The 57,671-nt window shown below is 61.7% G+C and carries 44 protein-coding genes (2 of these 44 cut by a window edge); 19 read left to right on the top strand and 25 right to left on the bottom strand.

The annotated features are described in order from the left end of the window. Positions 1-627, top strand: partial view of a hypothetical protein gene (locus AB7008_RS36055; protein WP_441260335.1) — the 3' portion only. It extends 276 nt beyond the left edge of the window; 627 of the gene's 903 nt are visible here — the last part of the coding sequence; its start codon lies beyond the left edge, outside the window; it ends in the stop codon at positions 625-627. Positions 628-752: 125 nt separating this feature from the next. Here AB7008_RS36055 and AB7008_RS36050 read toward each other — a convergent pair whose 3' ends face one another. Further along, positions 753-1,751 carry a hypothetical protein gene (locus tag AB7008_RS36050; protein WP_304490873.1) on the bottom strand — a complete coding sequence of 333 codons (999 nt, stop codon included), beginning with the start codon at positions 1,749-1,751 and terminating at the stop codon, positions 753-755. Positions 1,752-1,963: 212 nt separating this feature from the next. After that, positions 1,964-2,842 carry a hypothetical protein gene (locus AB7008_RS36045; RefSeq protein ID WP_304490872.1) on the bottom strand — a complete coding sequence of 293 codons (879 nt, stop codon included), beginning with the start codon at positions 2,840-2,842 and terminating at the stop codon, positions 1,964-1,966. Between the two features lie 201 nt (positions 2,843-3,043). Here AB7008_RS36045 and AB7008_RS36040 point away from each other — a divergent pair, with 201 nt between their 5' ends. Then, a complete protein-coding gene (locus AB7008_RS36040; protein WP_304490870.1) occupies positions 3,044-3,673 on the top strand; it encodes a hypothetical protein in 630 nt (209 codons plus the stop codon). 88 nt (positions 3,674-3,761) lie between these two features. On the opposite strand, the gene AB7008_RS36035 is transcribed toward AB7008_RS36040, so the two are convergent. The 9 genes from AB7008_RS36035 to AB7008_RS35995 all read right to left on the bottom strand — a co-directional run bounded on the left by AB7008_RS36035 (position 3,762) and on the right by AB7008_RS35995 (position 15,838). Then, entirely contained in the window at positions 3,762-5,348 is a 1,587-nt protein-coding gene (locus tag AB7008_RS36035; RefSeq protein ID WP_441260334.1) for a methyltransferase regulatory domain-containing protein, read from the bottom strand. 5 nt (positions 5,349-5,353) lie between these two features. After that, positions 5,354-7,993: a type VI secretion system ATPase TssH gene (gene tssH, locus AB7008_RS36030; protein ID WP_441260333.1), complete on the bottom strand. Its 2,640-nt coding sequence runs from the start codon at positions 7,991-7,993 to the stop codon at positions 5,354-5,356. Positions 7,994-8,090: 97 nt separating this feature from the next. After that, positions 8,091-9,155, bottom strand: coding sequence for a type VI secretion system baseplate subunit TssG (gene tssG / locus AB7008_RS36025; protein ID WP_441260332.1), 1,065 nt, complete (start codon positions 9,153-9,155; stop codon positions 8,091-8,093). Beyond that, positions 9,119-11,086 (bottom strand): type VI secretion system baseplate subunit TssF, encoded by a 1,968-nt coding sequence (gene tssF / locus AB7008_RS36020; RefSeq protein WP_441260331.1) that lies wholly within the window; start codon positions 11,084-11,086, stop codon positions 9,119-9,121. The genes tssG and tssF overlap by 37 nt, the downstream gene beginning before the upstream one ends. A gap of 1 nt (position 11,087) precedes the next feature. Beyond that, the gene (gene tssE, locus AB7008_RS36015; protein ID WP_282523567.1) at positions 11,088-11,636 is read right to left on the bottom strand and encodes a type VI secretion system baseplate subunit TssE; all 549 of its coding nucleotides are present in this window, start codon (positions 11,634-11,636) and stop codon (positions 11,088-11,090) included. 180 nt (positions 11,637-11,816) lie between these two features. Then, positions 11,817-12,302, bottom strand: coding sequence for an Hcp family type VI secretion system effector (locus AB7008_RS36010; RefSeq protein ID WP_028156841.1), 486 nt, complete (start codon positions 12,300-12,302; stop codon positions 11,817-11,819). Between the two features lie 48 nt (positions 12,303-12,350). Beyond that, complete coding sequence (gene tssC / locus AB7008_RS36005) at positions 12,351-13,853, bottom strand: type VI secretion system contractile sheath large subunit (protein WP_441260330.1); 1,503 nt, start codon at positions 13,851-13,853, stop codon at positions 12,351-12,353. 16 nt (positions 13,854-13,869) lie between these two features. Further along, positions 13,870-14,397: a type VI secretion system contractile sheath small subunit gene (tssB, locus tag AB7008_RS36000; protein ID WP_028156839.1), complete on the bottom strand. Its 528-nt coding sequence runs from the start codon at positions 14,395-14,397 to the stop codon at positions 13,870-13,872. A 127-nt stretch (positions 14,398-14,524) separates the two neighbouring features. Beyond that, positions 14,525-15,838 (bottom strand): ImpA family type VI secretion system protein, encoded by a 1,314-nt coding sequence (locus tag AB7008_RS35995; RefSeq protein WP_441261268.1) that lies wholly within the window; start codon positions 15,836-15,838, stop codon positions 14,525-14,527. 350 nt (positions 15,839-16,188) lie between these two features. Here AB7008_RS35995 and AB7008_RS35990 point away from each other — a divergent pair, with 350 nt between their 5' ends. From AB7008_RS35990 to AB7008_RS35950, 9 genes are read left to right on the top strand one after another with little or no spacing between them, the layout of a single operon-like run. Then, positions 16,189-18,057, top strand: coding sequence for a type VI secretion system Vgr family protein (locus AB7008_RS35990; protein WP_441260329.1), 1,869 nt, complete (start codon positions 16,189-16,191; stop codon positions 18,055-18,057). 5 nt (positions 18,058-18,062) lie between these two features. Beyond that, positions 18,063-18,626 carry a DUF6931 family protein gene (locus tag AB7008_RS35985; RefSeq protein WP_441260328.1) on the top strand — a complete coding sequence of 188 codons (564 nt, stop codon included), beginning with the start codon at positions 18,063-18,065 and terminating at the stop codon, positions 18,624-18,626. Between the two features lie 12 nt (positions 18,627-18,638). Beyond that, positions 18,639-19,997, top strand: coding sequence for a type VI secretion system-associated FHA domain protein TagH (gene tagH / locus AB7008_RS35980; RefSeq protein WP_441260327.1), 1,359 nt, complete (start codon positions 18,639-18,641; stop codon positions 19,995-19,997). A 48-nt stretch (positions 19,998-20,045) separates the two neighbouring features. Beyond that, positions 20,046-21,383, top strand: coding sequence for a type VI secretion system baseplate subunit TssK (gene tssK / locus AB7008_RS35975; protein ID WP_014493496.1), 1,338 nt, complete (start codon positions 20,046-20,048; stop codon positions 21,381-21,383). After that, positions 21,380-22,906: a type VI secretion system protein TssL, long form gene (gene tssL / locus AB7008_RS35970; protein WP_441260326.1), complete on the top strand. Its 1,527-nt coding sequence runs from the start codon at positions 21,380-21,382 to the stop codon at positions 22,904-22,906. Before tssK ends, tssL begins: the two co-directional genes overlap by 4 nt. Before the next feature lie 43 nt (positions 22,907-22,949). Then, complete coding sequence (tssM, locus tag AB7008_RS35965; protein WP_441260325.1) at positions 22,950-26,489, top strand: type VI secretion system membrane subunit TssM; 3,540 nt, start codon at positions 22,950-22,952, stop codon at positions 26,487-26,489. Next, positions 26,486-27,187: a type VI secretion system-associated protein TagF gene (tagF, locus tag AB7008_RS35960; protein WP_441260324.1), complete on the top strand. Its 702-nt coding sequence runs from the start codon at positions 26,486-26,488 to the stop codon at positions 27,185-27,187. The genes tssM and tagF overlap by 4 nt, the downstream gene beginning before the upstream one ends. Positions 27,188-27,193: 6 nt before the next feature. Beyond that, on the top strand, positions 27,194-27,970 hold the full coding sequence (locus AB7008_RS35955; protein WP_441260323.1) for a PP2C family protein-serine/threonine phosphatase: 777 nt from the start codon (positions 27,194-27,196) through the stop codon (positions 27,968-27,970). Continuing rightward, positions 27,967-29,775 carry a serine/threonine-protein kinase gene (locus AB7008_RS35950; RefSeq protein ID WP_441260322.1) on the top strand — a complete coding sequence of 603 codons (1,809 nt, stop codon included), beginning with the start codon at positions 27,967-27,969 and terminating at the stop codon, positions 29,773-29,775. The genes AB7008_RS35955 and AB7008_RS35950 overlap by 4 nt, the downstream gene beginning before the upstream one ends. A 9-nt stretch (positions 29,776-29,784) precedes the next feature. Here the strand turns inward: AB7008_RS35950 and AB7008_RS35945 are convergent, their stop codons facing one another. Both AB7008_RS35945 and AB7008_RS35940 read right to left on the bottom strand, forming a co-directional pair. Continuing rightward, the gene (locus AB7008_RS35945; protein WP_441261267.1) at positions 29,785-30,768 is read right to left on the bottom strand and encodes a DUF4424 domain-containing protein; all 984 of its coding nucleotides are present in this window, start codon (positions 30,766-30,768) and stop codon (positions 29,785-29,787) included. Positions 30,769-30,866: 98 nt separating this feature from the next. Next, a complete protein-coding gene (locus tag AB7008_RS35940; RefSeq protein WP_028156828.1) occupies positions 30,867-31,148 on the bottom strand; it encodes a hypothetical protein in 282 nt (93 codons plus the stop codon). Positions 31,149-31,306: 158 nt separating this feature from the next. Here AB7008_RS35940 and AB7008_RS35935 point away from each other — a divergent pair, with 158 nt between their 5' ends. From AB7008_RS35935 to AB7008_RS35925, 3 genes are read left to right on the top strand one after another with little or no spacing between them, the layout of a single operon-like run. Continuing rightward, entirely contained in the window at positions 31,307-33,031 is a 1,725-nt protein-coding gene (locus tag AB7008_RS35935) for a hypothetical protein (RefSeq protein WP_441260321.1), read from the top strand. A 57-nt stretch (positions 33,032-33,088) separates the two neighbouring features. Beyond that, positions 33,089-34,867: a caspase family protein gene (locus AB7008_RS35930; RefSeq protein WP_441260320.1), complete on the top strand. Its 1,779-nt coding sequence runs from the start codon at positions 33,089-33,091 to the stop codon at positions 34,865-34,867. A 19-nt stretch (positions 34,868-34,886) separates the two neighbouring features. After that, positions 34,887-35,534: a DUF4384 domain-containing protein gene (locus tag AB7008_RS35925; protein ID WP_304490854.1), complete on the top strand. Its 648-nt coding sequence runs from the start codon at positions 34,887-34,889 to the stop codon at positions 35,532-35,534. Between the two features lie 17 nt (positions 35,535-35,551). Here AB7008_RS35925 and AB7008_RS35920 read toward each other — a convergent pair whose 3' ends face one another. The 3 genes from AB7008_RS35920 to AB7008_RS35910 form a co-directional block, all read right to left on the bottom strand. Further along, positions 35,552-36,538 carry a hypothetical protein gene (locus tag AB7008_RS35920; protein WP_441260319.1) on the bottom strand — a complete coding sequence of 329 codons (987 nt, stop codon included), beginning with the start codon at positions 36,536-36,538 and terminating at the stop codon, positions 35,552-35,554. A gap of 154 nt (positions 36,539-36,692) precedes the next feature. Next, positions 36,693-38,573: a caspase family protein gene (locus AB7008_RS35915; protein ID WP_439711266.1), complete on the bottom strand. Its 1,881-nt coding sequence runs from the start codon at positions 38,571-38,573 to the stop codon at positions 36,693-36,695. A gap of 382 nt (positions 38,574-38,955) precedes the next feature. Next, positions 38,956-39,726 carry a methyltransferase family protein gene (locus AB7008_RS35910; protein ID WP_441260318.1) on the bottom strand — a complete coding sequence of 257 codons (771 nt, stop codon included), beginning with the start codon at positions 39,724-39,726 and terminating at the stop codon, positions 38,956-38,958. 211 nt (positions 39,727-39,937) lie between these two features. Here AB7008_RS35910 and AB7008_RS35905 point away from each other — a divergent pair, with 211 nt between their 5' ends. The 4 genes from AB7008_RS35905 (at position 39,938) to AB7008_RS35890 (ending at position 44,707) form a co-directional block, all read left to right on the top strand. Next, on the top strand, positions 39,938-41,707 hold the full coding sequence (locus tag AB7008_RS35905) for a caspase family protein (RefSeq protein ID WP_304490852.1): 1,770 nt from the start codon (positions 39,938-39,940) through the stop codon (positions 41,705-41,707). A gap of 578 nt (positions 41,708-42,285) precedes the next feature. Further along, positions 42,286-42,690 (top strand): hypothetical protein, encoded by a 405-nt coding sequence (locus AB7008_RS35900; protein WP_248879144.1) that lies wholly within the window; start codon positions 42,286-42,288, stop codon positions 42,688-42,690. A 437-nt stretch (positions 42,691-43,127) separates the two neighbouring features. Next, a complete protein-coding gene (locus AB7008_RS35895; RefSeq protein ID WP_304490851.1) occupies positions 43,128-43,712 on the top strand; it encodes a hypothetical protein in 585 nt (194 codons plus the stop codon). Between the two features lie 212 nt (positions 43,713-43,924). Further along, positions 43,925-44,707: a response regulator transcription factor gene (locus AB7008_RS35890; protein WP_304490850.1), complete on the top strand. Its 783-nt coding sequence runs from the start codon at positions 43,925-43,927 to the stop codon at positions 44,705-44,707. 55 nt (positions 44,708-44,762) lie between these two features. Here AB7008_RS35890 and AB7008_RS35885 read toward each other — a convergent pair whose 3' ends face one another. The 5 genes from AB7008_RS35885 to AB7008_RS35865 all read right to left on the bottom strand — a co-directional run bounded on the left by AB7008_RS35885 (position 44,763) and on the right by AB7008_RS35865 (position 51,287). Next, positions 44,763-46,235: an HlyD family type I secretion periplasmic adaptor subunit gene (locus AB7008_RS35885; RefSeq protein ID WP_028156818.1), complete on the bottom strand. Its 1,473-nt coding sequence runs from the start codon at positions 46,233-46,235 to the stop codon at positions 44,763-44,765. Continuing rightward, positions 46,232-47,968 (bottom strand): type I secretion system permease/ATPase, encoded by a 1,737-nt coding sequence (locus AB7008_RS35880; RefSeq protein WP_049826309.1) that lies wholly within the window; start codon positions 47,966-47,968, stop codon positions 46,232-46,234. Before AB7008_RS35880 ends, AB7008_RS35885 begins: the two co-directional genes overlap by 4 nt. 141 nt (positions 47,969-48,109) lie before the next feature. Continuing rightward, positions 48,110-48,733 (bottom strand): hypothetical protein, encoded by a 624-nt coding sequence (locus AB7008_RS35875; protein ID WP_248879138.1) that lies wholly within the window; start codon positions 48,731-48,733, stop codon positions 48,110-48,112. Positions 48,734-48,827: 94 nt separating this feature from the next. Then, positions 48,828-50,279 (bottom strand): hypothetical protein, encoded by a 1,452-nt coding sequence (locus tag AB7008_RS35870; protein ID WP_441260317.1) that lies wholly within the window; start codon positions 50,277-50,279, stop codon positions 48,828-48,830. Between the two features lie 333 nt (positions 50,280-50,612). Further along, entirely contained in the window at positions 50,613-51,287 is a 675-nt protein-coding gene (locus AB7008_RS35865) for a malonyl CoA-ACP transacylase (RefSeq protein WP_304490848.1), read from the bottom strand. Between the two features lie 522 nt (positions 51,288-51,809). On the opposite strand from AB7008_RS35865, the gene AB7008_RS35860 reads away from it, so the two are divergent. Continuing rightward, positions 51,810-52,958 carry an ABC transporter substrate-binding protein gene (locus tag AB7008_RS35860; RefSeq protein WP_304490847.1) on the top strand — a complete coding sequence of 383 codons (1,149 nt, stop codon included), beginning with the start codon at positions 51,810-51,812 and terminating at the stop codon, positions 52,956-52,958. A 92-nt stretch (positions 52,959-53,050) separates the two neighbouring features. Here AB7008_RS35860 and AB7008_RS35855 read toward each other — a convergent pair whose 3' ends face one another. The 4 genes in view from AB7008_RS35855 to nagB are tightly spaced (at most 36 nt apart) and all read right to left on the bottom strand, a layout consistent with a single transcriptional unit that may run on beyond the window. Then, the gene (locus AB7008_RS35855; protein WP_304490846.1) at positions 53,051-54,280 is read right to left on the bottom strand and encodes a Gfo/Idh/MocA family protein; all 1,230 of its coding nucleotides are present in this window, start codon (positions 54,278-54,280) and stop codon (positions 53,051-53,053) included. Positions 54,281-54,313: 33 nt separating this feature from the next. Continuing rightward, entirely contained in the window at positions 54,314-55,939 is a 1,626-nt protein-coding gene (locus AB7008_RS35850) for an ABC transporter ATP-binding protein (RefSeq protein ID WP_304490845.1), read from the bottom strand. Between the two features lie 36 nt (positions 55,940-55,975). Continuing rightward, positions 55,976-57,571, bottom strand: a complete 1,596-nt coding sequence (gene ggt, locus AB7008_RS35845; RefSeq protein WP_304490844.1) for a gamma-glutamyltransferase — start codon at positions 57,569-57,571, stop codon at positions 55,976-55,978. Further along, positions 57,568-57,671, bottom strand: partial view of a glucosamine-6-phosphate deaminase gene (nagB, locus tag AB7008_RS35840; RefSeq protein WP_304490843.1) — the 3' end only. It continues 673 nt past the right edge of the window; the window shows 104 of its 777 coding nt (coding positions 674-777); its start codon lies off the right edge, out of view — the gene reads right to left on this strand; its stop codon occupies positions 57,568-57,570. The genes ggt and nagB overlap by 4 nt, the downstream gene beginning before the upstream one ends.

Below are 57,671 nucleotides of genomic sequence, written 5' to 3'. Positions count from 1 at the left end.
GTCTATGATCCTGACGGCACTGTTACGCGCCACATGGGCGAACTGGCGGCCTACCTCACTCAAACCACATATAGCGTTCGCAAGAATCCGTCGTCTAACCGCAACGGCACCGCCCCCTGGGACAAATTCTGGGGCGACCTCTACGCCACGGTGCGCGCCAATAAGCTCGACACCAGCGCGGGCAACGGCGTCCGGATCCCGTCGGCGACGCTCGAAAATCTGCGCCGGCAGCTCGCAGCGCTGCCTTTTGTGAACTATGGAAAGTTCACCAAAGAAGCGACGGGCGTATCGGATGGGCTGACCCGCAGGAACTTGTTTCTGTCGAGCGATGAACCCGTGTCCATGCGATCATCGAGCGTTTCCCACGAAACTTATGTTGATCCGAGCGACGACTATTTGGTGCGCACCCTGATGGAGGCCTACGCGAGCGCCGATGTTAAAGGCTATGGCAGCCGCTTGCGCCGGCTACGCCGTGATTTTCTCTATTGCTCGCTGTCTCGCGCCCATGAACTCCAGAAGAGGTTTTCGGTGCGGAAGCGTGGAGACCGGCTCTCCGAACTGTTTCACGATCGCCTGTCGCATGGCGGCCGCGCAATTCTTCTCCGTGTGCTTGCGCTGCGAAGCTGACCGGCACGCTGGACAAATCGGAAAAAGACTCTTGAGAGGGAGAATGCGCTACCGCACCGCGTCGAATTCTCCGAGTGTTGGTGCTTCATTTGAGTGGACTCCCGACCACTCCGTTGCAGCGGATTCTAGTCCAGGTGCCTTGCGCGCAGATCTTGAAGGTCCTTTTTCAATGCCACAAGATCCAGCCCGCGAGGAAAAGTGAGGCGTCCAGAGCGGATCACGAGCCGGACGTAGGGATAGCGCTCCTCGGCAAGCATCGGAGAGCTGATTTTGTACTTGTGCCAATCTTCAACGATGTGTGCCTGTTGCTCGACGTTGTAGGAGTCCCAGGAATCGCCCGGCGTGTACTCGTAGCCGGAACCGATTGTCTGCGCCCAGAAGGAGCGCGCCATCGTCCAGTTTGAATCGTTGAACGCCTGCCACACATGGGTCATTTCGTGCACGAAGAGGTCGCAAATGCGACCGAAGTCGTCGCACAAGAGACCGAAGGTGGGGCTGGGGGATGCCAGGTTACTGAACGCGACACTGCCAAGATTGATGGCATACCGCATGCTCGGCACCATGGGATTGCTTCCCCTGAAGAACGGTCCATCGTTCGTCCACGGTCTTCCGCCTGCTCCCAGGCCATTGGTAATCGCGATTGTCTCCCACGGCGGCAGCGTCGGGCCAAAAACGTTGCGCGCGAAATCCCGTTCGCTCACGTCCAGCACGCGCGCGAAGTCGGGTCGGCTTCCTTCACATTCCGGCGGGGTCGGAGCCGCCGGGGTGGGTGCAACCGGTGGAGTGGGCGCAATCGGCGGGGGAGGCGGCGTACCTGGCGGCAGATAGATGAATCCCCCTCGCCATCCACCTCTCCCGCCGGTCGTACCGGAGGAAAACGCGAAATTCTGGCGATCGGGCGACATCGCGCGGCAGCCTACATACTCGGCCAGGTACCAGTTGACCTGGCGCGTGGCTTGTTGGAAATCGCGCTGCTTGACGAGCTTGATGCCCGGAAAATTGAACTCGATGAGGTCCCAGGGGTCGATGCCGATCCGCTTGGCAAGGGATATCCAGGTCTCGCCTGCCGTCGCCGCATGCCGGATTCCCGCGGGCGGTACATAGCTTTCGACGACAGGCTTCAAGGGCTTTTCCTGGTTCGGCAATGTAAGACCTCCCCTCGCTGATTCCTGCGGAACTATGCGTTCTCGCCACCAATACTTATTCGTCGCCGCTACCTCGAGGCGGTCCGATGGTTGCATTCATTCGGGTCACCAACTGGCAGTGGCAAATCGAAGAGCCTCATTCGTAGGTTGGAGGCGTAGACACGGAGCAATGTCGAACGAGCGATATCCGCTTAACGCCGGCCTTTTGACTTCGAGCCGAGCAGGTCATGCGTGCCGCTGACGCTCACGGTTCCCGAGCACTCGAATCCGCCGAAAAGTCCGCAGGAGCCGGTGACCGTAACGCGCAAGTCTTTGCGCTGGTACATGTCGACCGAAATGCCCACGCGGGAAAAGTCGTTCGCGCTATTCGGCAGGATCAGATCGATGTGCTCCGCGGCCCATTGCGGTATATGCTTGTTGCTCTTCCAGAACAGCTCATTGCCGGCGTGATGCACGAAGTTCGGCCCGACCGTAAGGGCACCGTCCGCGCCCTCGAATACGAAGCCCGTTTCGTCGATGTGCACGTTCACCCGATCGGGTGCTACGGCGAAATGCAGCGAGGTGATGTCCTGGGGCTGCGGGTCCTTGCCGAATTGCGAGCTGTAAGCATCGCTCCATTGTCCGCGGTCGCGCCCGAGCCCGAAGCCGTGGCGGCCCGGGAGATCCCGCGTTGAGAGCGGCCTGTCCGACAGCTTTGGGCGCCAGATCTCCCGAAACCCCTTGCCGATCGTTGCCGCCATCGACAGATCGAGGGCCCAATGCGACGCCTTTTCCGGGCTTTGCCCTTCGGCGAAGGCGTCGAATCCATCCGTCGTCTTGGCAATGCGCAGCTTCTTGATCAGCTCTTCCCAGTCCTTGGGTAGGAAGGTGACGCCGTCGAGCGTGGTCGTCGCGGCAGCGACACCATACTTCTCGAGCTGGTGTCGGATGTAGGGCTTCTCGTCATAAAGGCGCACATCCGGGTTGGGACCGGCAAAATAATTCTTCAAATCGATCTGAGGCCGCAGCATGGTCAGTCGCGCCGCGATCTTCCGGTAAGTGTCGGTCGTTGTTGGATCGGTCGTCGTCATGGGGCGCACTCCGAGGCAATCCTCGCCCCAAATTGGTCTCGCCCGGACGGGTTGCGGTTCAATGCCGGCTCGTTCGATCAAGCTGCCGCCCGGCCCAGGTCATTCGAATTCCTGTCGCGCCAGTGCAATGACTGTTTGAACCTGCTGATCGGAGACGGCGACCACCATCCGTGGGGTAGTGCGAACAACGAGGACGATCAAATGTCACTGCAGAGCAGGGTGTTGGACGTACTCAATGGTCCGGCGGTCGCACGCATGCGCTTCCGGTTTCCGATCCGCGGCAGCCACGTGACGATTGCGCCGCAAACGTTCCATCACGTCGCCCGCGCGATCCGGTTGGGGCAGGTCACCGTCAGACCTCCGACGGATCTCGCGGCAGGCGTTGCTGCACAATACAACGATGTCGCGAGAACCAGGGCGGACGGCACGGCGGTTGCGGCGAACACGCTGGAGGTCGTGTCGGCGGCGGGGCGGCTGGACGAGGCCTATATCGTCCACGAGAGCCTGCATGCGGCCTACGATCTGTTGCGTACAGGTCTTGATGCCAATGCCGAAGAGGCGTCTGCCTACGTCTGCACGGCGCTCTATTGCCGCATGACAGGCCTGCCCCGCCCTCGCTGGGCCAACGGGCCGATCTACGCCAATGCCGCAGAGGTCGCCCGAACGCTGCTGTCCCAGTATCAGAAGGGCGATCCCGGGATTCCCTGGGTCGGCGAGCATGAATGGAAGATGCTGCGCGCAGGTGTTGGCCTTGATCCGGTCTATGCCAGCGGACCCGGCGGTATTCTCACGGGATGGCTCCTCGGCCAGCAATATACCCACGACGGCTAGAGTGCCTGGGGCCGCGTCCTTTTCAGGAATTGGCAGGAGCCTCAAACTCCTGCCGTTCATGCCAACGGAGCCGATGCACTTGAGTGCGTCACGCGACCAGCAGGCCCAGCTTGCCGACCATCGCAAGCGAGCGCTGGACGCTTTCTCGCGTTGACAGCAATAACGGCTCGGCGGGCTGCCCGGCACTATCCTTCTGGTCTATCCGGATGGTCGGGCCGAATTTTTCGGTCATTTCGGCCGTGATCTGGTCGATGGTCCGCGCTCCGTCGAGCAATTGCAGGAAATCCCTGGTACGGTCGTCCTCCAACTGCACCGTTTGGTGGAGGAGGTTGGTGACGAGCGGACCTGTCTGCGCTTGTCTTCGCGCGAGCAGGCTCGCCTGCGGATGCTCGGTAGCTTCCTTCAACAAAAAGGGACGCGACAGCAGGAACGAAACCTCGCCGCTGCAAGCCAGGATGAACATCGCCTCAGTCAACACCTTTTGGTCATCATCTACCTGCCGGTCGCCCAGTAGCGCGCGGGCCCCATCGAGCAGCTCGTCGAATGATAATGCTCGCGGCCAGGCCCGGCCGAGACATAGATGCGCGGCCTTCAAGAGCGGATTGGTTACCGTGACCCTGCTGCCGTCCTGGTTCTCGAATTCCATCGCGGAATCGTCGGTCACGCAAGCGTCGGGGTCGACCGGGTTGGTCGTGCTCAGCAAATGGAACCTAGTGACGAAATCGAGGTCGATCTGGCGGGATAGCGAAATGCTGTCGTGGCAGAGCAAGGTGCGCCGAAAGCCGTTGCCGTCGATGAAGTCCTGATATTGATCGCGCGCCATGAACTCGCTCTCCGGGAAGCGCTGCAGCGTCGCGCGAACCTCCTCGGAATAGCCGGCAAGATAGCGTCGTGAAAAATCAGCGTCGCCCAGATATTGCAGGCCATGGCGGCTTGCGTCCTCGGCGACCTCATGCAGCAGGAACGCCTCGGCGCCATCATCGAGATCGTCGTGAAACAGTAGCTCGTCGGGGGATTTGAGGACGCGGTTGTACTGGTCGCGCAGGACAGCGCCGTGCACCGAGTTGGCCTTCGAGCCGTCGCTCAGGAACTTCAGGATCGCGCGGGCCTGTCCGACCTTCTCCTTCATGCCGGTGAGACGGCGGGTGTGATACCGCATCATGTCGCGGACCATGTCGCGAAGATGCGAGAACGGGTGCGCATTGTAGCTGACGTAGCAGACCCCGCGCGGAGCCAGGTTCTGCTTGAAGATCATCATCATCTTCTCGCGCACCGCCGGCGGTACCCAGGAATACACGCCGTGCGCCAAGATGTAGTCGAACTCCCCGAAGCCTGCGTCGACATTCATGATGTCGCAATGGAGGAGCTTGATGTTGCTCAGGCCCAATGTGGCGATATTTCGCTGGCCGCGCTCGATCGTCACGCCGCTCAGGTCGACACCGACGAATTCGCTGCCTGGATATTGAAAGGCCATCGGCAACAGGTTGCCGCCAACGCCGCAGCCAAGCTCCAGCACCCTGCAACACTCCACCGGCGCTGACTGCATGCCGTAAACTGCGGCAATGGTAGCAAGATGGTTCGGATGAGTGAGCCCGTAGACGTGGCCGGGGTAGTAGACCTCGTCGTATGGCGTGGGACCAGTGTTCGGGTGGCGATGCTCGGTTTGAATGTTCATCGTCCTCAATTCCACGAATATGCGAACTTGGCGTTCTCGACCGAGACCCGCGCTTGCTTGATTTCTTCCTTGGCAAGCGACTTGCTGAGGAACTCGCGCGACAGCTCCGGGAGCAGGGTGTTGGTGATGATGTTGTCAATCATTCGCCCGCCGGAATCCGGGTCGTTACAACGTGACACTATGTGCTTCACGACCGCGTCATCGTAGTCGAACGACGCGTTATGATTGTCGCGGAGGCGTCGTCCGATCCGGTCGAGCTGCAACCGAACGATCCCGGCGAGCATCTCGTCGGATAGCGGGAAGTACGGTATCGAGACGATGCGTCCGAGCAGCGCTGCAGGAAACACCTTCAGCAATTCCGGCCTCAGCATCTTGGCGAGCTCTTCCGGCTCGCTGCGATACTTTGGATCGCGCGCGAGACCCATGATCAGATCGGTGCCGACGTTGGTGGTAAGGATGATCAAGGTGTTCTTGAAGTCGATCCGCCGCCCGTTGCCGTCTTCCATGGTTCCCTTGTCGAACACCTGGAAGAAGATCTCGTGGACGTCGGGATGAGCTTTCTCCACCTCGTCGAGCAGGATGACGCTGTAGGGCTTGCGCCGGACAGCCTCCGTGAGGCGCCCACCTTCGCCGTAGCCGACATAGCCGGGAGGTGCACCCTTCAAGGTCGAGACGGTGTGCGCTTCCTGGAACTCCGACATGTTGATCGTGATCATGTTCTGCTCGCCGCCGTAAAGGGTCTCGGCAAGCGCCAGGGCGGTTTCAGTCTTGCCCACGCCGGATGGACCAGCCAGCATGAACACGCCGATCGGTTTCGACGGGTTGTCCAGTTTGGCGCGGCTGGTCTCGATTCGCTTGGCGATCATCGTCAGCCCATGAGACTGGCCGACGACGCGGCGGTTGAGGATCTCCGGTAGTTTCAGCACGGTTTCGATCTCGTCGCGCATCATCCGGCCGACCGGGATGCCGGTCCAATCAGAGACAACGGACGCCACCGATTGCTGGTCTACATGGGCATAGACCATCCGCTTTTCCGGATTGATGCTCTCAAGTGTGTCGAACTTGCCGCGCAGCTCCGCGCGCCTGGCAGCCGGATCGTCGCCTTCCTTGGGTTCGGACAGGATCTCTCGAATGCTGCGGATGTCCTTGACGAGCTCCTGCTCTTTGGCCCAGTCGGCTTCGAGGTTCGTCAGCTTGTCCTTCAGTGCCGCAATGTCGTTGTCGATCACTACGATGCGCTCGTCGCCCTCAATCCCAAGATCGCTGTCGCTGACGAGTGCCGATCTTTCCGCTTCACGAGCGGTAATCGCAACGCGCGCATCCTCGATCAGCGCTGGCGTCGCGCTCTGGCTGATGGCCACGCGTGCAGAGGCGGTATCAAGCAGGCTGACCGCCTTGTCCGGCAACTGCCGTGAAGGAATGTAGCGGTGGGACAGGTTGACCGCTGCGACGATCGCAGCATCGGAGATGCGAACCCCGTGGTGCTTTTCCATCGGACCGAGAAGTCCGCGCAGCATGATGCAGCAGGTCTCCACTTCCGGTTCATCGATCTGGATCGGCTGGAAGCGTCGTGTGAGCGCGGGGTCTTTCTCGATATACTGGCGATATTCCGCCCATGTGGTGGCGGCGATCGTGCGCAGCGTGCCACGGGCGAGAGGAGGTTTCAGGAGATTGGCCGCATCACCGGTGCCGGCCGCGCCGCCGGCGCCGATCAATGTGTGGGCTTCATCGATGAATAGTATGATGGGGGTGGGTGAGCTCTGGACCTCGTCGATCACCGAGCGCAAGCGCTGCTCAAACTCACCCTTCATGGAAGCACCGGCCTGCATCAGGCCGATATCGAGCGCACAAAGCCTTACACCGCGGAGCGGTGGCGGCACGTCGCCGGCGGCGATTCGCTGGGCGAATCCCTCGACAACTGCGGTCTTGCCGACGCCAGCCTCGCCGGTAAGAATTGGATTGTTCTGCCGCCGTCGCATCAACACGTCGATCAGTTGGCGGATTTCCTCGTCCCGGCCGAGGATCGGATCCATCTCACCCGATTTGGCCTTGGCGGTGAGATCCTGAGAGAACCGGTCGAGCGGCGTCGTCCCCTTGGGACCCGCTTGGGCCGCGCCTTCCGTGCCTGCGCCGACCAGGCCCGAACCGTCCATCGGCCGCATGGTTTCCTCGTCGGAGCCGGCCCAGACGTTGCGGCGCTCCGCGGCGAGTGCGTCGACGTTGACCTTAGCGAATTCCTGCGAGAGGTTGTTCAGCGTGCGACGAATATCGTTCGATTTCAGGCCCGCCACGAGCAGATGACCGGTGCGGATCTGGGTTTCGCCAAAGAAGAGCGTGGCATAATGCCAGCCCCGGTCGAGCAGGTCGATGACCGGATTGGCGACGCCCGGCATGTCGGTTTCGTTCTTGCGAAAGCCATTGATCACGCCGGCAAGGTCCGACAACAAGCGTGCCCGGTCGAGCTTGTAATGATCGACCGAGAGGCTGAGATCGTTGCGTTCCTGCTGCAGTATATGAAACAGCCAGTGCGCAAGCTCGACGTTGCGATTGCCGGCGCTCTTCGCGTGGCGCAGGGCCTGTATGAAGGCATCATAGCCGGCCCGGTTCAGCTTGCCCGTTACAGCCTCAATGCTGATGTCGGTCACGGCGGATCCTCCTGCTTAATCCATCCGCGGATGCCTGGCATCAAGCGGAAATTTCATCGAATCCCATAGCTTTAGGCAATCGGCGCTACGGATAGGTTCAAATCGCCGGGGCATCGGCTGCCGCGGCCCGGCGGGCGCTCAAGCGCTCGCCGAGCTGAAAGCGGGCATCGCGGCGATACTCTTCCGTGGCGGTCCAGTTCGGCGAGACCCAGGTGGTCCATCCAAGTCGTCCGCTCTGTCCGAGCCTGACCGGGACGACCTCTCCCGCCGGAATGGCGAGCTCCACCTCCCATTCCAATTCGTCGCCGATATAGAAGAACACGGCGTCCGCCAGAGGCTCCGACAGGTTGCGCGCTTCGGTCGGCAGGAACTGTTCGTACTGGGTAAAATTCTTGACGAAGACCCGCACCCTGATCTTGTCCTCGACGCTGAATACGCGTGAGCCCAGAAGCGCGTCCCGGCCGAGCCCGGCATGGGTTCCGCCGAGCCGGCTGCAATGACTTGGGTCGAATGACAGCCAGGTGCCGACAAATTCGTCGATCTCGACCTTGACGTCGAATAGCCCCTGCAGGAACCGCGTCAACCGTGACGCACACTTCGCTCTGGGGGAGATCAGTCCGGCAAAGCTGAGCTTCGCCATGTCCGGTAGGGTGTCTCGATCGGCGAAAACGTCGGAGCCGAGGCCGGCGAAGGAGCCGACATAGGCGATGAAGCGATCATCCGCCGGACGGTCGTGCTGAGCGATCGGCCGCGCATCGGCCCAGGCGCGAAAGAAGAGTTGCAGAAAGCGTCCGTTGAGCAGATCGAGAAAGCGCGGGAAGGCGTCATCCCGCATCAGCCACCAACTGAGGCTCTCGTCGGTGGTGGCAAGCGGCAGCGCGCCCTGCGGCCCCAGGAGACCGAGAAATTTGACGAGTATCCTGAGCCGGCCACCCAGGTCGTCGACGGCCGCAAGGTTGGAGGCGGGGAACTCCAGATAAGGCACTTGGCCGAGGTCGATATACTCGTCGCGGCGTGCAGCACTGTCACCGATCCGCGGTCGATCCGAGTTGGCGCGTTCGAGCTGGCGCAGCGTATTGAAGAAATCGAACCGCCAGGGCTCCGCCTTCATCTGGTCGATCAGCGTCATAGGGGTCTCCGCGTGCCCATGCGCGGCGGCCAACGCATGATCTCGCCGCGCTCCGGCGTCGAGACGACCGTCTGTGTGAAGGTATTGAAGCCCGAATAGTCGGCGAAGAAGCGCTCCAGCACGGCTCCGAGCAAGAACACGCCGCTGCCCTCGAAGGCCTTCTCGTCGAGGGTGATCGTAATCTCCAGGCCGCGCGCTGCGCCGCTGCCGGTGCGCTCGCGCACCCGCCGTACGACGGGCCGGCTTTCTATGCTGCGCAGGCCGCGGATCTTGCGTTCCGTGGCATCGTCAAACTGGTCGGCGAACAAGGACAGCATTTCGCGCAGGGCTCCGGCGTTCTTGCCGCCACCGCGCTCGACGAGGCCAAGATAGTTCAGGCTCAGCATGTTGATCAGCCGCCAGCTGACGATTCCGCTGTTCGCGATCTCGCTGCGGCTGCGCATCTGGGCCACGATCGGTTCGCGTGGTCGGGTGGGGCCAGCGACGCACATCAGATCAAGGGAAGTATCGTCCAGCAGGCGGAAGTCGGCGCCGCCCTGGCCGACCGGCAAGTGTTCGGTGAGATGCCGGTTGGAGCACAGCGCCCGGACGCTGAGTTCGGCGACCGCACCTTCGCCGCTTAGTTCACCGGGCTCCAGCAGAGACAAGAACATGTCCGTCCCGGTGTAGTCCGAGGATGCGCCATACGTCTTTTCTCCCACTGTGCGGCGCCGGGGCAACCGTCGAACGGTGAAATAAAGCCCCTCGACCGATCCGCTGGTCCGGTCGACGGCGGCCGAATACAGCGGGCGCACCGGCCGCTTGTCCTTGTCGGCCGGAAAGTGCGCGTAGACTTCGAGCACCTGGTGCGGTTCGTATTCCAGATAGCGGCTGCGATCAGGGACCACATGGTACTCGTGCGTATTCGACTTGACGGGGATGCGATCGCTCGTCTTCTCGAACAGGTTGACCGCCGGCGCGCTATAGAGACTAAAGGTATCGGGCCGTACCGCGGCGGCAAGCCGTGAATTGTGTTCATCGAAAGCGAAGACGATATCGATCGATTTGCTGCGCAGCCGTGGTATCACGCTGCGAAGTCCCGTCAGGTTGAAGCCGAGGAACTTGCGTGGAAACATGAAATATTCCCGCAGCAGCTCCGAGCCGCGAAAGACCCGGTTGTCGTTGGGAAACAGCGACTCGTTCTCGTCGAAACCAATCTGCTGCACGCAGTCATGGGGCGCACGGGTCACCACCGGATCGCCGAAATCATCGAGATGCCGGAAGTAGACGCCCCTGCAGTTCGAGATCAATTGCTCGTAAAGCGCAATGGCGTCGGATTCAGCGCCTGAAAGGTAGATCGGGAGTTCGCTCGTGCGGCAGCCTGCAAACCAGGTTTCCGGCTTGGCCCTAGCCTCTGCGTCCGGCAGCTCCTCATCGAGCCGGGCCGCGGTACGGTGGGTCAGCGACAGCCTGAGCCCAGCGATGACGTCGCCGCCGACGGGAATCCCGAGCGCCTGCAGCGCGCCTGCTGTCGAGAAGTATTCGGCGCCGGTGACGTCAAATGGCCAAAGAGCGATATCGCGGCAAAGTCGAAATCGGCAGGAAAGACTTCGTTCTCTCTCGCGATAGGTGGCATCGAAATAGGCGCCGCGCGCGATCTTCCTGCCATCGCGTAGCGCTGGGTCGGCATAGGGGGGGCGTGCCGTGACCAACATCGCCGACGGAGTCGGGGCAAGGTAATTCGGAACCAGTTGCTCGAGCAGGTTTGCGGTGAATTCTGGGAACTCGTGCTTGAGCTTGAGCTGAACGCGAGCGGCGAGAAATGCGGCACCTTCCAGCAATCCTGTGATCATGGGATCTGAGCGATCCCGGATCAGCCCACCGAGGCGTTCCGCGATGCCGGGATACTCTTCGGCGAAATCCCCGGCATGCTCATAGAGCAGTGACAGTTCGCGATTGTAAAAATCCAGGAATTCGCGGTTCATGCTAAAGTCGGTTGATCTGGATATCGCCGCTGTCGAGGTCGACGTCGGCGACGAATTCCACGGGGACGTTGAGCGGCTCGGCCTTCAGGTCGGCGTGAACGATGAAGCGCAGCTTGAGTTGCTCGGGGCCGACCGAGCCATCGCGTCGGACCCGGATGGTGTTGCGATCGAGCCTCGGTTCATAAGTCGTGAGCGTCGCGCGCAACGCGTCGGTGAGCTCGTCGTCGGCGACCTCGTCGATCGAACGGTGGGCAATATCAGGGAAGCCAAAGTTCAGGATTGAGGTTCGGACGCAATCGCGGCCGTTCAGATCCAGGGTCGATTCCAGGGCAATGGTATTGAGGAGCGTTTCGAGGTCATGAGAGACCTCGCGCCGGAGCAACGTTTCCGAGATTGGAAATCGGCCCGCGCTCCGCCGCCCTGCAATGACCCGCTCGCCAGACTCATCGCGTAGATTGAGCTTCTTGCGTGCGTCGCGCGCTTCATGGGCCGAGCGAAATGCCAGCATCAATGGGGGGGAGAGCCGATCCTTCTTTGGTGCAATGGTCATTCACGGTCCCCATGACGCCCAACTCGCATGCAATCTCGGGCGGCGCTCGTTGGTGTCCGACTTGACGTCGCCCAGCAGGCTTTCGGGCCCGTAACCGGGCCGGACGAGAGGTGCGATCAAAGTCGCACCGCTTGGCGCCGGTTCGCCATTCGCAACCGGCGCCAGGCGAGGGGCCGACAATCAGGCCCATTCCTTGTTGGCAGGAACATCCCAGCCAAACGTCGGCGAAGCTCCGGCGCCACCCTTCTCCGTCTGGGTCTTGTAGATCATCTTGACCTTCGCGAAGTTCAGACTCACGTTTTCGGTAAGGCGATCTTCGCCGTGCGATCCGCCTGTCGATACGCTAGTCACGAGAACCTGCTTCATCTCGATCTTGAGATATTCCAGCGGGTGTTCGCCGGCCTTGCGAACCGTCAGGATCGCGCTGTCGATATGCTTGCCGTTTGCGCAGACCTTGAAAAGTTCCGGCGTGGCCTTGTCAACGAAATGCGTGAAGTGAAGATCCTGCACGCTGACCTTGCCGGCGCCGCCGCCCGATCCGCTGTGGAAGGTACCGGTCTGGCTCTCGCCAAACGACCAGCTCAAAATATCGATTTCGTCTTTGTGCTTGTCGTCCAGCGACTCGCCCTTGATCGGATCGAGTTTCAGGAAGATGTCGACAGCCATAGCAGGGTCCTCTCAAATTTCTGTGTGTACGGTTGCGATGCTGCAGCGTCAGGAGCTGGGGCCTGGCAGGCGTGAAACCAGACTGAGGCCGACATCCATCGCTTCCAATTGAAAGTGCGGACGAAGAAAGAAGCGCGCGTTGTAATATCCCGGGTTCTCCTCGTTTGCTATGACCTCTACCTTCGCAGCGGCCAGCGGCTTGCGCGCTTTCTGAGCTTCTGACGATAGGGCTGGGTTGGCATCAACGTACTCGTTGATCCAGGTTTGTAGCCAGACCGTCAGCTCATCCTTCTCCTTCATGGATCCGATCTTGTCGCGAACCATGCACTTCAGATAGTGCGCAAAGCGAGACACTGCGAACATGTAGGGCAGACGTGACGACAGGTTGTCGGACGCGGTTGCATCCACGCCCTTCTCGCCGAAATACTTCTTCGGCTTGTAAAGCGACTGGGCGCCGATGAAGGCCGCCTTGTCGGTGTTCTTGCGATGGATCAGCGGGATGAGGCCCGCCTTTGCAAGTTCGTGCTCGCGGCGATCGCTGATGGCGATCTCGGTCGGGCATTTCAGGTCGACGCCACCGTCGTCGGTCGGAAATGTGTGCGTCGGCAGATTGATGACCTCGCCGCCGGACTGCACACCGCGGATGCGCGTGCACCAGCCGAACTCCTTGAAGGCGCGGTTGATGTTGACCGCCATCGCATAGGCGGCGTTGATCCAGCCGTATTTGTCGCCGGTGTGCCCGTCTGTCTCCTCCTCGAAGGCGAACTCTTCCACGGGCTCCGATTTCGCGCCGTAGGGGAGGCGACCCAGCGCGCGCGGCATGCACAGGCCGAGATAACGCGAGTCGTCCTGGTCGCGCAGTCCCTTCCATGCGGCATATTCCGGCGTGTCGAACACCTTGCCGATATCGCGAGGGTTAGACAATTCGGTCCACGAGTCCATTCCCATCAGCGTCGGCTCGGCGCCGCTGAAGAAGGGGGCGTGTGCGGCGCCGGCGATCTTGCTGAGATCGCGCAGCAACTGCACGTCGGTGGGGAGGTGGCTGAAATAGTAGTCGCCGATCAGGCAGCCGAACGGCTCGCCGCCTAACTGGCCGAACTCGTATTCGTAGATCTGCTTGAACAATGGGCTTTGGTCCCAGCGCGCATCGGGATAAAGCCGCAGGTTACGATACAGCTCGTTCTTCGAGACGTTCATGACCCGGATCTTGAGGTTGGCGTCGGTCTCCGAGTTGAAGACGAGGTAGTGGAGGCCCCGCCAGGTGCTTTCGATCGCCTGGAATTCAGGTGCATGAATGATCTCGTTCATCTGCGCGGTCAGCTTCTGGTCGATCCGCGCGATCATCTCCTCGATGGTGTCGAGAACGTCCAACTTGATGACGCTCGAGTCCTTCAATGCCTCTTGGACGAGCGTGGATACCGCGTTGTCGACCTCGGTCGCTGCGCGCTCGGTGCGCGGTTTGAAGCTTTGCTTCAGCAGAGTGGCAAACTCGTCAGCTTCGGCGGTCTTGACCTGGGTGGTGCTCTCTTTGTGAACAGCTTCTTTTGCCATGGTCCCCGTTCCTTCCTTAGCTCTCGGTGCCAGGTTCGGTCGACTGGCTGATCGCGCGTTCCCGAAGCGCTGCCATCAGTTGAGGATCGGCCAGAAGTTTTTTCAGCTGGTCCTCGGCGGCTACCTTGCCATCCATGTAGCGCAGCAGGTTGGCAAGTTGTTCGCGCGCCTCGAGCAGCTTGGCCGTAGCCGGCACCTGGCGGGCGACGGCCACGGGAGTGAAGTCGGCCATCTTGTTGAAGCGCAGATTGACCGAAAGTTTTTCGTCTGATCCGTCGCTGAGACGATTGGCGACGCGCGCCGTCACGCCGGGCTGGATCGCCGCCATGCGGCTGTCGAAATTGTCCATGTCGAACTCGAGGAATTTTCGCTCCTCGACCTTCGTCTTCTCGACGCCGGGGTTATTGCCGGAAAGGTCGGAGAGGACGCCCATGACGAACGGGAGTTCGATCAGCCGCTCGGCGTCGTAAGGATCTTCGTATGTGATGTGCACGCGTGGTGCGCGATTTCGACGAATGAATTTTTGACCGCTATCTGTAGCCATGGTTCCCTCACTACGAAATCGCTTTAGACGTCGAATTTGCGCGACGCAGATCGGCTAGGGGACTTCAAGTTGCTGCGGTCGGCAAACATCCTTGTGTCCATTTAGTGCCCTCGAGCGAAAGCTGGGTTCAATGCGATCTGTCGATTGTTTTAAGGGCTCCCTCAGGAAGAACATCATCCAAAAGGCTGAGAAAATCTCGTTGCGCGAGGTCGCGCGCGCGATCTGCCAAAAACGGGATGGGGCTGGACGGCTCTGCGGTTCGGAAAAACGACGCCACCTTCGCCAGCAGGCCCAAGGCTTGCGCTCTGCTTTCCACTGAAAATACAATATCTTGAGTGCTGTTCTCGGCCGTCGATGAGAGCGACGTGGCGAGTTCCGCCATCCGTTCGATCGGCAGGTCGAAGACCTTGTTGCGCCCGATGTTGATCGCAGCGTTCTCCACGTGCGCAGGCATCAGCATCCGCATGACTTCGATAAATGACTTGCCGACCATTTCCTGCGCTTGACGCACCAGCAACAGTGCCGGGTTGGATGGTTCCATTCGGGCAAAATAGTCTGCCGCTGCTGCAAGCGCTGCGGATGCCTGTGCGGATGAAGTCACCACCCCGGTCGTTTCTGACGGCGCCTGTGTATCGACAGGACCGACATCTTCCGCGGTTGCGGCGGTCGCGGCCGGATCGCGCGACGCGACAAGACCCGCAAGCCAGGCAGCCATGCCGTTAACCAAGCCAGAGAGCCTGTCGAGGCTGATCGGTTGCCCCGCGTTCAACTTCTCGTGCCAGGTCTGCTTGATACCCGCGATTTCAGCAGCGACCGCAGAGCACCGCCCGCTGGCAGCCTTGAGAGTGTCGAGATCTGTCTCGCTGACGATGCGCTCGATGGCTGCCAGATCAGGCCCGTCGGCGTCGGCGTCGCCGGCGGGAATTTCGCCGTGAGCGATCTGATAGGCACGGTAGTTGAGGTTGCCGTGTCTGCGGTTCTCGATCAGGGGAAGGAACTGGAGCGGGTTGATCACGGTCGGGAACACGTCGATTGCCTCGACCGTGACGGCGCGAAGTGCGTAGTCGCCGTCCTCGCCCTTCGGATGCACCGCTTCCCACTGCTCGCGCAGCAGCAGGTTGGTCGCCTTCAGGCAGCAGAGAAAGCCGTCGAGATCACGGTTGAGGATTGAAAACTTGGCCAGCAGCAGGTTCAGACGTAGATCGCGGGTACGCGCCAGAATGGGCTGCGCGGCGGCAAACTGGCCGGCAAAATCGACTGCCTTTGGATCGAAGCGTCCACGCTCTCCGTTGGCATTGACGACCTCGAAGAACGACATCGGTAGCAGCGATTCCGCACCTGCGAAGAAGTTCAGATATTGGACGTCTCCGATGGCGTCGAGATCCGGCCCGCAGGGATCGTCAGCGGCAATGGGCTGCGTCAGGGAGGCGACATCAAGCATATGCGGGCCGTCCATCTGCTCGATCACGGCCCCGCTGCCGAGCCCGTGGCGACTAGGGGATCGCGCGGGGGCGCATGATCCGAATCTATACCTATGGGTCAGATGCCTGCCGACCTTGGTTCATTCCCGAAGATCATGCCATTTTCGCGTGAACCGGCAAGCTCTTGGAGCCGACTACTTGATGGCCCGAGGTGGTTCTTTGACGGCCGTCGCGGACCGTCAGGAAGCCCAGCCCTGGGGCGGGCTTGCCGGCACAGCCGGCGGCGCGCAGGATTTCCGTCGTTCTTGCATAACGTCTGATCAGCTTTTTGCAGCGGGTCATTCGATCGAAGGAGGGAGTTTAAGCCCACATGGGCCAGCTTACTCAGGATACCCGCCTCTGCGAACTCAAGACGCCTCTTGGCAAGGACGTTTTGGTTTTTGCCGGATTCGAAGGCTCGGAAGGTCTCAGCGAACTGTTCGAGTATCGCATCGAGTGCCTCAGTGAGGATGCCGACCTCGACTTCGACCGCGCTATCGGTCAGCAGTGCACGCTGACCATAAAGCTGCATGAAAAGGAGCGCGAGTTCAGCGGTATTCTGACGGAGGCCCAGTGGCTCGGGGTGAAGAACGACTATTTCAGCTACCGGATCGTGCTGAGGCCCTGGTTATGGCTGTTGTCGCGGACAACCGATTGCCGGATCTTTCAGGACAAGAAGGCGCCCGACATCATCAAAGAGGTCTTCAAGGAACGCGGCTTCACCGACTATGAATCCAAACTGACCGAAGAGGGTTCTTGTCCGAAGCTAGAATATTGCGTTCAGTACCGCGAGACCGACATGAACTTCGTGTGCCGGCTGATGGAGCAGCACGGCATCTACTACTTCTTCAAGCATGAGGGCGGCAAGCACACGCTGGTATTGGCGGACTCCAAATCGTCGCACAGTCCGATCCAAGGTCTTGCTACGATTCCCTACATCCCGCTGGCGGGTGCCGACCGGCGAGGCGAGCAGCACGTCTATGAATGGGTATCGGAGCGACGATTTCGTACCGGCAAGATCGAACTCAACGATTACAACTATCAGAAGCCCAACGCTCAGATGATCAGCGACGCCAAGGGCTCCGAGCATTACACTCGGTCGGAGATGGAGTTTTACGACTATCCCGGGAAGTTCAAGGAGAAATCCGACGGCGAGCGCTACGCGAAGATCCAGCTCCAGGCAGAGCAGGCGATGGATCGGCGTCGCCGCGGCAATGGCGACGCCGTCAACCTGTTCCCCGGTGGACTGACGAAGCTCGAAAAGCACTCCAAGGACTCGCAGAACGTCGAATACCTCGTGGTGCGGGCTGTGCACTCGTTCTCGATCGAATCCTATCGCACCGGCGGTCCGAGCGACGCAGGGCAACACGTCTATTTCGGCAGCTACGAGTTCTTGCCGAGCGATCGGCCGTTTCGAGCGCTGATGATGACGCCGAAGCCAAGAATCAACGGCATCCAGACGGCCAAGGTGGTGACCAAAGACGATAATTCGAGCGAGGAAATCGACGTCGAATCTCTGGGCGAAATCTATGTCCGCTTTTTCTGGGATCGGAAGAAGAAGCGGTCGTGCCGGTTGCGCGTGGCTCAGGTCTGGTCTGGCAAGCGCTGGGGCGGTCAGATCATCCCGCGCGTCGGACAGGAAGTCGTTATCGAATTCCTGGAGGGGGATCCGGACCGGCCCCTGGTGATCGGCACCGTTTACAACGACGAATACAAGCTGCCCTACGATCTGCCGTCGAAGAAGACGATTGCGGGATTGAAGTCGGACTCCACCAAAGGTGGCGGCGGCTTCAACGAGTGGAGCTTCGAGGACAAGAAGGGGTCCGAGAAGATCACGGTGCATGCCGAGAAGGACCACGACGTAACGGTCCGCGACACCGAGACACGTACCATCGGCGAAGCCGCATTTGGCGGCGACACGCGCAGCACCACGCTCAAGAACGGCAATGATAAACTCGATATCCAGTTGGGTGGTCAGCACATCACCTTGGCCATGGACCAGTCTGTCAATGCAGGCATCAGCATCACGCTCATGGCCAATGCCAACATCACCCTACAGGTGGGTCCTAGCCAGATCATCCTGACCCCGGCGGGCATCGTCATCAACGCGCCGACGATCGCCATGACGGCGCAGGCCGGTATGGCGCTTGCTGCCGGTGGTCCGCTGGTCGCCCACGGTACTCCAGCCCTTGTTGGTTGACGGTCATGGGACAAGTTCGGTTCGGTACGGTTCAGGATCTGTTTCAGGCCTATCCCTTGGCGCGTTATGATGTCGGCAAAGCCGACGCTGACAAGCCTTCGCTGGACTTCCTTCAGGAGGCCGCCGATGCGCGGAATTGGCACCCGGCCGTGTCTTACTGTGCCTATCTGCTTCCCAGGCGCGTAGCAGTTGCCTGGGGATGTCGCTCTCTGCGACTGATGTTCGACCATTTCGACGCCAGCGATACCAGGTCGCTCAATGTTGTGGAGACCTGGGTCCGGCAACCGGACGAGCAGTCCCGGAACAAGGCGTTGGCTGTCGGCAATGCCAATGATCCTGAGCATCCGGCGACATGGCTGGCGCTGGCGGCCGGCTGGTCCGGCGGAAGCGTGGTTCCCCCGGAATTTGCGCCCGTGGAAGCTAAGCCAGATCAGGCGGCGCGGGCGGTGCGTGCAGCACTGCTGATCGGCCTCTGCCGGCTTTCCCGCGACTCCCGGGACCGGATAATGACGTCATGCCTAGAGGATGGTATTCAATTGGCACGCGGCGAACCGCGCCCTCCGCGCTAACGAGACGATGTGATGGTGCTTCGCTTTAATATCGAGAACGAACCGAACCTTCCGGATGGCGGACCTGTGTCGTTTACGGTCACCGGCAGGCGTTCAGTCGATATTGGCCGGGACCGTCACCTCGACTGGACGCTGCCGGATCCGGCGCGGACGATTTCCGGAAAGCATTGCGAGGTGCACTTTCGCGACGGTGGCTATTGGCTGCACGACGTTTCGACCAACGGCACCTTCCTCAATGGTGCCGACCAGCGCATGCGGGGGCCGCACCGCTTGCGCGACGGTGACCGGCTCACGATCGGCCACTACATCATCGGAGTTTCGCTGGAGAACGAGGCTGGCGGGCGTAGCCCAAACCACGAGGCGCAACTGCGCGAACCCTCGGTCCAGCAGCATGCCGACTACGGAGAGCTTTGGTCAGCCGATCGTGACATCCCGCCGCCGATCGATCCGCAACTGTTGAAGAAGCCACGCGAGGCTGCGCGGCCCGTCAATCCGGGGTTCCTGGATTGGGCGGCGAGCGTCCCGGCACCGGGTGTAGACCCGTTCCGACGGTCACAGCCGGCGTCTCCGTACCAACCGTCCGAGCAGGACGACGACATGAACTGGGCAGCCGGTCCAGTCAACGCGCCGAAACCGCAAGTCGAGCGCCCGCCCGTCATGCCGACCCCGCGCCGGCCGTCGGTATGGATCGATGATGAACCAGCCGCTGCCCAGCCGCCAGCATCGCCATCGCGCCCGGCGCAAGCGGCAGACGAGGGACCTGTCACGGCCAAGCCAGTCGGCGGTACCGAGTTCGCGCGACTGGTGGCGCGCGCTGCGGGGTTGCCGGACAATTTCTTTGCCAGCAAGTCCGATGCCGAACTCGCCGAACAGCTTGGCGTCATCTTGCGTATGACCGTGGATAATCTGATGGCGCTGCTGCAGGCGCGGACCCAAGCCAAGCAGCTGACCCGTAGCACCAGCCAAACCACCGTCCAGGCCCTCGAAAACAATCCGCTGAAGTTCTCGCCGAGCTCGGAAGAAGCGATGCGCATCCTCTTTGGGCCGCCGACGCGCAGCTACCTCGACGCACAACGCGCCTTTGCACAGGGCTTCAGTGATCTCAAGTCACATCAGTTGAAGACCTACATGGCGATGCAGCACGCTGTCCATGAGCTGATTGCGGGCATAGATCCGACGCTGATGGCCCGCGAACTCGAGCTTCAGCGTGGCGCGAGCTCCTGGCTCGGCACGAACAAGGGAAAACTCTGGGACGAGTTCTTGACGCGCTGGAAGGCGCATCTCGGCCGCGACAACAGCGCGCCGATCGAAACCTTTATGTTGCATTTCTCGAACTATTACGACCGCGGTGACAAGCCCGGTTCAAAGTAAACTATCGGCGACCACGCGGCTGCCGACAATTTCTAAGTGGATGTAGGAATGTCTTGGTACAGCAAAGTTTTCTGGTCGGAAGGTCTGTTTCTGCGGCCGCATCATCTGCAGCAGAACGACCGCTACATCGAACACTTGCTGGAAAAGCGCGTTCGCTACACGACCCCATACCCGTGGGGCTTTGCCCAGCTGGAGATCGACAAGGATCTTACCGAACAGAGCAAGTTCGCGGTGCGCAATGCGTCCGGTGTCATGCCGGACGGTACGCCGTTCGATATCCCTGCGGACAGCCAAATTCCCGAAGCGATCGATGTGCCGGAGACGGCCGCAGGCCAGGTCGTCTGGCTGATGATGCCGGTCGCGGCGCCAAACACCCGCGAGGTCGACGAGGATCGCACCGACAGCGCCAGTCGTTATGTTCGTAGTTCGGAAACCTTCATTGACTCGACCTCTGCGCTACGCATCGAGGAAGAGATCGACATCGCTTATCCGCGCTTGTCGTTCGAACTGCGCAAGAGCAGCAAGCCCGGATACATGGGGCTCGGCATCGCGCGCATTCTCGAGGTGCGCGACAAGAACATCTTGTTCGACGATAAATTCGTGCCGCCGATGCTGATCTGCGCCGCGCATCCGATCATCGATGGCTGGCTCAACCGCATCATCGGCTGGGTTGAGACTAAACTCGACGAGCTGGCGCGTTACGCGGTCGATCCGTCATCCGGCGGTGGGTTGCAGAGCGTCGACTATCTGGTCCTGCAAGTGCTGAACCGTACCATTCCCGTCCTGACTCATTTCCAGCGCTCCGGCAGCGTGCACCCCGAGCGCCTGTACGAGGAATTGCTGAGATTCGCGGGTGAACTTGCGACATTTTCTACGGCGGAACGACGGGCGCGCAACTATCCGGCTTACGATCACGACGATCTCGAGAACGTCTTCACACCCTTGGTGAGCGACATCCAGGACTTCTTGAGCGCGCGATTGGGCCGACGGGCGATCCGCCTTGAGATCATCGAGCGCGCACAGAATGCGTTCGTATCGCCCATCCGCGATCGCGCGCTATTCCGAAACGCGACCCTGGTGCTGGAGGTTGCCGCGCGGCGGCCGCTCGTGGAGATCCAGAACGATTTCCCGCACCTGTTCAAGGTCGGGCCGAACACCAAGATGAACGAGATCGTGCACGCAAACTTGCCGGGCCTGACCTTGGCGCATTTGCCGACGCCGCCGCCGCATATCCGGGCCATCACGGATCACGTCTATTTCTATCTCGACCGCAAGTCGCCGCTGTGGCCCGAGTTCAGCACGGCGGCCTCGATCGGAATGCATTTCTCCGGCGACTGGCCGGAGCTTGAGCTGTATCTTTGGGCCATCCTGGAAGACAGGCCATGAGCGACAGGGACAAGCCGGTCAATCCTTTCGGTCGGGGCGAACGGACGATCATCCGTCCCAACCCCGGCGGGAAGTTGCCGCCGGCGCCGACCTCTCAGCCTCCGCCGGGCGAGGGGCCCGCGGCACGCCCAGGCTATTCGCCATCACCGGTACCCTCTCCCGGCGCGCCGGCGCCACCGTCATCATTCTCTCCTGTCCCGCAGGGCTCGAACTACGCCTCCGCGCCGGCCAGCCATCCCGCTGAGGAATGGATATCGACACCCGCACAGGCCCAGGCGCAGCAGCCTATGCTACCGCCAGGACCGCCGTTGCGCGTCGACGATCTCGTCGCGCCAAATGCCAATCCAGTGATGCGCGCTGCGGGCCCGTTGCTGCAGCTGCTCGGTCGGTTGCGGGTGGCGCTCATGCGCGCGTCATTCGCGAGTTTGATGGAGCAGGTTGCAGACGCGATCAAGTTCTTCGAGAAGGACATCCGTTCCGCGGGCATATCCGAGCACCAGGCCAACACAGCGAAATACATCCTGTGTGCCACTGCCGACGATATCGTGCAGCACATCCCGACCGAGGAGCGCCACGTCTGGACGCAATATTCGATGCTGAGCCGGTTCTTCGGCGAGCGTGTCGGCGGCGTCCGTTTCTTCGAGATCCTCGACCATTTGAAGGTTGACCCGCTGGTCAACTATCCGGTCCTCGAACTTCAGCACGCCTGCCTTGCGCTTGGTTTTCAGGGCATTCACCGGACGTCAGGCGGCGGACTTGCGAACCTGCAGCTGATCCAGCGTAACCTTTATGAATTGCTGCGCCGGGTCCGGCCGAAGACGATGAGCGACCTGTCGCCCAACTGGCGCGGGCAGGCGCTGGCGGGGCGGCGGCAGCGTCTGCGCGTTCCGGTCTGGCTCGTCGCGGCCGTCGTCGCCGCGCTGCTGACCGGGTCCTATTTCGTCCTCCGGACGCTCCTCGCTGGTCGGGCAGAGAATGCTGCCGAGGTGGCGCTCGCGCTCCATCCAGCCGGCCCGATCGAGCTCAAGCGCCAGATCGTTGCACCTCCGCCGCCGCCTCCACCTCCGCCGCCACCGGATCGCATCACCCAGTTGCAACGCATCCGCAATGCGCTCGCGAAGGAGAACACCGCCTGTGCCATGACGGCGGACCAGACCCCGAGCTTCATCGTGATCAGGGTCTGCGACCTGGCGTTGTTCGCGTCGGGCCAGGCGACCATCCTCGACGGTTTCAAGCCGATCGCACTCCGCGTCGCAGCAACCCTCGACAAGGAGCCGGGGCGGATCCGGGTCGTCGGCCATACCGACAGTTCGCCGATCCGCACAGTCCGCTTCCCGTCAAATTTCGAGCTGTCGGTCGAGCGTGCCAAGGCGGTTGCCGCGGCATTGAAGCCTGGCTTGGCCGACGGTTCGCGCGTCGACGTCGAGGGCAAAGGAGCAGATGCGCCAATCGCCAGCAACACGACACCCGAGGGACGCGCCAAGAACCGGCGCGTCGAGATCTTTATCGAACGCAGCGAATAGGCAGATACCGCCGGGTCAGGTGGTTTGCGACAGGTACGGTTAGATGCTTGCCAAGGACATTCTTCGCATCGTTCTCTACGGAGTAGGGCTCAGCTCGCTCGGAGCGGTGATCTATCTCGCCGGTCCCTTCATCGCGTTCGGCGACTGGCGGCCGCTGGAGAACCATATCGTCCGGCAGATCGCTATTCTGCTGCTCACCACGGTCGTGGCAGGCATCGTTGGCCTCAATCTGTTCAAGCGTCGCAAGAGTGCCAAGGAGATCGCCGATGGCATCGCTGGTGCGGACCAGCCCGTCAGCGATGAACCGGTGCTCAAGGAGCGCATGAAGGATGCGCTCGCGACGCTGAAGACCGCCAGCGGCAACAAGTCGGGCTATCTCTACGATCTGCCGTGGTACGTCATCATCGGTCCGCCCGGCGCCGGCAAGACCACGGCGCTGGTCAATTCCGGGCTCAAATTTCCGCTCGCGCGCGGGGCGACGCCCGCAGCGATCGCGGGGGTCGGCGGTACACGCTACTGCGATTGGTGGTTTACCGAGGAGGCGGTGCTGATCGATACCGCCGGCCGCTACACGACCCAGGACTCCAACAGCAAGGCCGACAAGGACAGCTGGCTGGCGTTCCTGGACATCCTGAAGAAAAGCCGGTCGCGCCAGCCGATCAACGGTGTCCTTGTCGCCATCAGTATCGAAGACATCCTGACGCTGCCGAAGCAGGAACTCGCACTTCACGCCGATGCCATCAGGATGCGCCTGCTCGAGTTGCATCAGAGGCTCAAGGTCAGCTTCCCGGTCTACGCGCTATTTACCAAAGCCGATCTCGTTGCCGGCTTCACCGAGTATTTCGCCTATCTCGGGGAGGCCGGCCGCCGCCAGGTCTGGGGTGCCACGTTCCAGACCGCAGACAAGACCCAGAATCTGGTGGGGCAGATCCCAGTCGAGTTCGACCGTCTGCTGGAGCGCCTGAGCGAGGAGACGCTCGACCGTCTGCAGGATGAGCCGACGCCCCAGCACCGCGTGCAATTATTCGGTTTTCCGGCACAGATGGCCCGGCTCAAGCCCCAGATCCACGACTTCCTCAACCAGATCTTCGAGCCGACGCGCTATCACGTGAACGCGAACCTGCGCGGTTTCTACTTCACCTCGGGTACGCAGCAGGGCACGCCGATCGACCAATTGATCGGGTCGCTGGCACGTACGTTCGGCGCTGAGGAGGTCGGTTCCGGATCCTATTCGGGCGCGGGCAAGAGCTTCTTCCTCGCCGATCTGATTTCCAAGGTCATCATCGGCGAGGCCGACTGGGTCTCGACCGACCGTGCCGCGGTGCGCCGCGCGCTGATCCTGAAAACCGCGGCCCTGTCGTTGATCGGCCTGGTCTCGATCGGACTGATCGCGGCTTGGCTGATGAGCTATAAGCGGAACTCCGATTTGATCGAGCAAAGCCTGCAGGCGGATAGCGAGTATGCGGCGGCCGGCGCACCACTTATCAAGCAGACGCTGATTGCCGATCATGATCTCGACAAGGTGCTGCCGCTGCTCTACCGGCTGCGCAACGCGCCGGCAGGCTACGGATCGCGCGGCGAGCCGGTGCCTCTGTCGGCCCGCTACGGGCTCAGTCAGCACGCCCGGCTGCTGTCGCCCTCGAAGGCGGCCTATCATACGGCGCTTGAGCGCATGTTCCGGCCGCGCCTGCTGTATCGCCTCGAGGAGCAGCTCAATGCGCGCATCAACGAACCTGCCTTCGTCTACGAGGCGCTCAAGGTCTATCTGATGGTCGGCGGCCTGCAGTCGCCGGACCGCGAGCTGATCCGCTCCTGGATGCAACGTGACTGGGCCGACAACCTCTACCCTGGCGCCACCAACGCGGAAGGGCGGCGTCTGCTCGACGAGAATCTCGTAGCAATGTTCGACCTCGAGACCGAGCAGCAGCCGCTGGTCGAACTCGACGGCCGGCTGATCAAGCAAGCCCAGAGCTCCTTGGCGCGCCTGAGCGTGTCGCAACGTGCCTACGAGTTTCTGAAATCGGAGGCTCGCGCATCGACCGCTGGCGACTGGATCGCTAGCCGCCATGGCGGACCCGACATGGGTGTCGTGTTCGAAACCACGACGGGGCAGCCTTTGGACGCCGTGCGGGTACCTGAGTTCTTCACGTATAACGGCTTCCATCAGAAGTTCGTCGCCCGGCTGTCCGGATTGTCTGAGCGGATGAAGCGGGAGCGATGGGTTTTGGGGGATGCAGGCCAGCAGTCGGCCATCGACCAGCAGTACGACAATCTGGCCGGAGATCTGCTCAACATCTATTCCAACGATTTCGTGACGACCTGGCGAACGGCGCTCGGGAGCCTGCGCCTGAAGAAGTTGCTCGCCGACAAGCCGAAATACGAGGTGCTGCGGGCGCTTTCGGCGCCGACCTCGCCGATGCGGCAAATTCTGGAATCGGTGCGCGATGAGACGATGCTGACCAAGGAACGGGCGAAGCCGGCGAACGCTTCGGCGCCGGCTGCCGCACCGGCGCCGGCACTCTTCACGAATGCCCAGGATGGACCGCCTGGCGCGACGATCGAGGCACAGTTCAAACCTTACCACGCCGCGCTCGAAGGCGAGAGCACCCGCCGGCCGATCGACTCGACCGTCGCGAACCTGAACGACATCGCGCAGAACCTGACGTTGATCATCGAGAGTCCCCAACTGACAGCACAGGCCACGGCCGCGCTTCAGACCCAGGTCGCAGCGCTCCGCAACAATGCCTCGCGCATGCCACCGCCATTCTCCGACATGCTGCGCGCAGCAGCCGCGGAGTTCGAAGGCAGCATCGCGGCTTCAACCGCCGGGCAAATCCTGCAGACGTTGCGCGATCAGGTCACGCCGGTCTGCCAACAGACCGTGACCAACCGCTACCCGTTTGTCCGCAGCAGCGGCCAGGAAGTCCCGCTGGCGGATTTCGCCAAATTGTTCAGTCCGAATGGCGTTATGGACAAGTTCTTCACCCAGTACCTGGCACCTTATGCCGACACGTCGCGGTCGGACTGGGCTTGGCGCAAGGAGAGCCCCGTTGGTCGGTCGTTCTCGCCCGACACGCTCAAACAATTCCAGAATGCGGCTTATATCCGGGATGCGTTCTTCCAGACGGGCGGCGGTGTGCCCGCCGTTTCTTTCGCGATCCGGCCTCCTGGGGCACCGGGGCCAGGCGTGACCGTTAAGACCGAGATCGGCGGCACCACGATTGCGAGCCCAACCATTCCCGGACCGGCCACGTCGTCCTTGTTCGGCGGTCCGCAACCGCCGCCGCCACCGCCACCGCCACAGAGCAACTCGCCAACGACCGTCCTATGGCCGGGCCCAGCGCCGCGAACGGCAATTTCAGTTAGTAACGACACCGGCGCGCCATCCGTGCTTGAGCGCATTGGTCCCTGGTCGTTATTTCGGATGCTGGAGGCGGGCTCGTTGGTTGTGAAAGCGGAAACGGCCAGCGCGACTTTCATCGTCGCGGGGCGCGAGCTCAACTATCAAATTTCGACTGGGTCGTTGCGCAACCCGCTGAACCTGTCAGTGCTGCGCGAGTTTCGTTGCCCGACCGGGATATGACCATGCGTTGCGGGCTATTCGGCAAGATCGGCGCCAAGCGCGATTTCATCGCGATCGCGACCCCGCGCAGCTTCCTGGAAGCCTGGGAGCCGTGGGTACAGGCCGCCCTGTCAGCAAGTCGCCACCAGCTTGGCCCAGGATGGCAGCAGGCCTTTCTGACCGCCCCGGTCTGGCGGTTTTGGCTCGGCGCCGCGATCTGCGGCACGACGGTTGCGGGTGCGATCATGCCCTCGCTCGACGGGGTGGGGCGATACTATCCCTTGACCCTGCATGCGGTGACCGGCGAGGCCGTCTCGCTGCCGCCGCCGAGCATTGATCCGCAGGACGAATGGTTCGGGCAAGTGGAAGCGTTCATGCTTTCGACCCTGGATCGGGCCGCAACCTTCGAGCAGATCTCCGATGCATTGGATCGGCTTGCGGTGCCACGACTGCAGGAGACCATCGCCGGCGGTCCGCCGATCACGTCGCTTGGTACTGCGACAATGGGAACGGCTTCGGCGGTCGACGCCTTCGCGGGGTCGTTTGCAGCACTTTGCGCCGCCAACCCACAGGTCTACGCCGCGGCTAGCTTCTGGTGGACTGCCGGAGGGGAAGGCTTTCCGCCAATGGCGCTGAGTTGCCGCGGATTACCAGATCCGTTTCACTACATCACGCTGCTGACCGGTGATCTCGGCCTCGCGGCATCCGAGAATGGATGACACGCGATGGTGCATATTCCATCCTTGTTCGATGTTGGTAGCGTCACCCATGCCGGACGGGTGCGGGAGCGGAACGAGGATTCATGTTTGGTACGAACCGACGTCGGCCTTTGGGCGGTCGCCGACGGTATGGGTGGTCACGAGGCCGGCGATCTCGCCAGTCGCATTGTAGTGCAGTCGCTTGACGCGATCGGCACGCCAGAATCAGCCGCAGACCTGCTAGCGGAATGCGAGGAGCGGCTGTTCAGCGCAAACCAGCAGATACTTGCGCTAAGTCATGAACGACAGGGGGCCACCGTCGGGACCACGGCGGCGGTTCTGCTCGTTCGCGATAGCTACTATGCCTGCATATGGGCGGGTGACAGCCGGGTCTACCTGATCAGTCGTGGCGCAATTAGCCAGGTGTCGCATGATCACAGCGAACTGGCGGAACTGATCGCCGAAGGTGCGCTGTCGCGCGAAGACGTGAATGATTGGCCGAGCAATGCCATTACTCGTGCCGTCGGTGTCGCCGATGATCCGGAATTTGAGGTGGTGACAGGCCCGGCCGAGCCGGAGGATATCTTCGTGATCTGCAGCGATGGCCTGACCAGGCACGTGCAGGACGACGAGATCCTGCAGCACGCAGCTACGCGACGCGCCCAGGCGGCTTGCGATGACATGCTCGCGCTGGCTCTTGATCGTGGCGGACTTGACAACGTGACGATTGTGATCGTGCGACTGCTGACGCCACGATCTCAGGAGGCGACAAGATCTCCACTCAATCGGGAGCCGCAACCATGACCCCGAACGATCCGTTCCGATCGTCCTATCACGGCGTGCCGCCCGGCACGCGTCTCAACGGCATTTACGAGATCGAAGCGGTGATCGGCGCGGGCGGCATGGGGGAGGTCTACAAATGCCGTGAGATCCAGACTGGATCGCCTGTTGCGGTGAAAATGCTGCTGCCCGACATGGTTGATAACGAGGCGGCGCTCGCGCTGTTCCGTCGAGAGGCCGCGGCACTCCACAATCTTCCGCATGACGCGATCGTTCGCTACTTCCTGTTTACCGTGGAGCCGGTGCTGCAGCGACCTTATCTCGCGATGGAATTCGTGAATGGCCGCTCGCTCTCGAACATGCTCGATGATGGGCCGTTGACCTTCGAGGCGCTGATCAGGCTGATGCAGCGCGTCGCATCGGGACTGGAGGCCGCTCATGAGCACGGCATCATCCATCGTGACGTTTCTCCGGACAACATCATCGTTCCGCTCGACGACGTCAGGCGGGCGAAGATCATCGACTTCGGCATCGCGCGGTCGACCCAGATGGGTGACAAGACCATCATCGGCTCGGGCTTCGCCGGCAAGGACAATTACGCATCGCCGGAGCAGGTTGGGTTGTACGGCAATGACGTGACTGCGAAATCCGATGTCTACAGCTTCGGTCTTGTGCTGTTCCATGCGCTGACCGGACAGAAACTCGACATGGGCGGCAGCCAGTTTCAACTGGTGGAGAAGCGCCGGCGTGTGCCCGATCTCGGTGCGGTCGATATGCGAATCCGGCCTTTGCTGGAGCGGATGCTGCAGCCTGATCCGGCATTGCGCCCGACCATGGGGGAGGTCGCCAGCTGGACGCCAACCGGTTCGGCCCAGACACCGGCCGCGCCGTTATATGGCTTCGATCCGCTACGGCGGCCGGAAAGCACGGCGCCGGCGTCGCAGGACAGGATGCCGTCGACCGCGCGGAACGCGCGCGGCCTCTGGCTCGGGGCGGGCGTGGCGGCGTTGTTGCTGCTGGTCGGCGGTGGCGGATATGCCTTCTACAAGCTGGTCTGGTCAGCGCCCGGCACCGCGGTCTTGCCGCCACCTCCGAAACTCGCTGGAACAATGGTGCCGCCGAAGGTCGAGCCCGCTGGACCACAGTCCGGACGCCAAGAGACAGAGAAATTGTCCGCGCAGCCGACGGCAACGCCGTCTCCGGCACTCGATGGGCCGGGGCGAGCTGAGCGCATCCGCAAATACGTGGCCCGATATTCTGGCGGTGACTGCTTCTTTGTCTTGCCGATTGCTGTGAGCCCAAATGCGGCTGTCATCGAAGGGTTCGGTTCCTCGACCGCCCCATTCGACACCTTCGATAAAGCGTTTCGGCGTGAGCAGGGTTTCGAAGCTTCGGTCGGCGTCAGGCAAGTGACCCAGGCGCAATGCCCAGCCGTCAAGTTCTTGAGTCAGGTCGGGAGCGATCAGGCCCGAATGCCACGCATCACCCTGTCAGCGACAGAGTTGAAGGGCGGTGAAACCCTCAATGGGACCATTGAGAACTTTGCCAACCGCGTGGTGGAGCTGCTCATGGTGTCGGATCGCGGCGAAGTCCAGAGCCTCTCTTACCTTCTGAAGCCGGGCATCGACTCACTTTCGTTTACGCTCCCGACAGCGCGCGCGAGCGGTCCGCAACTGCTGTTGGTCGTGGCGGTTCCGCAGGTTCTGGACTCATTGCGCCAGCCGCGACCGATGGCTGCCGACACGTTCTTTCTGCAGGCGCTAAGCGAGGCTCAGCGCAACAAGGTGACCGTCATCGCGGCCGCGCGCTATGTGCTGCTCACCAATTGACCGGCACGCTCAGAATGTTCCGATCACCAGGATTTTCAGGTTGGCATCGGGCTTGAGGTCGCTTGCCGTATATTCAAGCATGTTTCCGGCAGCAGACGACGCCTTTAGCCGCCCAGGACAGAAGCTCACCAAACGGTCGCTGCCGCCTGGGTCGATAGTCAGTTTGAATGAACGGATCGGCCCGGCCCAATTCGCGCCGGTCTTGAGCACATACGATATGCGCCGCTCCTGCAGCTTCGCGCTGTTGGTCTGGTTACTGCCCGCGCGCTTGTCGAGTTCGGCGAGGAATGTATCCTGGACGCAGTATTCTTTCCGGTAACGGGCGACTTCCTGAGCGAGTGCGCCGCTGCGGCGCAGGCTCGAGCGCAGGATGGTGTCGGGACTGGAGCCGACGCTCGGCCGGTACTGGTGTTCGACCAAGACGGTGCGCGTGGGCGGAAACACCTGCTGGCGCACAGCCGAGGTCTTGACAACCCAGCCCGGCGCATATTGCTGCCGACCGTTATCGCTCATTCCGGCAGGTATCAGAAGTCCGTCATCCACGAGCCGGGCCCGGGTCGCCTCGGGCAGGTCGGTCACCCGGATCTCGCGGCTACCAATCGGCAGCAGCGGCAACTTGAGTTCGCGGAGCAGGGCACTGACATCCTTGTTGCCGACCATGGCGCGCTGATCGACGGTCAGCGGCGCCGGGCTGCCATCGACCTTGGTCTCGAAGTCGACGAAGTTGATCGGATCACTTGACGGCAGTGCGATGTTCTCAGCCTCCGACAGGTCGATGTCGGGCAGCGGAAAGGCAACAGTAAGCGTGACCGGCTTGGCGGTGACGTTGGCAAATTGGTAGCGAACGCTAACCCTGTCGAGCGCGATACGAAGGCTCTCGCTCTCCATGGCCACGTCATTGGTGCGCACGAACTGGAGCCCGCCGATCGACAATTCCGCGGCCGAGTCGTTGGCGCGTGCCGGCCAGCCCGTCGCACCCAGCAGCGCGACCATCAAGGCCCCTATCCAGAACGATGGTCGGGGGGAGGGTCCGCTCGGCAAGCTCGTCTCGATGTGGCGTCGCAGCATGTGCTGGTTCCATCCGATGCGGGTCAATCGATCGGCTGATAAAGATCGCCCCACTCGGACTTCCAGACCCCGTCTGGATCGCACACTACGAGTGCGAGCTTTACGTCGTTTGCCAGTCGGATCGCGCCGCGAAAAGCATCCTGAGCCGGCAACTGCGCGCTGACCTGGTCGGTGGTCAGCCGTCCCCCGCTCGCGGCGGCCGGCAGCACGATCGATCCGGAGATGCCGTCATTGTCGCGTTTCAGGACAAGCGTGATCGCGTCGGGCTGGACTTCGCTCACCTGCTCAAATCTATTCCGGGCCATGTTTTGCACCGCAAGCTGAAGACATTTCGGACTATCACCGTCCAGTGATAGATTGAACGTGATTGAGATTGCTCACCACTAATTGACGCGCCGCATCAACGGCATCTCGGATTAGTCGATCCGACGCGGCGATCGGTTCGGGGTACATTGAGGCGAACATGCTTCGTCCAAATCATTGGATCTTGGTCTTCATCGTTGGCGCTGGCATTCTTGGAACCAAGGCGTACGCCGACGATACCGTTGTGCGCAGCTTTGCCGGCGGTTCGGCTGCTTCCATGGTCGGCATCGTCCCGGCCAGCGAGGACGTGGAACTCGCGGGACCGCAAGCACTCAGCGCCGACGGGCAGGGCAACCTGTTTGTGCTCGATCAGATCAACGGTCGCATCCTCCAGTTTGATCCGAAACAGCCAAGCTCAGATCCTGACGTCCTGAAGATGCCGAAGGACGTGCAGCCGACCGATCTCGTCGTCCACAACGACGACATCATGGTTTGGGACGGCGGCGTACGGACGCTGAAGGCGGCGCCGGGGCAATCCACGCGCGGTCTCGGCGGTGATGTGATCCAGCTTGAAGAGGTATCGAGCCGCGGCGCGGACGATCAGGTCGCCGTCTCCGCTTTTGCCCAGATGGGATCACAGGCGCCGGGCAGCGCGGCCGACCTGCTCGACCAGAATACCCGCGCGGCGATCGTCAAGACGACGCGGCAGCCCGACCGGCAATATGTGGCTTCTCGAAGCAAGGGCTCGGTGATCGCCGACATCATTCCGGACAAGGGTAATGCCAGCGTACGGGTCGAAATCCAGACCATGGTCACCAACGAGACGATCGGCCAGCTCGGCCTGCGGGTGCGCAACCAGCTCGGCACGGTGGAGTTTCTCGAGATCGACAACAGTGACCGCTTCTACGTCCTGGCCGAGGACGTTCCGCCATCGGGAAAGAACGCCTCCACGTTCGTGGCACGCTATGCCGCGAACGGGCGTCTCGAGGGAATCTATGAGCTTCCCTTGGAAAACACGCCGCTGACCCGGCGGTTTGTAACGGTTTCGGGCGATGGCGATGTCTATTTCCTGCGGACCAAACCGGAAGGTATTGAAGTGGTCGGCGTGGGCTTCAGGCCTCTGACCAACGCTTCGATTATCGACGTGCGGCCATCGCGAACGGCAGCCGCGCCGGCATCGCAATCCGACGTCAAGTTCGACGCGTCGGCCGCCGTGAGACCGTCCAATCGCCAGCAGGCCATCGAGACAGCGTTTGCGTTCGAGGGCATCCAGTGGAAGCTGACGCAGGCGAACTACGGCAACGATCCCGACAGCCAATGCAGCGGCTTCAGCCGTGTTCGTCGGCCGTGGTATCTGCAGGGAAAGGTGAACCAGGAGGTCCGCGGCGTACCCTATTGCTGGGGCTGCCATGGTTCGCTCGCGAACTTCCGGCAGCGGATCGAGAACGGAACGCTGGCTGGCAATGTGTGCACTCGCAATGCGCCACGGCCGGATGTGGCTGGCGTCGATTGTTCGGCATTCGTCAGCGCCGCGTGGGGGCTCTCCGTCCACTACACGACTGCCGCTATTCCCGCGATCGCAGCCCCCGTGACAAATCCCTGGGACCTGAGGCCCGGCGATGCGCTGAACAAGCCGGGTTCGCACGTGATGTTGTTCCTGCGGTTCACGCCTGATCGCAAGGCCGAGGTGATGGAATCCTCGACCGGCGGCTGCAATGGCCGCGTCTGCCGCAACGTCTACCCGTTGGCGAGCCTGCTTTCGCGCGGCTACGTTCCGGTCCGCTTTCGAGCCTTCGCGGACGATCAGACGGCAGTCTCAGCGAGCGCCTATCAGGAGACCGAACAATCGCCGGCGGGCCGCAAAACGGCAAGCAAAAGGCGCTGAACCCGGTGTGTCGCCAGAGCTACAAAATGGGTAGGCATGATGTCGAGGTGGATCACGATGCGGATGCCCAGAGGATTTGATTGCAGGATCACGCGGCTATGCGCCACCATCGGGCTCGCTGCGTTGATCGGGCTGATAACCCCGCACGCGCATGCGGCAGGAGGACTGTCGATCAGCAATCCGGACGGGGCGGCGGTGCGCGCGCTCGTGATCGGGGTCGATGATTACCAGCACGTGCGGAAATTGAAGGGCGCGGTCGCTGACGCCACTGACATCGTGACCAGCTTGAAAAGCATGGGGGTTGGCGACGTCGTCGTACTGACGAACGCCCAGGCCGACAGGGCAAGCGTCCTGCGCGAGATCAGTGCGCTGGTGGAGCGAACCAAGAACAACGACCTCATCTTTCTGTCGATCGCCGGTCACGGCACCCAGGAACCGGAGCGCGTCAAGGGCTCTGAGCCCGACGGAATGGAAAACGTGTTCCTGCTGCCAGGCTTTGAAACTACGCCAACCGGGTCGGTTGAACGTGTTCTAGGCAGTGAGTTCAACCATTTCATCCGGCAGTTCGAGCTGCGCGGGGCGAGGGTGATCTTCGTGGCTGATACCTGCCACGGCGGCGGTATGGTGCGCGATATCGATCCGCGTGCCGCTGAGATGAGCTTCCGGCAGGTCCCGCGCTACACGTTGCTGGTCGACGAACTGAAGCCGGTGTCGGACAGCAACGATCCGAAGTCAGAACTCGATCTTGACCACACGGCGTTCCTGGCTGCGGTGGACCGCTACACCAAGGCGCCGGAAGTCCGCATCCCTGGCATCGATGGCCTGCGCGGGGCTCTCAGCTATGCGGTCGCGCGCGCGGTGGAGGGGAGCGCGGATATCAATCACGATGGGAAGGTGACGCTCAAGGAACTCTTCAGCAATGTTCGACAGGTGGTCTATCAGCTCTCGGACCAGCGCCAGAACATCGTGACCATATCATCGCCGCCTCAGACGCCGGATACCGACGTCGCCTTCGAATTGACGCGCGGTGTCGTTCTGATTCAGGGGCCGGCCGCGAGAGCGGCCTCTGGGTCGGCCGGATCCGGGGCCATCGAGGGACAGGCGCCCGCGCCGCCGGCTGTCACGGCCAAGGCACCAACCGTTCCGACCCTTGCCGCGGCAGCGACCAAGGAACTTCCGGCCGGCGACGCGCCGGGGCCTCTCCGCCTCGCTGCACCTATCCGGCTGGCGGCGCTCGACGGCAAGACGAGCTATTTTGCAAGCGTGAAGCCAAAGGATATTCCCGTGCAGGCGGTTCAACCGACGGACAATCCCGACCTGATCTGGGATCCCGTGTCGCACGATGTGATCGCGTGGGGCGACGTGGTCGCCTACGGGATCGACGTTGCAAACCTGCCGACAGTAGTCGACCGGACAGCGGCAATTCGTGAACTGAAACGCATTGCGACCCGGTCGCCGCAGATCATGCGCATCTGGCCAGACGATCGCCAACAACGTGCTGGCCAGACCGTCGAAGTTGATCTGTCTGATGTGGCGTCAAGAGCGGTGCTGCTGTTCAATGTGTCTGGCGATGGCACCATCCAATTGTTGTATCCGGTGGGTTCTGATGCGGCGCTGGCCCGATCGGCGAGTTTGCGCCTACCGCTCAGGGTCGGCGAGCCGTTCGGTGCGGAACAGATCGTTGCGGTGACTTCGCAGCAACGCATGGTCGATCTTGAGACAGCCCTAATGCAGTTCAACCGGCGTCGCGCTTCGGGGCAAGTGATCAAGAGTCTCGAGCGTTACTTGCCCGCAGACGCGCGAATCGCCTCGATCGGCTTCTTCAGTGCTCCCTGACTCTTAGGGGGAGCAGGCCATGCCGTCATCGCAGCCGATCCGCCAGGCGCGATCATGGCTCGCATTCCTGCTGCTACTGGCGGGTAGCGGAGCTGCGCCCGCAGCACCATTGCCGACGGCGTCGCTGCATGTCGGCACGACGTACGCACGTTGGCTTTGGCCTGTACAAGCGGTGCGCGGGCAGACCAATACCGCGAGTGTGTCGCTTCAGATCCGGCCGAGCCAAACCGTCAACGTCGGCGGCAAGGTCTCGTTCGGCGTCACGGCCAGGAAGACGGGATATCTCATTTTGGTCGACGTCGACGCGGAAGGGCGGATGTCCCAGATCTTTCCGACTCCCGAGTTATTGGCGCAGTCGAACGAGCGCGACATCAATCTCGTCAAGCCAGGTGTCGAATTTGTTGTTCCTGCCCCCGCGGCGCGACAGCGCGGTTTTGAATATGTCGTCGCACCGCCGACGGGGTCCGCAGTGATGATCGCCATCCTGAGCGAGCGACGCGTGCAATTGCTCGATTTGCCGGACATGCCCCGCAAGCTGGAAGGTCAGGCCGACGCGTTGAGCTATCTATCGGCCTGGACCAGCGAGCTGCGCGTGCCGGACAACAACAGCGGAAAGCTCGTGACGAACAATTGGTCGTTCGACGTCAAATCTTATTCCATCAAGTGAGTCCTGTAGCGCTTGGGTTAAAGCTTGCTCAGTCGGCTGAAGAAGCCACCCCGGGCGATCATGTAATGAATGTCCTTTGGAAAGGGAAAAGCGCTGCGAACGTTGGAAATTGCGTGCTGGAGGAATTCCCCGCGCTGCGGCGCAGGCTTATGCCGCGGCTGGTCCGCGACCTGCGGTATCATGAAGCGATCCACGAAAGCCGGGTCAAGATCGTTGACCCTGACCATCTGGCCAAATGCCGGGAATAGGTCGTAATGACCCAAGCTTACCCTGAGGTTCTTGAGAGCAGGGCGCTGAGGTTGAGTTTGATTGCCATCGGTCGTCGCCAGCCCACGCCCGATCAGGTCCAGCTTCACCGACTGCGGGAGAGTTGATGGACCATACACGATCTCGAGCGCCCGGCCGCTCTGTCCGGACAGCCATTGGTACCAGAAGGTCGCATCGTCGGGCCGCGCATTGGCACCGTAGAGGCAGTCAAATCCCCAACAGGCCGTCAGCTTGCCCTGATACTTTCCAAGGCTCCCGACGAGATTGCGCATGCCGTTACCGCCGCCGGAGTGGCATGCGATGATGAGCTTGCCGATCTGGAGCTGTGGAATGGACGTCGAGGAGAGACCCAGGAACCTGGCAAGAGCTCCAAGGATCTCCTCGAGATAGCGTTCGCCCCAGTTCGCGGTTGCCAGGTCAGACACGCTGTAGTTTCCGGCAAAGGTGTCGCCAACGGCATATTCGTAGCCCAGGAACGGCGCGATAAGCACTACGTCCTTGCCGGAATCCCGGACCTGTTCGCGCAGCCGCGCTGGATCGCTGTGGAAGAGGAATTCATGATTTTTGACATAGAAGCCGTGAAGCCAGATCACGACGTCGAACTTGGTGGCAGATGTTGGGTGCTTTGGCGGAAGATAAACCGCCGTCGGCTTCATGCCGGGTGCCTGCTGCTTCGTGAAGAGCGTCACCCCGGGAAAGGCGTTGGCGTCCTTTTGCTCAAGCTCACACGCAACCACGCAGGTCGCTCCACTTCGGCCAATCCAGGCACGGACCCGGCTGACCTGGTATTAAGCTCTGCTGCCCGTCACACACCTTCTCAGCACCAAGATCCGCGCGGCCTCCTGGCCTTCCATGACGCCGTGGCAGCCTTGGTGACAGCCTTGCGCGTTGCTAGCGGCAGGACTCGACATTACCCACGTTGCCCCCGGGGCCGCCGCCGCCACGGTATTCGAGGTGGCAGCCGCTTCTAACCTGACGGCACAGGGATTGATCACAAACGATCTGACCACTGCCGCCGCCGCTGTTCTTCGCAGTTGCTTGCCGCCGCGGAACGTCGGCTGTTGGCTCCGGTCTCTCGCGGGCCGAACGATCCGCACGTGACGGACGTTCGTCCGTGTTGCGCTTTGCAACCGGTTTCTTTCCGCGTCGTTTCTCGCATTCATTGTCGTCGTTGAGGAACGAGCCCTCGGCACAGGTGATCCTGCTGCACTGGTCACCGTCAGCCTTGTAGCCATGATCACAGATCAGGGGACAGACCCGGGACGGCTTGAGCTTGATTGCGTCAAGCGCGTCGAGACTTGCGAGCTTGGCGTCGAATTTGGTTCCCGCGTGCTGGTTGAAGAGAGCCAACGAGCGCTGGGAGGTCGCATTCCATTGGCCATTGACGGCGCCGGTGAAGCAGCCGACGCGGCTCAATTCGCCTTGCAAGGACTTGGCGATATCTACGGGCTTGGCGATATCGGCCTTTGTGACATCGGTCTGGCGCGGCTCGTCGCCCAGCGCGGCAAGCTTGGGCGTCTTGCTGTCCTCAGCGGGCGCAGCGGCCGCAGGGTTATCCGCGACGGTACTCTCAACCGCCGGCTTATTCCCGGAGAGTGCAGCGACGATCGTCGATTCGGATGAAATACGTTTCCGTTCCGCCTCGGCGGCCTGCTCCTGCGCCGCTTGCTTCGTCTTCTCGGCCGCAATCCGGGCCTCTTCCGCAGCCTTCAGATCCGCGGCCGCCTTCTCCTGGTCGGCACGCTGGGCGCCCTGGGACATCAGGCGAGCTCGCTGCTGCTCGGCCTCCTGCGCTTTCGCCGTGGCCGCGACGCGTGCGTCCTCGGCGTCGAGCTGATTGAGCTGCAGCTTGGCCAGATTTGAGTAGTATCCGTCCGGGTGTTGGGTCAGGAACGCGTTCAGAGCAGGCTTGTTGCGGAGCTGCAAGGCCAATTCGTAATCACGACGAATTTCCGACTGGGCGTTGGCTGCCTGTATCGGCTCCTCGGCCTTGGTAGCCGGAACAAGCGCAACGTCTTCGCCGCCGAGCGAGCCGTAGACATAGGGCTCCTGTCGGTTGCCCGTGGCTTGCAAGACATCGTCGCGGACGAAGCCGAAAGCCCTTCGCAAGTCGAGCCCCGGCTTTGCGATGTACTTCACGAGGGCCGTCGCGTACGGACTATTCTGGCTGTTGCCATCGAGTGCGGTCAGTCCCGCTTTCGCGGCAAACGCGATCAGCGTGTTGGAGACGGTGGGCTCGACCCTGGCCAGTCCGCGGCTGATCGATCGCGAGGCAACTGTACGTTTCATCGAGTCGGCAAACGGATTGTTGCGACACGCGTCGACGATCACCACGCGTAGTTGCCTCGCAGGCTCAATCGCCAGCAGGACGCGGTCGAGCGAGAATGCTTCGTCATAGATGTCGGTGTCACGTTCGAGTCTGGCGTCGGTCGGGATCAGATAGTTTGTCCCGTCGATCTCGATACCGTGGCCAGCGTAGTACACCAGGGCTATGTCGGCATTGCGGGCCTGATCGGCGAATTCTCTCAAGGCCCGCCGCATATCCGTCGCGGCGAGGTTAAGTCTTGAGTCAACCACATCGAAACCTGCTCCCTTCAAGGTCGCGGCGATAGCCGCAGCGTCGTTGGCCGGGTTTGGGAGCAGAGGGGCGTTCTGATAGTTGGCATTGCCGACCACCAAAGCCACGCGCTTTGTCGCCCAGGCTGGCTGAGAGGCCAGGAACAGCGAAGCGGCGAGAAGAAGCAAAACTCGAAGGTGCCTGTACACTCTCATGGCGAACACTCAACCTATGCCCGTAGAATGGCGACGTTGCGAAGACGGCCGCGTGAGAAATAACTCCCGAATTCGTACGCTCCTGGCGGCTGCCTATCCGCATACAGTACCAATCTCGAGCCCGATCCATTCCTATCTGTTGTTTCGAAATGCGGACGCGTTCAAAAGGCATGGAAGATATTGCGCCGGGCGTTGTGCGCCGATTCATGTGGATGGTAGGCGCCCGCCAGTGCTTTGCTGAGGGCGCGATCGCAATGTAAGACATTGATATAAAACAGCTATCTTTCTTGGGGCTGCTCGTGGCAGCGCAGCACAAGGCCTCTGGCGTAGTTCAAACTTGAGTTCCGCTGAGCCGCACATCGAGGAGACGTGAAGCGCGGTGTCAGGCGTGCGGATCAATCGTTCTGGCCGAGAGCTCCCGCCCGGCCTGATGAGCTCGCCGCCCGAGTCCCGCGGGGATCAGACTTGCAGGGATTAGAAAAGGCGTTGCAGCGGCATAGACGTCATATTCAGGGAAGGCCAGTCTTAGAATCCGCTCTTCGTTGATCATTCGTCGGCACTGAATCATCGCAACCACGATGGCGATGAGCACGGCAAGTGGTGAAAGGACCTGAAGTGTGACACCGACTAACGCAATCCCCTCACATAGGTAGAGGGGATGCCGGACGACTCGATAAGGCCCTTCCGTCACAAGGCGCCTCGCCTCCGGTAGAATGCTGAAGGATTTGCCCAACCAGTGGAGTACCACGATAGAAAGCGAGATCCCCACCAGGATCAACGTCGTGGATAGAGCCGACCAGATCGGGCCGAGCTCAGCCTTCGGAAGAAAGGCGAGTGCGGCGGTCGGAAATGCACCCAGCAAGGCCGAGACCCGCATCTCAACGCCTTTCGACTTCATCGTCGGGACCAGCCGGGTCATGGTTGTCAGTGCAACGAGTCCGAGGAACAGGACGTTGGCAATACTGGCTGCGATCATCAGCAAGTTGTCCACGCTGCCCGACGGAAGGCGATGGATGCTGGCGGCGCCAATGAGAGCAGAGCCGCCATAGACGATCACGATGGCCACCCTGGAGGTCCAGTCCAGCCAGGGATTGACGCCGCCGGCGATCCGGTTCCTGGCTGTCTCCTCCTGGCCGACCTTCGCGTCAGTCACAGCAGTGATCTCGCTCGCTCAAAATCCGCCTCACTAAACGCCAGGCCCCTGGAGAGGTCAATCGGCTGGCCACATCTCCGAGCGCGGCCACACCAGCCAGTCCCATGCGGTTCCACATTCCGCGGACCTTCCGGATCTTCGAGTGGTCATTGAACCGAACCTGTCGTGGCGACACGAATGATAAAGCGCATAATTAAACAGTAGTACTGCCATGGGTTTGCACGGATTCGTGAATTTGCGCCGAATCTTGTTCCTTCTTCCTGTGCTGCTGCTCTTCTTCTGTCAGCCGGCATGGGCGGGGAATCGCGTCGCACTTGTCATCGGCAATTCTGCCTACAAAAACGCGGCGCCACTTTCGAATCCCGTCAATGACGCTGCGATTGTCGAGGCGACACTCAAGAACGCAGGTTTTGACGTTGTGCAAACCCGCCGGGATCTTCAGGCGATCGAGATGCGGCGAACGCTGCGCGATTTTGCCGATCAGGCTCGCGACGCAGATGTGGCCGTCATCTACTACGCCGGTCATGGTATGGAGATCGAAGGTACGAACTATCTGATCCCGGTCGACGCCACCCTCGAGCGCGATACGGATGTGTACGATGAGGCGTTTTCGCTCGATCGCGTCATGCTGGCCATTGAGCCGGCAAGGCAGCTGCGACTTGTGATCCTCGACGCTTGCCGCAACAATCCTTTCTCCGAAAAGATGAAACGGACGGTCGGCTCGCGGTCCATCAGCCGGGGCCTTGCCCGAATTGAGCCGGCGACGGCGAATACTCTGGTTGCCTTCGCCGCCAAGGCTGGCTCGACAGCATCGGACGGCAACAGCAAAAACAGTCCCTACGCTTCTGCATTGGTCAAATATATCGGGACTCCGGGGCTGGATTTGCGCAGAGTGTTCGGCTTCGTTCGCGACGACGTCATGAAAGCGACGGGCAATCGGCAGGAGCCGTATGTTTACGGCACGCTTGGCGGCGACGACGTGCCGCTGGTGCCCGCCAAGGAAACCGCCAAGGAACCCACCAGAGAACCAGCCAAGGAGGCCGCGAAGGAAGCTGCCCCATCGCCTACACTGCGATCCGAAATACGGCGCGACTACGAGCTCGCGCTGCAGGTTGGCAACAAGGACGCACTGAACTTCTTCATCGTCCAGTATCCGGATGGTTACTACGCAAGTCTCGCAAAGCTTCAGCTCGCCAAAATCGATGCGGAGGAGAAGCGTGCTGCTGCGGCCGAAAAGGCGCGTCAGGCCGAGCAGGAGCAGGCGCGGCTCGTCAACGAGGGCGCACAACAGATGCAACTTGCCAAGGCTGCGTCGGATCTGAAGGCAGCGCAGGAAGCTCGGGCCGCCGCCGAGGCCGCCAAGGAAACCGCGCAGCATCAGGCCGCTCAAGCCGAACAAAGGCGTGTCGCGGCTGAAACAGCAGCTGCCGCGAAGAATGCTGCACCGTCAGCAACAGGGCAACCGCAAGAGGCGAAGGCAAACACGGACACAAAAGTGTCAGCGCTCCCCAATCCACAGGCTCCCGTGCCGCCACCTTCGCCAGCCGAGCTGGCAAAATCAGTGCAAACCGAATTGCGCCGGGTCGGCTGCCTCACGGGATCGGCCAGTGGGGAGTGGGATGCGGCGTCGCGGCGCTCGCTTGAGCTGTTCAATCAAAGTGCCGGCACCAAGTTCGATACCAAGACCGCGAGCGCCGATGCGCTCGATGCGATCAGGCTCAAGCCGGCGCGGGTTTGCCCTTTGATTTGCGGATCCGGCCTCAAGCGTGATGGCGATCGCTGTGTCAAGATTACCTGCGCTGCGGGTTACTTTCTGAATGGCGACGATGAATGCGAGAAGCGCAAGGTCCGTCAGGCCCCTTCCGCAAGACTTGAACGTAGGGAGAGGGAGGCTGCTCCTGCAAGACCCGCAAGACCCGAGGCCAGCGCAAGCAACAAGCCGGAAGGCGGCGGAATGCCATTCATGTTCTTCCTGCCCTGAAGATTTCAGCCGATACAGTGTAGAGCCGTGCTCAAGCATGCCGTTCGAGTCTGCATCGGCCGTTCTGAGCGCAAGCCCGGCTCCAGACTTTCCTTGCGGAGACTCCCGGGTCTTCGCGACGCATTTTCGAGCTGGATTGGCCGACCCGTGCGCCAGGCCCACATGCTCGTCTGACCCGATTCACGTTCAGTCGACGAGGCGGGCGAAACGAGGCTCGTTAGTCGCCGTTAAGGGTCAAACAAACCGCTCACGCGATTGCTGCCGCGAAAGCGCATAGGAAGGCGAAGTGCACATATGTGGTTGCCCTCTGCGCGGCAGCTGTTGCCGTAGCTGAGGACCGGACAGTGTCTTTCCGGCTGTGACCCATCGTCGAAAGACGGCGCAGCGAGATACGATCGCAATTTCGAAATTCGGAGGAGCTGATGCCCATTCCGTTGAGGATTTACATCACGCCATTTGCCGACAGGGGAGTCGTTGAGCCCGGGCAATGGAGCAGCGACACGGCCAAGAAGGCGCTCGACGTGGTTAATACAATCTGGTCAAAGGCCAAGATCGCGTTCGTGATCAGCGATTTCTTGATGGAGAAGCCGCTCGACATGGCGAAGAGCGCGCGCAGCAATGATCAGCGATTGCTGGGTGTTCTTGCCTCTCGGCATGATCCGGACAATGCCATCCACATCTACCTCGTCAATTCGATTGAAAATCTATCCGCCGGCGGAAGTTCATACCCCAATAGCGAACCCGAGCCGGCAAGCTTCGTCCAGTGGTATGGCAATGACCACGCCAATGGACGCGCCTGGGCTCACGAGCTTGGCCATCTGATGAGCCTCGATCACGTCGAGATCGACTATTCCAATGAGAAGCAGGCGGCGCAACGCGTCAAGAACCTCATGACGAAAGGATTGAGCGCCGGCTCCGACTTGACTGGCCAGCAGATCGATGCAGCCAAGGGCTCAAAGCTGGTCAAGCGATTTGGCGGATAAGTCGTCGGCCGACCGCCGAAGTCGCCATCGCCGTCGTCCTGCAGATCGCGTGTCCGAAGCGGGGGAACGTTCTCTTCGCGTGGCGACCAGCGCAGTCTGAAGATGGGATTTAATCTCATGTATTCTCACGCGCGAGGCGTTTGACCGAGCGCTGAGTGGTGGTGCCTCCTTGATGTCGACGAGTTCGCCAGTTTTGCTCGGTGCGGTTGCAGACGGTCCAAGAGCGGACCAAATCGGTCATGATTGCTGTCACGATTGGCCTTTTGCGGTCATCTCGGCATGAGTCTGGAGCCCGATCTAATCCGCCCATCCAGGCATGGGCCGGACAACGGCGCGCGCTTAATGGGCGCTTAATGCTTTTGCGCAACAGATAGATCACCAGCGCGGAATTAGTCCTAGGTACAAATGCAAACCGAGCTCCCGAGGAGGGGAATCGGATGGGACTGCTTTTTGTCGGAGTGCTGGCAGGAGTCCTGATCGGCTTTGGCTGGTTCGCGCCTTCCCGAGGGTATTTCCTCGGGTGCGCGTCACGACCCTGTTTCGACAGGATCGCTATGGCCCGCCCCACGGAGCCAATGCCGACGGCATTGGCGCCAGATCCTGCGGTCGTCAAATCGAATTCCGCAACGCCGGCAAGGTCCGGCAAAAAGCCATCTCCGAAGAAACGCGGATCGACCGCCCTTGCCAAAGCGGCGTCCCCGCGAACGGTGATCAGCGTCCCGGCATCCGAACGGCCCGCGGAAATGTCGGATCCCGCTCTGGACAAGGCGAAAGTTGCGATCGCGACGCAGATGGGGCATCCGGAAGCGGTCGAACTCAGCGACGTCAAGCGCGCAATGCGAAAGAACATGTTTGGACGTAGCGTCGATACGATTTGCGGGCGCGTGAAAGGAAGAAGCGCGTCAAGCGGCGAGGCTGGAGAGAGGCCGTTTCTGTATCTCGTGAAGGAGGATGAAGCATATGTCGTCGACGGCAAGTCAGGGTCGGCGGCGTCAACGGCGTATCGAAATATCTGCAATTAGGGATGCGTCGACTGCGCCACCGCGCGGTACATGCCCAAATGATTTGAGCGGAAAGAATTTCCCCCCAGGTGTCGAGTGATCCCGCAGTGGATACGGCACTAACGCGGCACTGCGCCGCTCTCGTGATGATGCATTCAGGATGAATGCATCAGCAGGGGAGACGCAATACGGAATGGGAATATCGCGGAAGTTCTTTTCATCTCGAGGACACCATGCACGACATAACCAACACTTCAAAACGGCTCAATGAATCGCTTCACTTGCCGGTTCTGGTGATCATCGAGCCGCTCCTGTTGCCTCGTACATGCATTCTGCACGTCCTCAGGCGGGAGTTGGACGAACTTGAGATCCTTGACATGGCATCGGTCCAAGGCCTGGACTGCACGTCAGCCCGCGATGTTCGTCTGGTGATGCTGAGTATCGCAAACAAGCCCATCGGCGATCCCTCGGTTGAGGACGATCTCGCCTTCGTTGCGGAGTGTTGTCCCAACGCCGCCACTGTGGTCCTGTCAAACCACGACGACGAGCCGACCGTGCAGGCCGCGATGCAGCGGGGCGTGCGCGGCTTCCTTTCCACCTCGCTACCGATCGAGATCGCCATAGCCGGCCTGCGCCTTGTTCTTGTCGGCGGCGCCTACAGGCCGTTGCCCGTGGCCGGGATGAACAGGATACCGGATTTCGAGCCGGCGGATGCGCGTGGGCTCGCGCCGGCATATCTGATGAACGATGGAGCCAGATTGGCTATCGACAGGAGCCTGACCGATCTCACGCCTCGTGAGCAACAGGTTCTGGCCGAACTGGAGCTCGGCCTGCCCAACAAGCTGATCGCCGCTAAATTGGGCCTCTCGGAAAGCACGGTCAAAATGCACATTCAGCATATCATGAGGAAATGTGCCGCGCACAATCGCACGGAAGCCGTGCTCCGCTGGCGCGGCCGGTTGCCCGCGCCAAGTCGCGATCACGACCCCGGCGCGGCTCTCATGCCGGAGACCTGAAACATGATCCGGACCCGGAAAGCGCGATAACGATCCATCCCGATCTCACCGCGCTTCAGTCCTCTCTGAATGCACCACGGAAGCTGTCGAGCAGGGGCCTGAGCGCGTAGAGAGCCACGGTGCCGCGTCCCGTCGTGATGAACACCTGAACCGGCATGCCGGGGACGATCTGGATGTCGTTCGCGACGATCTGCCCGTCGTCGATCCGGATCCTGGTCGCGTAGTATGGCTGGTCGGTACGCTTGTCGAGCAGCCGGTCTGCGGATACGTGCACGACGGTTCCCTTCAGGCGAGGTACGCGACGCTGATTGTACGGTACGAGCTGAACCTCGGCATTGAGGCCGGGATGAACCACATCGATGTCCTCGGGCCTCAGGCGCGCGGTCACGACGAGACGGTCTTGCCGGGGCACCAGGTCCATGAGCGGAGCGCCCGCTCCGATGACGCCGCCGGCCGTATGAATCCGCAGATCGGTTATCACGCCGTCCTCGGGCGCCTTGATCTCCGTTCGGGATAGCTGATCCCTGGCCGCAAGCAACCGCTCGCGGAGCTGGAATATCTGGTTCTGTGCTTCACGAAGCGACTGTGCGATCTCGTTCTGCCTCTCGCTCTCGAGCTTGAACAAGGTGGCCTGCTGTTCGCTGATGACCTGCCCGGCGCGGGCAATCTGCGCGGCGATCTCGCCGCGGCGGCCCTCAACATCGGCCAGCTCCCGCTGCAGGTTCAGAAGCCGCGGCCGCCGTTCGAGTCCCTTGTTGACGAGGGTCGCGACCATATCCAGTTCCTCCCGAACGATGTCGACCCGCTGCCCGGTGGCGGTTTCCTGAGCCTTGAGACCTTCGATCTCCTTCTCAACTTGACGTCTTCGTTCGCGAATGACCGCAAGCTGCGACTCGTGAACCTGCAGGCGTGCCTGAAAAATGAACTGCTGCGCCGACACCGCGGCGGCCGCCACCCCGCTCTGCCTGCTGTCCTGTTCCAGCGCGTCCGGGATTGCGATCCTCTCGAATCTCTGCTGCTCGGCTTGAAGCCGTGCGGCACGAGCAGCTGCATCCCAAAATTGGCCTTGGAGGCTTTGCATCTCCGAGCCGGCCCGGGTGTCGTCGAGCTCGATCAGCGTTTGGCCGCTGCGCACGATATCGCCATCCGAGACCAGGATCTTCCTGATGATACCGCCTTCCAAATGCTGAATCGTCTTGCGGCTCGATTCCGATTCCACCACGCCGGACGCGATCGCTGCGCTCTCGAGAGGCGCAAGGCTCGCCCATGTCCCAAGCCCCAGCATGAAGCAGAGCACCAGCAGATTGCCCGCGACGGTGATACCGCGAAGCCTTCCGCGCGGAGAGGTCGGCGTGGGCGTCGAACACCATGGAAATTCCAGAGGCTCGAAATCGTCGATTGCGGTCACCACGACGCCAGATCGCCGAGCGGGCGGGGGGCTCGCCGGCGCTCGCATGAGCTGGTCCCAGATCATGGGAAGTCTCGAGACGGCGGGAAGCTTCCGGATGGTGAGAGAATTCCAGGTCATGGCGCTATCTGCGAAGTAACCTGGGGTCGGCTCAGGTGTGTTTCAAAGATGTCTTCGCTGTCGCCGAACGCGGCGACCGCACCGCCCTCCATGATGGCAATCTTGTCCGTGGCGGCGAGGAGACCCATCCGATGAGTGACGACGACAAGGATGACGCCTGCGAGCTTCATGCGCTCGATGGCATCCAGGAGCATTCGCTCGCCCCCGTAGTCGAGGCTGGCGTTGGGTTCGTCGAGAACGACGAGGCGTGGACTGCCGAAAAAGGCTCGGGCAAGACCGAGGCGCTGCCGATACCCGCGCGAGAAGGTTGCTTCGCTCTGAACCACCGTGTCGTAACCCAGCGGCAGGCCCATGATCGCCCCATGGATACCGACGAGCTTGGCCGCTTCGATGACCTTCCGCCGGTCGGCATCTTCAAGGCGTGCGATGATGTCGTTGATCGTGTCGCCGAGCAGGTTGATGTCCTGGGGGAGATATCCGAGGCGGTCGCCGTTTCGGCCCTCGCGAAGCAGCGAGACGTCGGTATTGTCGAGGAGGACATGGCCATGCGTTGGCATCGACAGCCCGGCGATCACCTGGCCGAGCAAGGACTTGCCTGACCCTGACGGACCGATGATGCCAAGGCATTCTCCGGGCATGAGGCTGAACGAGACACCGTTCAGCAGAAGGCGGTTGGTCCCCGCAAGCCTCACGTCAACATTGTCGATCACGAGGCCGCTTCGCGCCTGTGGCGGAGAAACCTCCGCGTTCTGCTGCCGGGTGACGGGGAATGCGGCGAGAAGTGCGCCGAGCCGCTGACAGGCACTCACGGCCGCCACCAGTGATTTCCAGCCCGCGACCGCGCTTTCGACCGGCGCGAGCGCCCGGCTGAACATCAGTGTGGAAGCAAAGATGATTGCCGGACTCTTCCCGTGATCGAGGACGAGCCATGCAGCGGCCCCCATGATCAGGACCTGCGACAGCGCGCGAACCGGCTTGGTGGCCAGCGAAACGATCTCGCCTCGCCGGAGTGCCACATCGTGCTCTCTGCGGGCGTGCTGCGCGTCACGGTGGATCATGCGCGCAGCGCTATCGAGCATTCCCATGGCGCGGATCATGTGGATGTTGCTCGCTGCAGTCTGGAGCCGGCCGCAGCTTCTGGACAGCGCGGCGCCGGATCTGAGCAGAACGTCTTCCGTGACCAGCTCTCCGGCAACCGTGAGCGCGAACAGGAATGCGACGCAGCAGGCGCCTACCACGCCAAGCAGGGGATGGATCAGAAACAGCACAAGGAGGAACAAGGGCGCCCAGAGCGCGTCGAACAGCATCGGACATGCGCCGGACTCGACGAACTGGCGCAGCACGGTGAGATCCCGATATGCGCCCGACGCTTGCGTCCAATCGCTGCGAAGCGCCGATTCGAGGCCGGCCGAAAGCACGCAAGGACGAAGGCGATCGTCGAGCCAGGCGCCCAGGCGTCCAAGGACGGCGCGCCGCAATGCATCGAACACGCCGCCGACGACCACCGTGATCGCGACAATGAGCGTGAGCAGGAGCAACGTGTCGCCGCTCCGGCTCGACAACACCCTGTCATAGATTTGAAGAAGATAGATGGAGGGCGCGAACAGAAGCAGGTTGTAGCTGCAGCTATACGCGAATACGAGACCGAGCGGTCCCGCGCAGGACCGGAGGGCCGCGTGCAGTGGCGTCCCGATCTGCGGCAGGATAGGCAACCGAATGGGCGGCATCAGCATGATCGTCACCGCCTGAAATCGAGGTCCGGCGCACTTGGCCGATGGCCGACACAATCCGGCAACGGCATCGGTAGATCATTGGCGCGAAATCCAGGACCGACGGCCGGGGCCGCCGGTCCTGCCAGTCGGACGAGCGGCTGGTCAGAGCGTATCGAGATGGAAGGTCACTCCGCCACCCCATGCGAAGTTGCCGTCTCCGCCGTCGCCGCCGATGCCGGCCACAACTTCCTGGTGCTGGTCCACCATGACCTTGTTGATCTGGGTGGCATCCGTATTGGCGTAGACCTTGGAGGTATCGTAGCCGCTGTAGGATTTCTGGCTTCCGTTCGACTCGGCGTCTCCGCCATGGGCCTTCGAAAAATACGAGGCCTTGGCGTTTGCGCCGCCGGCATCCCAATCCGCCGTCTGTTTGACGTGATCGCCGGTGTTCACGTGCACGTCGGCACCTTCCGCCTTGTTGGTCGGATCGTAGTTGACAGTCGGCTTGCTGATGATGGCTCCCTTGAAAGTACCGTCGCCGCCATTTCCGGCACTTTGACCACCGGTGTCGATCGATTTGACTTTGATCGTATCCGAGATGTTGATTGCCTTTGGCATCATTTGAGGCCTCCGTCGTTTTGTTGGCTGTCGTGCAACATCCATCCCGATCAGGCGGACGCGCGCGGCAAGTCTGGTCCGCCCACGCGCGATGGCGATAGATGTCAAATCGGACACCATCCGGTTGGTCGGCCTATGTACGAAAGGATGACGTTCATCGCGCAGCATCGGGGCTCGAAACATCCGCGAGGGCGCGCAGGGCGAGCTTGCGTCGTGTTGACGCAGCTCGCGATCGAGCTTGTGCGAGCGGCGCGATATTTCGTTATCCCATCAGGTGAAGATCCGACAGAAGATGGGCGGAAAGATCGCCACCCAGTGCGAGATTGCCGTGGCCGCCGTCCCCGCCAACACCGGCGATCTGGACCGCACTCTGGTCGATGTGCACGTTGTTGACCTGATCGGCTACAGCCGTCGAATGGGGACCCGCGATTGCGATATTGATGGGTGCATAGATTGCGACGCTGACGTCGATCAGGCTGCCGGAAAAATAACCGTTGCCGCCATTGCCTGCGCTGTTCGAACCGGTCGCGATCGTATCGGAGCCGCCCCACAGATTATGGGAGAGCAGGCTTGCATGGCCGCCCGCCGCGGCGTTGGCGTTGCCGCCGTGCCCGCCAATGCCGGCGATCTGGATGATGGATTGATCTACGTAGGCGTCATTGGTCTGGACCGAATGAACGTTGGAACCATAGCCCGCGACTGCGATGTTGATCGGGTCGTACACTACAAACGAGGTATGGACGAGTTCACCGTAGAACACGCCGTCACCGCCATTGCCGGCCTGGCTTCCGCCCGTTTGAATGCCAAAGACGCCCCCTCCGTTGCTTGATCCCCAGGCGGGGTCGAGCGTCATGACGCTGCCGCCGGCGGCCACGTTGCCATGTCCGCCACTTCCGCCGACGCCCGCGATCTGAGTGGCCGACTGATCGATGTCCACCGTGTTCGATTGACTTGCATGCGCAGTACCGCCCGCGGCCGCTACCGCAATATTGATCGGATGATAGATCACCACGGGAGCGTCCACGATCGCGCCCGAGAAATAGCCGCTGCCGCCGTTTCCGGCGCCGTTGTCGCCGCTCGCGATCAGGCCGGCGCCCAGGGACGTACTGACGCTGCCTCCCGATGCAATGTTGTCATTGCCGCCATGGCCGCCGACGCCGGCCATCTGAATGGCGGATTGATCGACATTCAAATTGTTGGATTGGCTGGCCAGGGCGACCGAGCCGTATCCGACGCTCACCGAGATGTTGATCGGTTGATAGATCAACAGGGACGCGTGAATGATGCTTCCGTAGAAGTAGCCATCTCCGCCGTTCCCGGCCGTGTTGGCTCCGCTCTCGACCGTAGCAATGCCCGTCCCGGGATGTGATGCGCCTGAAGCGGGCGTGGTGGACGAAACATCCAGGCCCGCCGCGGCGTGGCCGCCCGTGTCGCCCACCGATGTGGGATGCTTGGATTGAATCGGGTCGGAGTCATTATGCTGGGTATTCGCGCTCGCGGGGTGCGCTCCAGGACCTGAAAATTGTCCCGCAGATTGACCTGCAAAATGACCTGCAGACGAGCCGGGACCATGGACCAGGGTGCCACCGCCGACTGCGTCAGCCACGAACGGGGCGCTCGGTGCAGGACCCGCTTCGTCGTCACCATCGTACCCATCGTGCCGATGAGAGGCGTGATGCAGCCGGATCCCATCCGACACCCGCGAAAAGTCCATCGTAGCCTCCCTCATCGCAATCGCTCCACGCAATCGGACGGGTTCTGCACTCCAGACAGAATGTCATCCCGGGAAGGTCGAAAGCCCAGTCGTCAGTTCGGATATAGCGCTTCGTCTGGCGGCCGTAGCATCGGCTACATCCGTTCGGGTAAAGCCCCTGATGTCCTGGTGGACCCGGCAGGACTCGAATCTGCAACCAGACCGTCATGAGCGGCAGGCTGGGAGCGCCATCGGCTGTACATTCGGCAGCGCGATTGCGTATCCCTGCTCTTCGGTGCTGTCGACCAGCCATGTCAGCACGTGGTTTGAATTGCGTTGTAAGTCGCGCACCGCTCAATCGCGAGCCGCCGCGCGCCCTGCCTCTTGGGAAGCAACCCAGCTTCGCAGACCATCGATCGTGCGAAACCCGTCGGCGGCGTAGCATCGGATCGATGGATGGAAGCCTTGCATCATCTCGGCAAGTGCGTGTCCTGGACCGAGGTCCAGGACTTGATCGACCCCGAGCTCTACGAGAGCCTCCAGCGTCGTCGCCCAGTCGATCGGGCGCGCGATCTGGCATGCGAGCTTTGCTGTCGCATCGGTCACGGAGAAGATGCGCTCGCCGCCATCCCCGGCGAGCAGGGTCCGCTGGTCTGCGACAGGAGTGCGTCTGCTGGTCGCAAGCGCCTGCTGCAAGGGCGTGCAGGCCGGTCCGAGACGCCTCGTATGCGAGGCGATCTTGACGGAGAGGAGACCGGCGCGGGCGGCGCCTTGTGTCGTCGCCTCCCGACAGAGGTCGACGATATTGCATTCCGCGCCTCCAACCACGACGAGAAGGTCGGGATTCCTGATTGCGATCTCGCAGTGATGCTTCTCGAGCAGGTGTTCGAGCGCGGTTCGTTCGAGCCCGCGGACATAGCCGAGCCGCCCATCCGGCCCCACCACGCCGTCCATCAATCGGGCGCGGATATCGGTCAATCGCAACGCTTCGGCGGCGGTCCATATTCCCGCAACGCACCAGGCCGCCATCTCAGGTCCGTTCCTGAGTGACGGCTTGATCGGTATCTGGGAGCTGTTAGGCCAATAGTCAGAAGCAAAACATACGCAACGGACCGTACTCCTGTTGCGGCGCTGAAAGCCGCCGGTCGCTGGGCTGAGCCATGTTGCGGGGCGTATGAATCTTGCCTGCGCTCGTCCGTGCGCCGAAAAGATACTACTCGAACCGCAACCTCCGAATAGAAACGAATGCGTCAAATGCGCGATAGTCCGACCTCACCAGGCGTCGAACGCGACGCAAGACAGGTCGATCATGGCGCGCCGAAATGAACTGCCGATTGGGCGGCTTGGCCGGCGCCTGGCTTGAGAGGCGGGTCCTTGTCCCTAGGCATAGGGACAGACACGGCCCAGCGATCCGCCTAGGGTCGCTCGCCTGGTTGCTCGTAACCCCGGGACAGGACCTGAATATCGGACGATCTCCTCCGGGCCCTTGATGATGCCCCGCGGGGTCCGATGCAACCGGCCGAAGCACTGGGGCGGACAGGGAGGAGCTGCATGACGATAGGTTTCACGCGAGTTTGTCTTGTCGTGGCCTGCGTACTTTATGGATACGCGGCGCACGCCGAAATTAAGGTCGGAATTGTGATTTCGGCCACCGGCCCGGGATCTGCGTTGGGGCAACCCCAGCTCAAGACTGTCGCAGCTCTGCCAAAAGAGATCGGCGGAGAGAAGGTGACCTACATCGTCCTGGACGACGAGTCTGATTCCACCAAAGGGATCCAGAACGCGCGCCGGCTCGTGATCCAGGACAAGGTCGATGTGCTGGTCGGGTCTTCTCTGACGCCGGTGACCATGCCGATGCTCGACGTGGCGCTGGAGTCAAAGACGCCCCTGCTATCGCTTGCGGCCGCCACCGCCATCGTTCAGCCGCTGGACGACAAACGGGCCTGGGCCTTCAAGGTCGTCCCCAACGATGACCTGATGGCGAGCGCCATTCTCAAATACATCGCGGAATCCGGCGCGAAGACGCTTGGCTTTATCGGTGTTTCGGATGGCTATGGCGAAGGTTACTATAAGGAGGTCAGCCGCCTTGCGCCGACCTTGGGTTTGACGGTGACGACGCATGAAGTCTACGCGCGTGCGGACACCAGCGTCACCGGCCAGGCGTTGAAGGTGATGTCGACGAATCCTGACGCCGTCTTCATTGCTTCTGCAGGTACCCCGGCGGTCCTGCCGCAACAGGCGCTCCGTGAGCGCGGATACACCGGAAAGATCTTTCAGACCCATGGCGTGGCCAGCGAGGAGTTCATCAAGCTCGGAGGCGCGACCGTCGAAGGCGCTATGTTCGCCGGCGAGGCCTTTACCGTTGCGGCCGATCTTCCGGCGGGAGACCCGTTCCGTCACGCGACGGAGCAGTTCGTCACCGCCTATGAGGCGGTGAACGGTCAGAAGCCCAATATGTTCGCGGCTCACCTCTGGGATGTCGTCGCACTGATCGGAAAAGCTGCTCCGAACGCGCTGAAGACGACCAAGCCGGGGACGCCCGAGTTTCGTGCAGCTCTGCGGGACGAACTCGAACGCGGGGAGAACATCTATCTCAACAACGGGCTGTCGAACATGAGCAAGACAGACCACAACGGCTATGATGAACGCTCAGCCTTTTTGATCAAGGTCGAGGGCGGGAAGTTTCGCTTGGCGAAATAGCAGCGCGCCTTCCTCGAGAAGACGCGATGTCGAAGCCGAGCTTCTCGTCGGTGATCTCGACTCCTCAGCCTGGAGCACAGGGCGTCACGCCGTCAGCGCGCCACGAGAGGAACATAGTGTTCGAGTTCGGGATCCGGGAAATGGATGGTCCGGCCAAGCTCTGCGGAGCGATAGAGTCCCATGAGCATTTCCATGACGCCGACCCCGTCATCGAAGGTTTCCGCTGGACTCATGCCTCGCCTGAATGCCTCCACCATATGGCGGTTCTCGTCGGTGTATCCGTAGATGCCGGCTTCGTCCTCGACAACCGGCATCAGACCTTGCTCGGAATTCTGCTTCTCGACGAGGTCCTCGCCCTCTGATCCGCTGATCGCGCGGGAGAGGAAGACCTTGAGGCCAGTCGAGAGCGAGGAGAACTCCATCGAATATTCGGGACCAAGCAATTCAAGCTGGATGCGCAAGCCGGCGCCGACATACGCCCATGAGGTTGTCGCCTCGATCATCAATTGGTGCCCGTCGGTATCTTCCATCGTAAGTATCCCGCGCGCGAAATCCTCGACCGGACGTTTGGCGAAATCGACCCCCATTCGCCTCTTGAGGTCGGCAGCGTAGTGGGGGCGCGTCCATTTGAGATTGGCCGTCGTGGCGCTGGCGCTGACCAGCCGTAAGGAATCGCGCTTTGCGCCGGGTGCGGTCAGCATGAAGCGTGCGACCTCGACTGAATGGCACATCATGTCCGAGAGCACGCCCCCTCCTTGCTTGTCGCCCTGCCAGAACCACGGCTCGTGCGGTCCTGAATGCTCCTCGGCGGCACGCGCGAGATAGGGGCGTCCACTTCCGGGTACCGCTCGCCGCCAGATGATGTCCTTGCCGCGCATCACCGCGGTCGAAAAAAGCTGGTTCTCCAGATAACCGTGGAGCAGGCCTGCATCTTCGACGAGCCTGCGCATTTCCCGTGCTTCGGCAAGCGTGCGGGCGAGTGGCTTTTCGCAGGCAATGGCGCGCAGGGGAGCCCCGGCCTTGGTCACGCGGTGGATCTCGCGCATGATGTCGAGACGGCTGTCGTTCGGTGTCAGCAGCCAAAGCGCATCGACCTCGCCGGACATTGCCATCGCCTCGATGCTGTCAAACACATGAGCCGGCCCAAGGCCAAGATTGCGCGCCTTGTCGGCAATGCGCGTCCGCCGCTCGGCGGAACGGCTGTAGACGCCGCCGACGCCGACGTTGCGCACGCCGAGCATGGACTGCAGATGGAACGCGGCGATGAAGCCGCTGCCGACAAGGCCGATGCGCAGCATTGGAAGTTCCGTGAGCTTCTGCATGTCAGAGACCTCCTTCAATGAAAATGCGGTGGTTCAGACCGACGTAGGCGTTCTGCGTTGCCTGCCCGGGATCGCGGCCAGCAGTGCCTGCGTGTAGGGATGTTCCGGCCGTGTCAGCAGATCTGCCGTCGGCCTGATCTCGACGACTTCGCCGAGGCGCATCACTGCGATCCGGTCGCAGACCTGGGCCGCGACGTTGAGATCGTGGGTGATGAACAGCACTGCCAGCCGCAGCCGCGCCTTCAATGTCTCGAGCAAGGTGAGCACCTGCGCCTGGACAGAGACGTCGAGCGCTGACACCGGTTCGTCGGCCACCAGAACCTCTGGGTCGAGCGCCAGCGCGCGCGCAATTCCGATCCGCTGGCGTTGCCCTCCGGAGAATTCATGCGGAAAGCGTCGCGCGGCGCTTGGATCGAGTCCCACGAGCGCCAGCAGTTCCTCGGCACGCGCGAAGGCCTGCCCCGGCGGGACGCCGTGCGCGATCGGTCCGTCGGCGATAATTCGCCCGACGCGGCGACGCGGATTGAGCGAGGCGAAGGGATCCTGGAACACCATTTGGACATGCTTGCGGGCGGCCCGCAGGCCGGCACCGCGAGCCTCGGAGAAATCCAGTTCGCCGATACGGACCACGCCCGCATCGGCGTCGGTGAGTCGCATCACCAGCCGGCCGATCGTGCTCTTGCCCGATCCGGACTCTCCAACGAGGCCGAGCGTCTCGCCGCGCCGGATTTCGAAGGTCACATCCTTTACGGCTGCGACCTCGGTCTGCGAGCTGAACCAGTCGCTGCCACGATAGATCTTCGCAAGTCCGGTCGCAGCGCAGGCGATCGGTTCGTCCTCGACCCGGACCCGGACCGGCGGGGTCCCGCCGGGCACCGCGGCGAGCAGCCGGCGCGTATAGGGATGCTGCGGGCGTTCGAGCACGTCCTCCATGGATCCCTGTTCGACGACGCGACCCTTCTCCATGACCGCGACGCGGTCCGCGATGTCGGCGACGACGCCGAAATCATGGGTGATGAACAGCACCGCCATGCCGCGCCGCTGCTGAATGTCCCGGATCAACCGAAGGATCTGTGCCTGTGTCGTGACGTCGAGTGCCGTGGTTGGTTCGTCCGCGACCAGGATCGATGGTTCGAGCGCAAGGGCCATCGCGATCATGGCACGCTGACGCTGGCCACCCGACAACTGATGCGGGTAGCTGCGGATGATCCGGTCGAGATCGCGCATGCCTACCTCTTCGAGGAGGGCGCGCAAGTGGGCTTGCCGCTCAGTTGGCGTGAGTTGTCCGTGCGCCTCGAACGCTTCCATGATCTGGTCGCCGATCCTGATCACAGGATTGAGCGCCGTCATCGGTTCCTGGAAGATCATCGCGATGCGTCGCCCGCGCAACGTCCGCCATTCTGCTGCGGGGAGGTTCAGCAGATCGCGCCCCTCAAAGTGTATGGCCCCTGCAACCGGGCGAATGGCCCTGGGCAGCAGGCCCATGACAGCAGAGGCGCAGACCGATTTTCCGGAGCCGGATTCACCGACGACGCAGAGGATTTGTCGCGGATGCAGAGCAAGCGAAACGTCCTCGACCGCAGAGGCACGATCCGCGCCGGCGGGCAGCGCCAGTGTCAGCCGTTCGATCGACAGGATCGCCTCTATTGTCTCGCTCATGCTGCCCGATCCGACATCAATTCTTTCTCATCCTGGTCACGCCGCCAGTGCAATGCCGTCCTTGCGATGGTCCGACGCGCCGAGAATGACACCCCTGGAAGGATCGATGTGCACGGCCTGACAACCTCCGAGCGGTTCGTCCGCCCAGATCACGCGATGACCGCGCGCAATCAATTCGTCGGCGACGGAGCCGGGAATCGTGGGTTCGAGGCTCAGCGTGCCATCAAACGCAAAGCTGCGCGGCGCATCCGAGGACTGCTGAATGTCGAGTCCACGATCGAGCACGCCGCTCAGGATCTGCATATGTCCCGCCGCCTGGTATTGTCCACCCATCACGCCGAAGGCCATGATCGGCTTGCCGTGCTTCGCCAGCAGACCCGGAATGATGGTGTGAAAGGGACGCTTTCGCGGCGCAATCGCATTGGGATGTCCTTCCAAGAGGGAGAATCCCGAACCTCGGTTCTGCAATAGCACGCCAGCGCGAGGGGCGTAGATGCCGCTGCCGAACGCGAAGAAGAGCGAATTGATAAAAGATACCATGTTGCCGTCGCGGTCGGCGACCGCAACGTAAGCCGTGTCACGATGAACAGGCATATCAAAATCCGCTGATGCGCTGGCACGCTTCAGGTTGATGGAGGAGCGCAATGCCGCGACTGACGCCTCCGAGAGGAGCGAGTCGACATCGAGCGGACGGAATGCCGGATCGGCGACCAGCGCGTCACGCTGCCGATAGGCGGCCTTGGTTGCCTCGGCGAGGAGGTGAATGCGATCCGCCTCGCCGAGCGCCGGATTGGCCATGTCGAAGCCGGCAAGGATGCGGGCGATCAGCAGCGCCGCGACGCCCTGTCCATTAGGCGGACATTGCAGGATTTGATGATCGCGGTAGTCGGCGCTGATCGGCTCGACGTACTCCGATCGGGCACTTGCGAAATCGTCAAGCTGCATCACTCCGCCCAGCGCCTTCAATGTCGAGACGATTTCCTCGGCGACGGCGCCTTCGTAAAACGCAGCGCGTCCCTCACGTGCAATCCGGCGCAGCGTCGCGCCGAGTGCGCGATGATTGAGCTTGCTGCCGACGGCGGGCGCAGCGCCACCGGGCAGATAGACCGGTACGCCAGCCTGATGTCGTTCGATGCGATCGGCATAGCGTGCCCAATCCAGCGCGGCGCGGGGCGTCACCACAAAGCCGGTCTCGGCTGCGCGGATCGCCGGCGCCAGAACCTCGTCCAGGCCTTTTGAACCATAGTCGCCAGAGAGGCGGCACCAGGCATCGACCGCCCCCGGAACTGTGACTGCATGGGGTGAATCGTCCGGGATCGACGCCAACCCGCGTTGCCGAAACCAGCCGAGCTCGGCCTTCGCCGGCGCTCGGCCCGAGCCGTTGACAGCGACGGGTTTGCCGGAGGCGGGAGCATAGATTGCAAAACAGTCGCCGCCGATGCCGGTCATATGCGGATCAATGACACCCTGGAGGGCGATCGCGGCAATGGCGGCATCGACTGCATTGCCGCCATTGCGCAGGATCTCGACCGCAGCGAGCGTGACAGCTGGATGAGAGGTCGCGGCCATGCCCTGGTCGCCCACCGCCAGCGAGCGCCCCGGCACCATGAAATCGCGCTGTCCCCAGCTCATGCCCTTCTCCGATTGTTGTTGTGGGGCTGCGTGGCGAGGGCTGCGGCAGCCGCTTCATCGCAAAGGATATCGACGTTGCCGTGCAGGCGGAGTGCCGAGG

The organism is Bradyrhizobium sp. 521_C7_N1_3 (assembly GCF_052075975.1).
GTDB lineage: Bacteria > Pseudomonadota > Alphaproteobacteria > Rhizobiales > Xanthobacteraceae > Bradyrhizobium > Bradyrhizobium japonicum.
The sequence above is the reverse complement of the archived record's forward strand: the minus strand, read 5'-3'. Positions and strand labels throughout refer to the sequence as shown.

Coding starts and splice junctions, on each gene's coding strand:
- AB7008_RS36045 (WP_304490872.1), bottom strand. CDS start 2,842: ATGACGACGACCGATCCAACAACGACCGACACTTACCGGAAGATCGCG.
- AB7008_RS36040 (WP_304490870.1), top strand. CDS start 3,044: ATGTCACTGCAGAGCAGGGTGTTGGACGTACTCAATGGTCCGGCGGTC.
- AB7008_RS36035 (WP_441260334.1), bottom strand. CDS start 5,348: ATGAACATTCAAACCGAGCATCGCCACCCGAACACTGGTCCCACGCCA.
- tssF (WP_441260331.1), bottom strand. CDS start 11,086: ATGAACCGCGAATTCCTGGATTTTTACAATCGCGAACTGTCACTGCTC.
- tssE (WP_282523567.1), bottom strand. CDS start 11,636: ATGACCATTGCACCAAAGAAGGATCGGCTCTCCCCCCCATTGATGCTG.
- AB7008_RS36010 (WP_028156841.1), bottom strand. CDS start 12,302: ATGGCTGTCGACATCTTCCTGAAACTCGATCCGATCAAGGGCGAGTCG.
- tssC (WP_441260330.1), bottom strand. CDS start 13,853: ATGGCAAAAGAAGCTGTTCACAAAGAGAGCACCACCCAGGTCAAGACC.
- tssB (WP_028156839.1), bottom strand. CDS start 14,397: ATGGCTACAGATAGCGGTCAAAAATTCATTCGTCGAAATCGCGCACCA.
- AB7008_RS35995 (WP_441261268.1), bottom strand. CDS start 15,838: ATGCTTGATGTCGCCTCCCTGACGCAGCCCATTGCCGCTGACGATCCC.
- AB7008_RS35990 (WP_441260329.1), top strand. CDS start 16,189: ATGGGCCAGCTTACTCAGGATACCCGCCTCTGCGAACTCAAGACGCCT.
- AB7008_RS35985 (WP_441260328.1), top strand. CDS start 18,063: ATGGGACAAGTTCGGTTCGGTACGGTTCAGGATCTGTTTCAGGCCTAT.
- tagH (WP_441260327.1), top strand. CDS start 18,639: ATGGTGCTTCGCTTTAATATCGAGAACGAACCGAACCTTCCGGATGGC.
- tssK (WP_014493496.1), top strand. CDS start 20,046: ATGTCTTGGTACAGCAAAGTTTTCTGGTCGGAAGGTCTGTTTCTGCGG.
- tssL (WP_441260326.1), top strand. CDS start 21,380: ATGAGCGACAGGGACAAGCCGGTCAATCCTTTCGGTCGGGGCGAACGG.
- tssM (WP_441260325.1), top strand. CDS start 22,950: ATGCTTGCCAAGGACATTCTTCGCATCGTTCTCTACGGAGTAGGGCTC.
- tagF (WP_441260324.1), top strand. CDS start 26,486: ATGACCATGCGTTGCGGGCTATTCGGCAAGATCGGCGCCAAGCGCGAT.
- AB7008_RS35955 (WP_441260323.1), top strand. CDS start 27,194: ATGGTGCATATTCCATCCTTGTTCGATGTTGGTAGCGTCACCCATGCC.
- AB7008_RS35950 (WP_441260322.1), top strand. CDS start 27,967: ATGACCCCGAACGATCCGTTCCGATCGTCCTATCACGGCGTGCCGCCC.
- AB7008_RS35945 (WP_441261267.1), bottom strand. CDS start 30,768: ATGGTCGCGCTGCTGGGTGCGACGGGCTGGCCGGCACGCGCCAACGAC.
- AB7008_RS35940 (WP_028156828.1), bottom strand. CDS start 31,148: ATGGCCCGGAATAGATTTGAGCAGGTGAGCGAAGTCCAGCCCGACGCG.
- AB7008_RS35935 (WP_441260321.1), top strand. CDS start 31,307: ATGCTTCGTCCAAATCATTGGATCTTGGTCTTCATCGTTGGCGCTGGC.
- AB7008_RS35930 (WP_441260320.1), top strand. CDS start 33,089: ATGCGGATGCCCAGAGGATTTGATTGCAGGATCACGCGGCTATGCGCC.
- AB7008_RS35925 (WP_304490854.1), top strand. CDS start 34,887: ATGCCGTCATCGCAGCCGATCCGCCAGGCGCGATCATGGCTCGCATTC.
- AB7008_RS35915 (WP_439711266.1), bottom strand. CDS start 38,573: ATGAGAGTGTACAGGCACCTTCGAGTTTTGCTTCTTCTCGCCGCTTCG.
- AB7008_RS35905 (WP_304490852.1), top strand. CDS start 39,938: ATGGGTTTGCACGGATTCGTGAATTTGCGCCGAATCTTGTTCCTTCTT.
- AB7008_RS35900 (WP_248879144.1), top strand. CDS start 42,286: ATGGAGAAGCCGCTCGACATGGCGAAGAGCGCGCGCAGCAATGATCAG.
- AB7008_RS35895 (WP_304490851.1), top strand. CDS start 43,128: ATGGGACTGCTTTTTGTCGGAGTGCTGGCAGGAGTCCTGATCGGCTTT.
- AB7008_RS35890 (WP_304490850.1), top strand. CDS start 43,925: ATGCACGACATAACCAACACTTCAAAACGGCTCAATGAATCGCTTCAC.
- AB7008_RS35885 (WP_028156818.1), bottom strand. CDS start 46,235: ATGACCTGGAATTCTCTCACCATCCGGAAGCTTCCCGCCGTCTCGAGA.
- AB7008_RS35880 (WP_049826309.1), bottom strand. CDS start 47,968: ATGCTGATGCCGCCCATTCGGTTGCCTATCCTGCCGCAGATCGGGACG.
- AB7008_RS35875 (WP_248879138.1), bottom strand. CDS start 48,733: ATGCTGCGCGATGAACGTCATCCTTTCGTACATAGGCCGACCAACCGG.
- AB7008_RS35870 (WP_441260317.1), bottom strand. CDS start 50,279: ATGGACTTTTCGCGGGTGTCGGATGGGATCCGGCTGCATCACGCCTCT.
- AB7008_RS35865 (WP_304490848.1), bottom strand. CDS start 51,287: ATGGCGGCCTGGTGCGTTGCGGGAATATGGACCGCCGCCGAAGCGTTG.
- AB7008_RS35860 (WP_304490847.1), top strand. CDS start 51,810: ATGACGATAGGTTTCACGCGAGTTTGTCTTGTCGTGGCCTGCGTACTT.
- AB7008_RS35855 (WP_304490846.1), bottom strand. CDS start 54,280: ATGCAGAAGCTCACGGAACTTCCAATGCTGCGCATCGGCCTTGTCGGC.
- AB7008_RS35850 (WP_304490845.1), bottom strand. CDS start 55,939: ATGAGCGAGACAATAGAGGCGATCCTGTCGATCGAACGGCTGACACTG.
- ggt (WP_304490844.1), bottom strand. CDS start 57,571: ATGAGCTGGGGACAGCGCGATTTCATGGTGCCGGGGCGCTCGCTGGCG.